We start from the raw sequence: 57,671 nt of genomic DNA, 5'->3' as shown, positions 1-57,671 counted from the left end.
GGACCTCGTTGTCACCGAACGACTTGTGCAGACCACGTACTTGGATCTCGGGCCGGTTCATTTCACGGCCTCCTGGGCCTTCGCCTCCATACGGCGTACGACGAGGCCGAGCGGGACGGTCACCAGCAGGTAGCACAGACCGGCGACCAGGATCGGCGTGGAGTTGGCGGTGGTGCTGGCCAGGTCACGGCCGTACTTGGACAGTTCGCGCTCCTCCAGCGTGACGCCGAGGAAGAGGACCAGCGAGGAGTCCTTGAAGAGCAGGACCAGTTCGTTGGTGAGCGGCGGGAGGATGATCCGGAACGCCTGCGGGATGATGATCGAGACCATCGCGCGGGCGGGCGAGAAGCCCAGCGAACGGGCTGCTTCCAGCTGGCCCTTGGGGACCGCCTGGATGCCCGCGCGGATCGTCTCCGCCATGTACGCGGCGGCCACCAGACCGAGCGCGAGCGCGACCTTGCCGTACGTGCCGCCGGGGATCTCCGTGCCCGGGAAGGCCAGCGGCACGGCGACGCCGATGAAGATGAAGATCAGCAGGGCGGGCAGGCCCCGGAAGATCTCGATGTACACGCCGGCGAACCAGCGGTACGGGCCCACCGACGACAGCCGCATCAGGGCGATGACCATGCCGAGGACGAGTCCGAAGACGAAGCCGGACAGCGTGTAGAGGACGGTGTTCTTCAACGCCAGGGTGATGACGTCGGGGAACATCTGCTCGGCGATGTCCCACTGGGCGAACTGGTTCTTCAGCCGCGCCCAGTCCGCCGACACCGCGAAGGCGACGACGGCGGCGACGAACAGCGCGTACTGCGCGCCCCGGGACAGGGTGCGCTTCTGGCTCCGGCTCAGGCCCTTCCTCTTCGGCTGGAGCGCTGTGTCCGTGTCGGTCCCGCTCATGAGGCCGACGGGGAGGCCGAGGCGGCGCTCTCGTCGTACGGGCCGATCCACTGCTCGTACAGCTCCTTGTACGTGCCGTCGGACTTGGCCTCGGCCAGCGCCTTGTTGATGGCCGCGAGGAGCTTGGTGTTGCCCTTCCTGACCGTGAAGCCGTACTCCTCACCGGTGTTGACCTGCTCGGCGACCGTGTAGGCGTCCGCGAGGGCCTCGTCCTTGAGCCAGCCCTGGACCACCGGGTAGTCGATGACGACGGCGTCGACCTGGCCGGTGCGCAGGCCGTTGAGGACGGCGTCGGAGGACTCGAAGGAGACCGGGTCGAGGCCCTGGCTCTTGGCGTGGTCCTCGCCGGTGGTCTGCGCCTGGGTGCCCACCTTGTAGTCCCCGTCGCCCTTGAGGTCCGCGAACGAGCGGATGTCGGCCTTCTTGGCGGCGAGGACGGCCTGGGTGGCCTCGAAGTACGGGTCGGAGAAGTCGACGTTCTTCTTGCGCTCGTCGGTGATCGTCATGCCGGCCGCGGCGAGGTCGCACTCGCCGGAGTTCAGGAAGGCGCCCGTCTTGAAGTTCTCGAAGGGGGTGTCGAGGATGTCCTGCTTCACCCCCAGGTCCTCCGCGACGAGGTCGATCAGGGACACGTCGAAGCCCTGGACCTTGCCGTCGATCTCCGACTGGAACGGCGGGTACGGGAGGTGGGTGCAGGTCGTGAGCTGACCGGACTTCACCAACTCGACCCCGCCGGCCGCGGTCTTGGTGCCGCCGCTGCCGCCGTCGTCCGAGGAACAGCCGGCCACGAGCAGCAGTCCGGCCGCGGCGGTGGTGGCGGCCAGGATGCGGGTCCGGCGTCCGGGGACCGAGTTCACGGGGAGACCTCCTGTAGGGGAACTGAGACAACCGATGATAAGGAAATGTTTGGTCTGCTCAAACTATTCCGATGGCTACCGGGCCGCCTGACCTCTGATGTCGTCGGTGAGGGGCGCACGGGTGCCGTCGGTACCCTCGACACCATCTACCCCGTCCGTGAAGAGAGCACCCCGTGACACACCCGTTTCTGGATCTGCCCCCGCTGAGCGCCTCGCACTTCGCCTCGATCGAGGACCGGGTGGCCCGGCTGCTCTCCACCGGGCAGGACGTCGTGATCACCCAGGGCGAGGCGCTGCTGCCGCTGGAGGGCGCGATCCGCGGGGCCGCGGGACCCGGCACGACCGCGCTGAACGTGATCACCGGTCCGTACGGGCAGACCTTCGGGAACTGGCTGCGGGACTGCGGGGCGACGGTCGTCGACCTGGCGGTGCCCTTCCACACGGCGGTGACGGCCGGGCAGATCCGGGACGCCTTCGCCGAGCACCCGGCGATCGACTTCGTGTCGCTGGTCCACGCGGAGGCGGCGACCGGCAACACCAACCCCGTGGCGGAGATCGGCGAGGTGGTCCGCGAGCACGGCGCCCTGTTCTACCTGGACGCGGTGGCCTCCGTCGGCGCCGAGCCGGTGCTGCCGGACGCGTGGGGTGTCGACCTGTGCGTCATCGGGGCGCAGAAGGCGATGGGCGGGCCGGCCGGGGTGTCGGCGATCTCCGTGAGCGAGCGGGCGTGGGCGCGGATGGCGGCCAACCCTCGGGCGCCACGCCGCTCGTACCTCTCCCTCCTGGACTGGAAGGAGCGCTGGATCGACGGCGGCCGCCGGGCACTCCTGCACGCGCCCGCCCAGTTGGAGATGCTCGCCCTGGAGGCCTGTCTGGAGCGCATCGAGGCGGAGGGGCTCGACACCGTGATGTCCCGGCACGCGTCCGCGGCCGCGGCGACCCGGGCGGGGGCGCTCGCGCTGGGCGGGGGCCTGGAGCCGTACGTGCGCGAGGCGGCCGACGCCGCGCCGGTCGCCACCACCCTGCGGGCGCCCGCCGGGGTCGACGCCTCGGAGCTGGTCGCCAAGGCGCTCGCCACGAATCCGGCGCTTCCGCTGGCCGCCGGAGGCGGGGTCCTCGCCGCGGAGATGATCCGCGTGAACCACTACGGCGCCGACGCCACCCCGGGCGTGGTGCACGGCGCCCTCGCGGGGCTGGGCGCGGCCCTGGCGGAGTTCGGCGCGACCGTGGACCTGAAGGGGGCCCGGCGGGCGGCGGCGGAGGCCTGGGCATAGAGAAGCGTTTTCGCCGGGGGAATTGCGTCGGATTTGACGACAGGAATACAGTGGAATTCACAGAACAGGATCCCGTATTCTTCTGCCCGCTCTTCCCCCGTCTAAACGCAAAGGTTTCGCGAACACCGGCGGGGCCGATTCGAGCAGAAGTCGTGAGGGTTGCGCACATGTGACCGACTCCACAACGCGCCCGTTTTGTGCGGTAATTTACGGGCGAAACCCACCGTATCGACCCGGTGAGCCGGGGCTCCTCACGCCCGCGTGATAACACGTGGACGGCCCATGCGTAACCCCACGTGGCGATGCAATTCGAAATTCCCATGGGTAAATTCAAGCCCCATGACTGCCGCACAAGCAGAACCACTGACGGAAATCGCGGAAGGGATTCGGATCGACCGCCCGGACGTGTCGGACGGCGCGTCGCTGTGGCGCATCGCCGGTGACTCCAAAGCGCTGGACCTGAACTCCTCATACAGCTATCTGCTGTGGTGCCGGGACTTCGCGGACACCTCGGCGGTGGCGCGGGACGGGTCCGGGGAGCCGGTCGGGTTCGTGACCGGGTACGTGCGGCCGGAGCGGCCGGACACCCTGCTGGTGTGGCAGGTGGCCGTCGACGAGGCGCACCGGGGCCTGGGGCTCGCGGGCGCGCTGCTGGACGGGCTCACCGCCCGGGTCGCGCGCCGGCACCCGCTGACCACCGTCGAGACCACCATCACACCGGGCAACACGGCGTCCGAGCGCCTGTTCGCCGCGTTCGCCGAACGGCACGGCGCGGACGTCGAGCGCACGGTCCTGTTCGAGGCCGGGGACTTCCCCGACGGCCCGCACCAGCCCGAGGTGCTCCACCGCATCGGCCCGCTGTCCCCCTGAGCGCGCCGTCACCCCCGCACTCCCCCTCCCTTCCCTCACCCCCCACGCACCGAGGAGCGATTCGACGTGACCATCACCCAGCCCGACCTGAGCGTCTTCGAGACCCTGGAGTCCGAGGTGCGCAGCTACTGCCGCGGCTGGCCCACCGTCTTCGACCGCGCGCAGGGCAGCCGGATGTTCGACGAGGACGGCCACACGTACCTGGACTTCTTCGCCGGCGCCGGGTCACTCAACTACGGCCACAACAACCCCGTACTCAAACGCGCCCTGATCGACTATCTGGAACGGGACGGCGTCACCCACGGGCTCGACATGTCGACGACGGCCAAGCGGGCGTTCCTGGAGTCCTTCCAGAACCTGGTGCTGCGGCCGCGCGATCTGCCGTACAAGGTCATGTTCCCGGGGCCGACCGGCACCAACGCGGTGGAGTCGGCGCTGAAGCTGGCGCGAAAGGTGAAGGGCCGCGAGTCGGTCGTCTCCTTCACCAACGCCTTCCACGGCATGTCGCTCGGTTCTCTCGCCGTCACCGGCAACGCCTTCAAGCGGGCCGGGGCGGGGATCCCGCTGGTGCACGGCACCCCGATGCCGTTCGACAACTACTTCGACGGCACGGTCGAGGACTTCCTGTGGTTCGAGCGGCTCCTGGAGGACCAGGGCTCCGGGCTCAACAAGCCCGCCGCGGTGATCGTGGAGACCGTGCAGGGCGAGGGCGGCATCAACGTCGCCCGCCCCGAGTGGCTGCGCGCGCTCGCCGAGCTGTGCGAGCGGCAGGACATGCTGCTCATCGTCGACGACATCCAGATGGGCTGCGGTCGTACGGGCGCCTTCTTCTCGTTCGAGGAGGCCGGCATCACGCCCGACATCGTGACCGTCTCCAAGTCCATCAGCGGCTACGGGCTGCCGATGTCGCTCTGCCTGTTCAAGCCGGAGCTGGACATCTGGGAGCCGGGCGAGCACAACGGCACCTTCCGCGGCAACAACCCCGCGTTCGTGACGGCGACGGCCGCCCTGGAGGCGTACTGGGCCGACGGCTCCGTCATGGAGAAGCAGACCCGCAAGCGCGGTGAGCAGGTCGAGCAGGCGCTCATCTCCATCACGGAGGAGAACCTCGCCGACGTGAAGGAGTACAGGGGCCGCGGCCTGGTGTGGGGCATGGAGTTCCACGAGAAGGAGCGCGCGGGCCGGGTCGCCAAGCGGGCGTTCGAACTCGGGCTGCTGATCGAGACGTCCGGCCCGGAGAGCGAGGTCGTCAAACTGCTGCCGGCCCTCACCATCACCCCCGACGAGCTGGACGAGGGCCTGCGCGTCCTCGCCCGGGCCGTCCGGGAAACCGTCTGAGCGACCGCCCGAGCAACCGCCCGAGAAACCGCCGAGAAACCGTCAGAGAAGGCTGAGAAGGAGGCCTGGAACCACCGTGATCGTCCGTTCTTTCAAGGATCTGGAAGGCACCGACCGGCACGTCAAAGCGGCGTCCGGCACGTGGGAGAGCAAACGCATCGTCCTCGCCAAGGAGAGGGTCGGTTTCTCCCTGCACGAGACGGTCCTCTACGCGGGCACGGAGACGTCGATGTGGTACGCGAACCACATCGAGGCCGTGGTGTGCGTCGAGGGCGAGGCCGAGCTGACCGACAACGAGACCGGGCGCACGTACACGATCACGCCCGGGACCATGTACCTCCTCGACGGGCACGAGCGGCACACGATGCGGATCAAGGAGGACTTCCGCTGCATCTGTGTGTTCAACCCGCCCGTGACCGGACGGGAGGACCACGACGAGAACGGGGTCTACCCGCTGCTCACCGAGCCCGAGGAGGTGTGACATCACCATGACCACGACCACCACGATGAACACTGCCACCACCGTCCCCGACCTCTACCCCAGCCGTGGGGCCACCGAGGTGTCGGTCCCGCGTCAGGACCCGGTCGTCTGGGGCTCCCCCGGCACGCCCGGTCCCGTCTCGCTCGCCGAACTCCAGGCGTACGAGCGCGACGGCTTCCTCCCCGTCGAGCAGCTGATCGCGCCCGACGAGGTCGCCGTGTACCGGCAGGAGCTGGAGCGGCTCGTCGCCGATCCGGCGATCCGTGCCGACGCGCGCTCGATCGTCGAGCCGAAGTCGCAGGAGATCCGGTCGGTCTTCGAGGTGCACCGGATCAGCGAGCTGTTCGCGCGGCTGGTGCGGGACGAGCGGGTCGTCGGGCGGGCCCGGCAGATCCTCGGCTCGGACGTCTACGTCCACCAGTCGCGGATCAACGTGAAGCCGGGCTTCGGCGCGTCCGGGTTCTACTGGCACTCCGACTTCGAGACCTGGCACGCCGAGGACGGGCTGCCGAACATGCGGACGGTGTCCGTCTCGATCGCCCTGACCGAGAACTACGACACCAACGGCGGCCTGATGATCATGCCGGGGTCGCACCGGACGTTCCTCGGCTGTGCGGGCGCCACCCCGAAGGACAACTACAAGAAGTCGCTGCAGATGCAGGACGCCGGCACCCCGTCCGACGAGGCGCTGACGGCCATGGCGTCGGAGTACGGCATCAAGCTGTTCACGGGCAAGGCCGGTTCGGCCACCTGGTTCGACTGCAACTGCATGCACGGGTCCGGCGACAACATCACGCCGTTCCCGCGCAGCAACGTCTTCATCGTCTTCAACAGCGTGGAGAACGCGGCCGTGGAGCCGTTCGCCGCGCCCGTACGGCGGCCGGAGTTCATCGGCGCACGGGACTTCACCCCGGTGCGGTGACCCCACCGTCCCCCTGACGGGGCCGGGCGATCGCCACCCCTGAGCGACCGCCCGGCCCCTTTCACGCGCCTACAGCCAGGCCAGCGAGGCTGCCCTCTCCAGTACGTTCCGTGCCGCGTCCTCGTCGCCCGTGACGCCCCTCGGGACCTCCTCCGGGGCGTAACGGCCGCCGACCAGGAGGCAGAAGTCGACGGGATCCAGGCTGAGTTCGGCGTGCACGGGGTCGCTGTCGTCGCCGAGGATCCAGCTGGTGTCGGTGGGCCCGGTGACCTCGAAGAGGACGGGGGGCGCGTCGTGGAGAGCCAGGCCGAGGATGCGGACGGCCAGCCGGACCAGCGACCACAGGTGCTCGTCGGGGGGCGGCGGCACGGGCAGGCCGAGCGCCCGGCCGATGTCGTCCGTGTGGATCCAGGCCTCGAAGGCGCGGATCACGAAGTGGTCGGCGACCGGCAGCCTGAGGCCCATCACCGTGACGGGGCGGGCGGCGAGTTCGGGGTCGGCGGCCTCGGGGGTGGCGAGCAGCGCGGCGGCCTGCGCGGCCCACGTGGCGACCGTCTGCGCGGGCGTGCGCTGGTGCTCGTGGGCGATGACGTCGGCGGTGCGCCGGGCCCAGGCGTCACCGGCGGGGATCCCCTCCGGGAGGTGCGAGACGGGCAGCGGTGTGTCGATGCCCAGGCGTACGGCGAGGTGTTCGTCGGCGGCGACGAGGTGGGCGACGGTGGCGTGCGCGTCCCAGTCGTGCACGACCGGGGTGCCCCAGCGGCCCTCCACCTCCGGTACCAGAGCCTGCAGTCCGGCCACGGCCGCGGCGTAGGGCGCCGCGTGATGGGCGATCTCGGCGGCACGGGGGCGGCGGGACCGGAGGGCGAGCGAGAGGACGCCGTCGGCACCCCCGTCCACGGCACCGCCCGGGTGCCCGTCCACGGCACCGCCCGGGTGCCCGTCCACGGCACCGCCCGGGTGCCCGTCCACGGCACCGCCCGGACGCCCGTCCAGCGCATCGCCCAGGCGCCCGTCCAGCACACCGCCCGGGTGCCCGTCCGCCGATCCGTCCAGCAGTCGCACCGTGTCGCGCAGGTGGTCCGCCTCCGCCGCGCACGACGGACAGGCGGCCAGGTGCGGGGTGACTCTTCGCAGGTCGCCGGGCTGGAGCGCGTCGACGGCCCAGGCGGCCAGCAGCTCCCGTACGCCGTCGTGGTCGTTGGTCATCGCGCGCCGCCCTTTCGCCCTGCCCCGTCCACGATACGCAGGTGCCGCGCACTCCGGACGGTCCCGTGCGCCCCCATCACGCGCCCCTTGCCGCTGCCGGGTCCGGTGGGTCCGCGAGCGTCTCCGCCAGCTTGCGCAGCGCCGAGCGGAGACGGGTCTTCGCTGTGCCCTCGGGTATGCCCAGCTCGACGGCGGCCTGGCGGTAGGTGCGGCCCGCGAAGTAGGCGAGGTGGACCACCTCCCGCTGGGGGCGCGGGAGTTCGGCGAGGGCGGTGTGCAGCTTCAGGGAGCGCTCGCGCTCGACGACCGCCTCGGCCGGGTCGGGGCCCGCGTCGGGGATGGCGTGCAGCGCCGAGTCGTCCGCGCGGACGTCCTTGCGGTGCCGGGCCTCGCCGCGCACCCAGTCCACGGCCCGCCGGTGGGCCACCATGGACAGCCAGGTGCGCAGCGAGCCCCGGCGCGCGTCGAAGCCGTACGGCCTGCTCCACAGCTGGGCGAAGACCTCCTGCGCCACGTCCTCGGCGGCCGCCGGGCTGCGGGTGACCCGGACGGCCACCCGCCGGACGAGTCCCCCGTACGCCGCGTACGCCTCACGCAGCGCGGACTCGTCCCCGTACACCAGCCGCCGATGCAACTCCACATCGATGGACGGCTGTTCGAGCGTCGGCTCCACCGGCACCACCACCTCGTGATGCCTTCCTAGCGTTCTGGCGCGGTCCGCGCCAGTGGGTCAGAGAAGTCGGCCGGACAGGACGTCCAGAAGCCGGTCGACGTCCGCCGGTGTGTTGTACAGGTGGAAGGCGGCCCGCAGATGGCCCGCGCGATCGGAGACCTCGACTCCCGCGCGGCTCAATTCCGCCTGCCGCCGCCCGAGTCCGGGCACCGACACGATCGCCGACCCGGGCGCCGGCACCGGCTCGTGGCCGAGCGCGGCGAGACCCGCGCGGAACCGGTCGGCCAGGGCGAGGTCGTGGTCCCGTACCCGCGCCACGCCCAGTTCCTCGATCAGCGCGAGGGAGCGGCGGGCGCCCGCGTAGGAGAACAGGCTGGGGCTCTCGTCGAACCGGCGTGCGGAGCGGGCGAGTTCCTCGACCGGGCCGTAGCAGCTGTCCCACGGCTCCTCCCCCGCGACCCAGCCGGCGAAGAGGGGTGTGAGCCCGCCGAGGTCCTCGGGGACGACGAGGAAGGTGACTCCGCGCGGGCACAGCAGCCATTTGAAGGCGACGGCGACGACGTAGTCGTACGCGTCCGCCTCGATCGGCAGCCAGCCGGCGGACTGCGACGCGTCGACGAACGTACGCGCTCCCCGCTCCCGGGCCGCCTCACGGATCGCGTCCAGGTCGGCGACCCGGCCGTCGGCGGACTGCGCGGCGCTCACCGCGACGAGTGCGGTGCCGGGGCGCACCGACTCGGCGAGGCGCTCCAGTGGCACCTGGCGCACCTTGAGGTCGCCGCGCACATGGAAGGGGTTCACGAGCGAGGCGAACTCACCCTCGGCGGTCAGCACCTCGGCTCCCGCCGGGAGCGCGGTGGCGATCAGTCCGCTGTAGACGGCGACGGATGCGCCGGCCGCCACGCGGCGGTCGGGCACACCGGTGATCCGGCCGAACGCGGCGCGCGCGGCCTCCACGTCGGCGAACATGTCCTGGGGCCGCCCGGCCGCCACGGATTCCACGGCGGCCTTCATCGCGTCGACCGCTCGGGCGGGCAGCAGGCCGGTGCTGGCGGTGTTCAGATAGGTGTTCTTCGGGACGAACTCGGCACGAACGAGGCTCTCGAAGGTTTCCATGGGACCACTGTGGGGCCGGGCGCATCCCACGTCCATTGAGAAGTTTTGCGCCCTGTCTCCAAGCAACGCTTATGCATGGCGCCTGACCTGCGCCGCGGCGCCAGACCGCTACCGCACCCCTTACTGGGGCACGGCGCAACCGTCCGGCCCACAAGCCTCCGCCCCCTCCGCCGCCACGACCTGCAACGGCGCCGGCCGCTCCCCCCAGGCCTGCGCGAGCGCCTTCTCGAACACCTCCGCGGGCTGCGCCCCGGACACCCCGTACTTCCGGTCCAGCACGAAGAACGGCACCCCGTTCGCGCCGAGCGCAGCGGCATCCCGCTCGTCCGCGCGGACGGCGTCCGCGTACGCGTCCGGGTCGGCCAGCACCTTGCGCGCGGCCTCCTCGTCGAGCCCCGCCTCGACGGCCAGCTCGATCAGATAGCCGTCCGCGTCGGCGTACACGGACCGCTCCTCGGCGAAGTTCGCCCGGTAGAAGGCCTGGAGCAGTTCGCTCTGCCGTCCTTGGTCCTTGGCGAAGTGGATCAGGCGGTGCATGTCGAAGGTGCTGCCGTGATCACGGCCCTCCGCCCGGTAGGCGAGCCCCTCGGCGGCGGCCTGCTCACGCAGGTTGTGCTCACCGGCCTGCGCCTGCGCCTCGCTCATGCCGTACTTCTTGGTCAGCATGGTGAGCACGGGCTGGATGTCACCCTTGGCGCGGCCCGGGTCGAGCTCGAAGGAGCGGTGGACCACCTCGACGCCGTCGCGGTGCGGGAAGGCCGCGAGCGCCTTCTCGAAGCGGGCCTTGCCCACGTAGCACCAGGGGCAGGCGATGTCGCTCCAGATCTCGACGCGCATGGTGTCAGCTCTCTCCAGGTCGTACGGGTACGGAGACGCCCTCCGCCTCTACGGTGGATGAACGTTCAAGCAGCGCGGCTCATTCCCCGGTCAGCTGCCGTTCCTCAGGTCCTTCGGCCAGTTCGGGCGGAACTCGATCTCGTCGTAGGTGACCACGCAGCCCTCGCCCATCGGGGACTGCGTCATGAAGCCGACCAGCGCGGCGCCGCTCTCCCGCTCGCCGGCAAGGGTGAAGAGGCGGACGAAGGTCCACCGCTTGCCGTCGCGGGAGGCGTGGAAGGCGAAGGCGCGGCCGGTGCGGCTGACCCGCAGCCAGACCGAACTGCCCTCGACGGCGAAGGAGTTGGCGTCGTCCGAATGCCCCCGGGTGACCACCGTGCACACGGTCGGCACGTCGGGTGAGTTCTCCAGGCAGAGCTTCGCCCAGGCCCGCTCCCCCACGTGCACGTACAGCACGCCCGCGTCGAACCCGGCGGCGAAGCCGACGGTGACGCGGGCTATCAGCTGGAAGTCCCCTTCCGGTGACCCCAGCAGCCGGGGCGCGTCCGACTTCGGGTCCAGCCCTTCGTCCGTGGGCGGCACGAACCGGTCCTCCCGGGCACCGGCCCACCCGGTGAGCACACCGTCCTCGTAGGACCAGTGCCCGTCGGGGCCGTACGTACGAAGGGGGAAGGGGAGTTCGGGAATGTCGACGTCCATTGGGGGATTCTGACAGCTCCGGGCCCACCCCCGCGCCTCTGGAGGGGCGCGGGGAACTGCGCGAGCGACCACGACGCACGCGCAGCCCGAAACCGCACCGAACCCCTACGGCGCTCCCCGGAGGGCTATCGCTCCAGAACGCCGTTGAACCGACGGGGCAGCCCCAGCGGATTCTCGTCCCGCAGCTCCGGCGGAAGCAGCGCGGAGGGCGCCCCCTGGTAGGCGACCGGCCGCAGCCACCGCTCGATCGCCGTCCCGCCCACCGACGTGGAGGTCGACGTCGTCGCCGGGTACGGCCCACCGTGGTGCTGGGCCGCGGCCACGGCCACACCCGTCGGCCAGCCGTTGACGAGCACGCGCCCGGCCAGCGGCGTCAGCTCGGCCAGCAGCTCCGGTCCGCGCCCGCCCTCGGCGGCCTCCTCGCCGGACACGTGCACCGTGGCGGTGAGGTTGCCCGGCAGCCGGGACAGCACCGACTTGGCCTCGTCCTCGTCCTCGTAGCGGGCCACGACCGTGAGCGGGCCGAAGCACTCCTCCAGGAGCAGGTCGTGCTCGCCCTCGGCGGCCAGCTTGCCGGCGGGGACGGTCAGGAACCCGGGGCTGACCGTGTGCTCGCCGCCCGCGCCGGCGGTCACCGGCGACTCCACGTCCGGCAGCTCGGCGCGCTCGGCGACACCGGCGAGGAAGTTGTCCCGCATCCGGTGGTCCAGCAGGACTCCGGAGTCGACGTCGCTGACCGCCTCGGTGAGCGACTTCAGCAGGCGGTCACCGGCGTCACCGGCGGGCGCCAGCACCAGGCCGGGCTTCACGCAGAACTGGCCGACACCGAGGGTCATCGACCCGGCGAGGCCCGTGCCGATGGCCTCGGCGCGCTCGGCGGCGGCGGCCTCGGTGATCAGGACGGGGTTCAGGGAGCCCAGCTCGCCGTGGAACGGGATCGGCACGGGGCGCGCGGCCGCCGCGTCGAAGAGGGCACGGCCGCCGCGCACCGAGCCGGTGAAGCCGGCGGCGGTGACGAGCGGGTGCTTGACCAGCTCGACGCCCGCCTCGAAGCCGTGCACGAGGCCGAGGACGGCCTCGGGGAGGTCGTGCTCGGCGGCGGCCCGGCGCAGCACGATCGCGACCAGCTCGGACAGGGCCGGGTGGTCGGGGTGGGCCTTGACGACGACCGGGCAGCCGGCGGCCAGCGCGCTCGCCGTGTCACCGCCGGGGACGGAGAAGGCGAAGGGGAAGTTGGATGCCGAGTAGACGGCCACGACGCCGAGGGGGACCTTGTAGCGGCGCAGGTCCGGGATGGGCGGGGTGGCGGTGTCGTCGGGGTGGTTGATCACCACGTCGAGGAAGGCGCCCTCGTCGACGATGTCGGCGAAGGCCCGCAGCTGGTAGCAGGTGCGGGCGAGTTCGCCGGTGAGCCGGACCGGGCCGAGCGCGGTCTCGGCGTCGGCGACCTCGACGAGTTGGTCCTTGGCCGCCTGGAGCTGGTCGGCGGCGGTACGCAGGAAGGCCGCGCGGACCGTGCGGTCGGCGAGGGAGGCGCGGGCGGCGTGCGCCGCGCGGACGGCGGCATCGACCTCCTGGGCTGTGGCCTCCACCGCAACCTGCTCGCGCTGCTTCCCGGTACGGGGGTCGACACTCCAGACTGGTGCTGCTGCCACCGCGGGTTCCTCCACGTATTTCTGGATCGATTCCCAGGGGTATATCTGGGTCATTCACCAGCGTCGTTCGATATGCTGAACGCCGTCTCTGATGATGAATATTCTGTCGGAGACTATATCTTCAGCTTCTCGCCGAACGAAGGGGTCACGGGCGATGTCGGCAGTGGAGACGGGCGGCGGGGCACAGGTCAAATCGGCGGTAAGGACCGTTGAGCTGCTCGAATACTTCGCCGGGCGCCCCGGTATGCATTCCCTGGCGGCGGTCCAGGAAGCCGTCGGATATCCCAAGTCCAGCCTCTACATGTTGCTGCGCACCCTCGTGGAACTGGGCTGGGTGGAGACCGACGCGACGGGCACGCGGTACGGCATCGGCGTACGGGCGCTGCTCGTGGGCACGTCCTACATCGACGGCGACGAGGTGGTGGCGCTGGCCCGGCCGACGCTGGACCGGTTGTCGGACGACACCACCGAGACGATCCACCTGGCCCGCCTGGACGGCACCAACGTCGTCTACCTGGCCACCCGCCAGTCGCAGCACTACCTGCGTCCCTTCACCCGCGTCGGCCGCCGGCTGCCCGCCCACTCCACCTCGCTCGGCAAGGCGCTGCTGGCCACCCACACCGACGAGCAGGTCCGCAAGATGCTCCCGGAGACCCTGCCGGCGCTGACGGAGCACACGATCACCGACCGGGAGCGGCTCATCGAGGAGCTGCGCCAGATCCGCGAGCAGGGGTTCTCGGTGGACCGCGAGGAGAACACGCTCGGGCTGCGCTGCTTCGGGGTCGCCATCCCCTACCGCACCCCGGCCCGCGACGCGATCAGCTGCTCCGTCCCGGTGGCCCGGCTGACCCCGGCCCACGAGCAGCTGGTCAAGGACGCCCTCTTCGACGCCCGCGACCGGCTGACGCTGGCGACCCGCAGACTCTGAGCCGGCGCCGGGGCACCCCCGGTCCGCACCGAAGGCAACCCCGGTTTCATGAAGACCTCATGAGAAAGCCGGGCAAAGGGAACGGTTGATCGCATCCCGCTCGTCCTTCCGGGTGCGATGAACAAGACGATCAGGCGCTCCGCCGTCTTCTCCCTGCTGCTCGTGCTCGCCCTGCTGGTCAGGGCGACTTGGGTGCAGTTCTACGAGGGGACGGCGCTCGCGGACGACCAGAACAACCGGCGCAACGCGATCCGAACGTACGCCGACCCGCTCGGGAACATCATCGTGGCCGGCGACGCGATCACCGGCTCGGCCCGCACCAAGGACAGCGACCTCGCGTACAAGCGCACGTACACGGACGGCGAGCTGTACGCGGCGGTCACCGGCTACGCCTCGCAGGCCTACGCGCCCACGCAGCTGGAGGGCGTCTACCAGGACCTCCTCGACGGCACCGACCTGCGGCTGAAGACCGTGATGGACACGGCCACCGGGCAGCGGGCCGAGCCGGGCAATGTGATCACCACGATCGACCCGGCCGTGCAGAAGGCGGCGTACGACGCGCTCGGCGACAAGAAGGGCGCGGCCGTCGCGATCGACCCGACGACGGGGAAGATCCTCGCGGTGGTGTCCACACCCTCGTACGACCCGTCCTCCCTCACCGGCGCGGGCACCGCCGGTACGGCCTGGAAGAAGCTCAACGCGGACCCGGACAAGCCGCTGACCAACCGGGCGCTGCGCCAGCCGCTGCCGCCGGGGTCGACGTTCAAGCTGGTCGTGGCGGCGGCCGCGCTGGAGGACGGGCTGTACTCGTCGGTGGACGAGAAGACGGTCAGCCCGGACCCGTACACGCTGCCGGACACCGAGACGGAGCTGTCCAACGAGAACCCGAGCGCGCCCTGCGAGAACGCCACGATCCGTACGGCGCTGCAGTACTCGTGCAACAACGTCTTCGCGAAGATGGCCGTCGACCTCGGGCAGGACAAGGTGCGGGAGACGGCCGAGAAGTTCGGCTTCAACGACAAGGCACAGGACGTGCCGGTGCGGGCGTACGAGAGCGTCTATCCGTCGGACATGAACAGGCCCTCCACGGCTCTGACGGGCATCGGTCAGTTCGACGTCACCGCGACGCCGCTCCAGATGGCGATGGTGTCGGCGGCGATAGCCAACGGCGGGGAGCTGGTCTCGCCGCACATGGTGTCGCAGATCACCAACGGTGGTGGCGACGTCCTGGAGGACTACGACTCGGAGACGGACTCGAAGGAGATCATGAGCTCCGACACCGCCGAGCAGTTGCAGTCGGCGATGCGGACGGTCGTCGAGGACGGCACCGGCACCAACGCGCGGATCAGCGGGGCGACGGTGGGCGGCAAGACCGGTACGGCCCAGCACGGCGAGAACAACAGCAAGACGCCGTACGCCTGGTTCACGTCGTACGCGAAGGCCGACGGCAAGGAGGTCGCCGTCGCGGTCGTCGTCGAGCAGTCGAACGCGGCGCGCTCGGAGGTCAGCGGCAACGGGCTGGCCGCGCCGGTGGCCAAGGCGGTCATGGAAGCCGCACTGAAGGACTGAAGGTCTGAGAGGTCTGAAGAATCCCTGGACCACCTGAATGAGAAGGGCCGCCCTCACTCCCCCCGGAGGGCGGCCCTTCGTCCGTCAGGTGTCAGGTGTCACCTGACCCCGAACAACTGCTGGATCGGGTTGATCGCGAAGTACACCAGGAACAGCGCCGAGGTGGCCCACAGCAGCCAGTGGATCTCCTTCGCCCTGCCGAGGACCGTCTTGATGAGGACGAAGGCGAGGAAGCCGGCGCCGATGCCGTTGGTGATGGAGTACGTGAACGGCATGACGGCGATGGTGAGGAACGCCGGGATGGCGATGTCGTACCGGTCCCAGTCGATGTTCTTGACCTGGGTCATCATCAGGAAGCCGACGGCGACGAGCGCGGGCGCGGCCGCCTGCATGGGCACGATGGTCAGCAGCGGGGTGAGGAAGAGCGCCACCGCGAAGAGGCCGCCGGTGATCAGGTTGGAGAAGCCGGTGCGGGCGCCCTCGCCGACGCCGGCCGCGGACTCGATGTAGGAGGTCGCGGAGGACGAGGAGGCCGCGCCGCCCGCGACGGCCGCCGCGCCGTCGATGAGGAGCACCCTGCCGAGGTTCGGGACCTTGCCCTCCTCGTCGAGCAGGCCCGCCTCGGCGGTGATGCCGACGACCGTGCCCATGGTGTCGAAGAAGTCCGAGAGCAGCAGGGTGAAGATCAGCAGGACGACCGTGATGACGGTGGTCTCGCCGAACGAGCCGAAGAGGCTGAAGTCGCCGATCAGTCCGAACTCGGGGGCGGCGACGATGTCGTCGGGGACCTTCGGGGTGGTCAGGCCCCAGCTCTTGATGTCGGCCACCGAGTTGATCACGATCGCAACGACCGTCATCGTCAGGATGCTGATCAGGATCGCGCCCTTCACCTTGCGGGCGAGCAGGCCGATGGTCAGCAGGACACCGAGACAGAAGACCAGGATCGGCCAGCCGGACAGCGCACCGGTCGCGCCCAGTTGCACGGGGACGGTGGTGTTCGCGATGTCGGGGATGCGGCTGACGAACCCGGCGTCGACGAAGCCGATGAAGGCGATGAACAGGCCGATGCCGACGCTGATCGCCTGCTTCAGCGGCTGCGGTATGGCGTGCATGACGGCCTCGCGCAGGCCGGTGACCACCAGGACGCAGATCAGCAGGCCTTCGAGGACGACCAGGCCCATCGCGTCGGACCAGCTCATCAGCGGGGCTATCTGGAAGGCGACGACCGCGTTGAGACCGAGGCCGGCGGCGAGCGCCAGCGGAAGGTTTCCTCCGACGCCCATGATGACCGTCATCACGGCGGCCACGAGGGCGGTGGCGGTGACGAGTTCGGCGCCGTCGAGGGTGTGACCGTACTTGTCCTTCGCGCTGCCGAGGATGATGGGATTCAGGACAAGGATGTACGCCATCGTGAAGAACGTGGCGAAGCCGCCGCGTATCTCACGGGCGAAGGTGGACCCCCGGGCGCTGATCTTGAAGAAGCGATCGACGCTGTTCGCCCCGGGTGGCTCGGCTGCGGGCCGGTCGGCCACCTTCTGTGCGTCGGACATGAGCGGTGCTCCTAGTGACATGCGTGGACTACGCGCGGATGCTGGCTGGATTGTTCCCCTGTTGAACCCGATTCAGGTTTTCTCCGTGTTACGGAATCGGAGTTCTCCCTGCAAGACGGCGTTCGAAGCCGCGTACGAACCCCCTTCACGATCACTGCTACTCTTCCGGATCTCGTCGCGGGTCGGCCCCGGACGATCACATGTCATTCACATGACACGCACAGCCAGCCGGCTCGGCTGCTGTGGCCGCAGCGAGAAGAGAGGTCCCCGTGGGCACTGTCGTCGACGACGCAGCCTCCGTGGAGTTCCACGCCTTCTTCGAACGGCACTATGCCGAACTGTCGCGCCTCGCACACCTGTTGACCGGGGAAGCGGACGCCGCCGACGACCTGGCCGCGGACGCGCTGCTCGCGATGTGGCACCGCTGGGACCGGGTCCGCGCGGCGGACCATCCGGTGGCGTACGCCCGTGGCGTCGTCGCCAATCTGGCCCGCACCCGGATCCGCAGCGCGGTCCGTGAGCGCCGCAGGATCACGCTGTTCTGGTCGCAGCGCGAGGAGAAGACCGAGAATCCCGATGTGCCCGGCGTGGTCGACGTCCAGTCGGCGCTGCGCAGACTGCCGTTCCGCAAGCGGGCCTGTGTGGTCCTGCGCCACGCCTTCGACCTCTCGGAGAAGGACACGGCGCTCGCCCTCGGCGTCTCGGTCGGTACGGTGAAGAGCCAGACGTCCAAGGGGATGGCCGAGTTGCAGAAGCTGCTCGGCACCGAGGACACGCCGCAGCGGATGCACGCGGGCATCGCGGGCGGGGGCGTCACGAAGCCGCGCGTGACCCGTGCGGGCGTGACCGGCACCGGAGGAAGGGACCGATGAGGGACGTGCACGAGGAGCTGCGCGCCCGGCTGCGCGAGTCGGCCGAGGCGCACGAGCCCGACCGCGCCCGCATCCTGGCCCGGATCGAGCGCGGCATGGCCGCCCCCGAGGAGCGTCGGAGCCGTAAGGCGACCCGGCCGCCGCTGTGGGGCTGGGTACGGGTGGTCACCGCCACCGCCGGTGTCGCGGGTGTGCTCGCGGTCGGCGGTTACGCGGTCGCCTCGGCGGTGAAGGGCGAACAGACGCCGCCGTCGGATCAGACGGTCGTGGTTTCCCCGACCCCGGTCGACTCCCCCGCCGCGACCAGCCGGGCCCCGGTCCGGCCGGACCGCCCGAGCCCGAGCACCGGCGGGGAGCAGAAGGAGAAGCCGAGTTCGACGCCGTCCAGGAGCGCGTCGCCCAAGAGCACGACGGTGCCGAAGCTGCCCGCCGCGAAGAACGAGGAGGACGGCCCGCTCTGGTCGGACGGCTCGGTCGACCCGCACAGCAACGACTTCTGGGCGCAGAGCAATCTCACCCTGAAGACGGGCGAGCAGCTCACCGAGCTGACCGTCCAGCTGACCATCGCCCAGACCGGCGGGGTCTCCTCGGCCGGTGCCTGGCGGTCCCTGCCGGAGCAGGACTTCGACCTCACGGTCGAGGAGGGCGACGGCTTCCTGGTCTACACCTGGGTGCTCAAGGACGGACTCACGGTCCCGAAGGGCGAGTTCGTCTTCGCCGGGCAGTACAACCACGAGCGCGGCGGCCGTGACGCGGGCGACGACCGCTACACGATGACCGCGAAGGCGGGCGGCGAGGACCTCGCGGTCGGCGGCGACTTCAGGCGCCACGACAGGGACGACGACTCCTCGGACGAGGGCGACTCGTAGGAGGATCCTTCACGGGAGGGACCCCTGCGGAAGCTCCCGTGAAAAAGATCCACAGGCACGGCAACCCTTTCTCCGTACGGTGGCGACCAGTAGGCGCAAGAGTCACCACCAGCGAGGAATCGGGTACATGACCGCACCTGCAGAACAGCGCGTCCGGCACCGCCGTCGGGTCACCGGCCGGCGGGCCGTGATCGGCTCGGTGGCCGCCCTCGCCCTCACGGGCGGGGCGCTCGTCACGACGTCGCTGCTGTCCCCCGCCGGCGCCGCCGCCACCTGGCCGACGGCCAAGGGCAGCAAGGGCGTCTCCTCGACGATCGAGGTGAAGGGCACCTACGACGGCAGGTCGAAGAAGTTCTTCGGCAAGGGCGCGCTCGGTGACGGCAGCCAGGACGAGGGCCAGGACCCGATCTTCGAACTGGCGGACGGCGCCGTGCTGAAGAACGTGGTCATCGGTGTTCCGGGGGCGGACGGGGTGCACTGCAAGGGCAGTTGCACCCTGAAGAACGTGTGGTGGCTGGATGTCGGCGAGGACGCCGCCAGCTTCAAGGGCACGTCGCCGAAGGCCGTGTACAAGGTCGTCGGCGGGGGCGCGAAGAAGGCCTCGGACAAGGTGTTCCAGTTCAACGGCGCCGGGAAGCTCAGCATCACCGGGTTCCGGGTGCAGGCCTCCGGCAAGCTGGTGCGCTCCTGCGGCAACTGCAAGAAGCAGCACAAGCGCACGATCGTGCTCAGCGACATCGACGTCGTGGCGCCCCTGAAGGCGATCGTCGGCGTGAACGCCAACTACGGCGACACCGCGACGCTGTCGAAGATCCGCATCCACGGTGACCCGAAGAAGAAGGTCAGAACGTGCGTGCGCTTCAAGGGCAACAGCTCCGGCAGGGAGCCGTCCCAGATCGGTGTGGGCGCGGACGGAACCACCTGCAAGTTCTCGTCATCTGCCATCACGTACAAATGATCCAGGACTCGACATACCCGGAGTACCACCCTTGAGCACCCACAAGAGACGTCTCACGCGCCGGCGCGTCCTCGGGGCCGGCGCGCTCGGTGTCGCCGCCACCGGCGCCGCCGTCGCGGGCGGCACCGGCCTGCTCTCCACGGCCTCCGCAGCCGGCTTCGGTCACTCGGACGACGGTGAGAACTTCGTCGTGGACACCGGGGCGAACCTGGTCTTCAAGGTCTCCAGGACGACCGGCGACCTCACCTCGCTGCGCTACCGGGGCAAGGAGTACGAGGGCTACGGCGGCAGGCACTCGCACGTGGAGTCGGGTCTCGGCGCCTCGAAGGTCACGATCCGCCGGTCCGGGTCGACGATCCTGATCAAGGCCGTGCACGGTGCGATCACCCAGTGGTACGCGGCCCGCAGCGGCCAGAACAACATCTACCTGTGGACGAACAAGGCGGACGCGTCCTTCACGGCGACCCGCTTCCTCGTCCGCCTCAAGCCCGGGATGTTCCCGAACGAGGGCCCCGACTCCTGGATCGAGGCCTCCGACAAGGTCATCGAGGCCGGTGACGTCTGGCGGCGCGCGGACGGCACGACCCACTCCAAGCACTACTCGGGCAAGCGGGTGATCGACTACGACCACATCGGCTTCACCACCGGTTCGGTCGGCCTCTGGATGGTCCGGTCCAACCATGAGAAGGCCTCCGGCGGCCCCTTCTACCGCTCCCTGCTGCGCCACTCCAACGACCTCGGCGCGGGCCTCTACGAGATCCTGCACTACAACCAGGCCCAGACCGAGGCGGAACGTTTCGGCCTCCAGGGTCCGTACGTCCTGGCCTTCACCGACGGCGGGGCGCCCTCCTCCTCGCTCGCCCACGACAGGCTGGACACCTCCTGGGTCGACGGCCTCGGCATCACCGGCTGGGTCGGCCGGGCCGGGCGCGGCAGGGTGGCCGGTGTGGGGCTCAAGGGCATGGATCCGAAGTACGCCTACACGGTCGGCTTCGCCAACGCGGACGCCCAGTACTGGGCCAGGGCCGCGACCGGCACGGGCGCCTTCTCCTGCAGGGGCATGCTGCCGGGGACGTACACGCTGACCGTCTTCAAGGGCGAACTGGCCGTGCACACCCGGGAGGTGAAGGTGACGGCGGGCGGCTCGACCGCGCTGAACTCCCTCACCATCACGGGCGACCCGTCCACGGCGAGGACGGTCTGGCGGCTCGGCGACTGGGACGGGACGCCGGGCGGGTTCAAGAACGCCCGGCTGATGACGTACGCGCATCCGTCCGACGGCCGCGCGGCGAGGTGGACCGGCGACGTCACGCTGGGCGGCGGCGATCCGACGGCGTCCTTCCCCGCGTACCTCTGGCAGGACGTCAACGACGGCATCCGGATCCTCTTCAAGCTGACGCCCGCGCAGGCCGCCGCCGCGCACACCCTGCGGATCGGGGTCACGGACGCGTTCGCGGGCGGGCGTCCGCGGGTATCCATCAATGACTGGGTCTCGCCGGTCCCGGCGGCCCGGAAACAGCCGTCCACCCGTTCACTCACCACGGGTTCGTACCGGGGGAACAACCACACCTTCCTCTACAGCGTCCCTGCAAGTGCGTGGAAGTCGAACACCAGTGAGTACAACGTACTGACGCTCGACATCGTCAGTGGTTCGAGCGGCACGGGCTTCCTCAGTCCGGGCACCTCGTTCGACTGTCTGGACCTGCTGGCCTGAGCCCCCCTCGGCCGGCAGCAGGTGCCGACCGGAGCCCCCCTCGGGGTCGGCACGAGAAACGCCCCCCGCCGGTGACGACCGGCGGGGGGCGCCTTCTTCCCGCCCTGCGCGTTCTGCCTTGCGCGGCAGGTCAGTTCATCGTCGCGCCGATGGCCTTGGAGCCCGTGGTGAGGAACGTCGTGATGGGCAGGGAGCCGTCCGTCCGCCGGGCGGCGTACGCGGTGCCCGCGTCCGTGGACCGGAAGGCCGGCGTGGTGATGCCGCTGTCCCAGTTGTTGGCGGCCGAGACCGTGGCGGAGCCCAGCTTCGCCTTCCCCGCGCCGTTGCCCACCGCGAGGTTCCGCGCCAGCCGTGCCTTGCCGGTGGTGAAGTAGAACCCGTTCTCCTTGTTGGCGTGGGCCGTGTTGCGGTTCAGCAGGATCGCGCCGGTGTTGGAGTTCTCGGTGAACCCGTGCAGCGTGTTGCCCCAGGCCGCGTTGTTGTTGACGGAGTGCGCGACCGAGGCCCCGCCGCCGCCCAGCTTGAACCCGTTGCCGTTGCCCTCGAACGCGGGGTCGTTCCAGCGGTTCCTGCCGTTGCCGAAGGCCCAGGAGTGGTCGACGGTGACGGGCGAGGAGAACTGCCAGAGGTCGAGGCCGTCGTCGGCGTTGTCGTACAGGCGCGCGCCGGTGATCCTGTTGCCGGTGCCGGAGCCGAACTTCACGGCGATGCCGTCGGCGTTCTGACCGTGGTTCGCGGCGTCGTAGTTGCCGTGGCTGTCGAGGTTCCGTACGAGGTTGTCCGTGGTGCCGTCACCGCGCAGGGTGAAACCCGAGTCTCCGTTGTTGGCGGTGACGAGGTTCTGGAAGACACCGCCGACCGAGGACGTGGCGACGAAGCCCTGGGCCGGGGAGTTCTGGAAGGTGAGCCCGGAGACGGTCCAGTGGTCGCCGTGGATCGCGGCGAGCCAGGAGCCGGCGGGCAGGGCGGATCCGTCGATCTTGACCTTCTCGCCGCCGTAGGCGGTGAACGTGATCCGGGCGGAGGGGGTGCCGTTCGCCGTGGACTTCAGCGTCCGTGTGGGCCGGTAGGTGCCGCCGCGCACCTGGATGGTCGTACCGGCGACGGCGTTCGCGACGGCCTTCTCCAGCGACGCGGTGCTGGAGACGGTGACGGTGGTGGCGGCGGCCTGGGCGCCGTCGTGCGCGAGGCCCAGGTGGACGCCGCCCGCCCCCGCGGCGACGGACACGGCGGCGGCGATCGACAGGGTCCGGGTTCTTCGATGGCGTCCGTAGGGATGACGCACGGGTGTTCCTTTCGCAGGGGACGCCTCTTCGGGAGACGGGGAACGAAGCGGGCCGGAGGGGCCGCCCCGGCCCGCTTCTGATCACTGGTCGCCACCCGTCGGGAAAGGGTTGCCGCGCCGCCGCGAAATCGCTCGAAAGTTTCGCTCGGAGTCTTCACACGCACACCGATTGACGCCCCGAACCGCACTGATGACACTCCGAGGGCGACTTTGCAAACAGAACCCATCAGACTCTCACAGGATGTGTCATGCGCCCCACCGCCCGTACGCTCCTGCTCCCCCTCCTGGCCCTCGTCCTCGGCCTCCTGGCCGCCCCACCGGGCGCGGCCCAACCGGCACCCGAGCCCACACACCAGTCCGTGCGGAAGGCGGGGAAGAACCCGGAGTACGCCGGCTATCTCTTCGCCTACTTCACCGGCGAGGGCACCGCCGACGGCGAGCAGATCCGCTATGCCCTCAGCCGCGGCAACGACGCCCTGCACTGGCGGGAACTGAACGCCGGGAAGCCGGTCCTCACCTCGACGATCGGCGAGAAGGGGCTGCGCGACCCGTTCGTGATCCGCGCTCCCGAGGGCGACAAGTTCTACATGATCGCCACCGATCTGCGGATGTACCGGGGCAGCAGTGGCAGTTGGGACCAGGTCCAGAGACACGGCAGCAAGTCGATCATGGTCTGGGAGTCCACGGACCTGGTGCACTGGACCGACCAGCGGCTGGTGAGGGTCTCGCCCGACAACGCGGGCAACACCTGGGCGCCGGAGGCCTACTGGGACGACAGCCTCGGTGCGTTCGTCGTCTTCTGGGCGTCGAAGCTGTACGCCGACGACGACCCGGACCACACCGGCTCCACCTACAACAAGATGCTGTACGCGACGACGAAGGACTTCCGCACCTTCAGCGAGCCGAAGGTCTGGAACGACCCGGGCTACTCGGTCATCGACTCGACCGTGGTGAAGCACGACGGCACGTACTACCGCTACACCAAGGACGAGCGGGACCCCACCTCGTCCTCGCCCTGCGCCAAGTTCATCACCGGTGAGAGGTCGACGTCGCTCACCTCGACGAAGTACGACTTCGTGGCGGACTGCATCGGCAACGGCGCCATGGACCGCGGTGAGGGGCCGACGGTGTTCAAGTCGAACACCGAGGAGAAGTGGTACCTGTTCATCGACGAGTACGGCGGCCGCGGCTACCTCCCCTTCGAGACGACCGACCTCGACTCCGGCCGGTGGACCCCGTCGACCGACTACCAGCTGCCCGCGAGCCCCCGGCACGGCACGGTCATCCCCGTGACGCAGCGGGAGTACGACCGGCTGCTGGCCGCGTACCCGGCGAGCCCGACCTCGGTCGTGGACGTGACGACGAAGGGCCAGAAGGGGTACGCGGTCGTCACCGAGGCCTCGTCCAAGGTCGTCCTGCCGATGGAGCCCGGCACGGACCTCGCCCGGCTCGCGCCGAAGCTCTGGCTCGGTGAGGGCGCGTCGGTGAGCCCGAGGTCGGGCACCCGCCGTGACTTCCGCAAGCCGCGGACGTACACGGTCACCGCCGCCGACGGCACGAAGCGCGTCTGGACGGTCGAGGCGGTGCCGACCCGCAGCCCGGTCCTGCCCGGCCTCTACGCCGACCCCGACGTCGCGTACATGAACGGCCGTTACTGGATCTACCCGACCACGGACGGCTTCGCCGGCTGGAGCGGCACCCGGTTCAAGGCCTTCTCGTCGAAGGATCTCGTCCACTGGAAGGACCACGGGCAGATCCTCGACCTGGGCCCCGATGTCTCCTGGGCCGACAAGAACGCCTGGGCCCCGGCGATCGCCGAACGCGACGGCAGGTACTACTTCTACTTCTGCGCGGAGGGCAACATCGGCGTCGCCGTCGCCGACTCCCCCGCCGGCCCGTTCAAGGACGCCCTCGGCAAACCCCTGGTCGCCAAGGGCCAGTTCAGCGGCCAGGCCATCGATCCGTCGGTCTTCGTCGACGACGACGGGCAGGCGTACCTCTACTGGGGCAATGTGCGCGGCTACGTGGTGCCGCTGAACGACGACATGGTGTCGTTCGACGCGGGCGAGGTGAAGGACATCACCCCGGACAACTACCGGGAGGGCTCCTTCGTGGTCGAGCGCGAGGGTACGTACTACTTCATGTGGTCCGAGGACGACACCCGCAGCGGGAACTACCACGTGGCCTACGCGACCGGGCCGTCCCCGCTGGGCCCCTGGACCAAGCGGGGGACGATCCTGTCCAAGCGTCCCGAGTACGGGATCCTCGCCACCGGCCACCACTCGGTGGTGAACGCCCCGGGCACGGACGACTGGTACATGGTCTACCACCGGTTCGCCCTCAACGGCCCCGGCAGGGCGGGCGGGGACGGCACCCACCGGGAGACGACCGTCGACCGCCTGGAGTTCGCGGCCGACGGCACGATCCGGCCGGTGGTGCCGACCCTGGAGTCGATCAGGCCTGTGCGCCGCCCGTAGCCCGTTCGTCGGTCACCGTCAGCAGCAGGTCCGCCTTGAAGCCGGTCCCTCCGACCTCGAAGGCCCAGGTGCCGGGCCCACCCCGGTCGGTGGGCGTCATCGGCCACACCTCCGTGACCTGCCGGTCCTCCGCGGCGGCGTGCGCTTCCTCGGTGCTCACACCCGGCGCCAGGTAGCGCTCGCCGGTGTGGAGGTACAGCGACCAGGCGCCGTCGTCACCGGGCAGCGCCTGGACGTAGTACTGCTTGCGGAAGACGAGGTTGTCGGAGAACCCGATACCGAGGCTGTCCCGCTCATACACGTGGACGTCGAGGCGGAGGACCACGGACCGGTCCCCCGACCCCTCCGGTTTGGCGGCGGCGTCGAGCCAGCCCTCCCAGATCAGCCGGTTCTCGCCCGCCCACCCGGTGGTGGCGTCGCCCGGTGCCGCGAGCGGCTTGCTCAACTCCTCGACCAGATCGGGCAGTTCGTCGGTGAGGTCGTCCTTGCGGAAGGGGCCGTAGTAGTTCTCGGCCTCGCTGCTCTGGTGGCACAGCTCGAAGTCGACGAACCGGGGTTTGACGGACACCCCGAAGTAGAACTCACTGCGGCCGAAGAGATCCCGGCCCCGCGTCACCTCGGCGCTGTCCAGTCGCAGCTGCACGTGGTGCGTGCCATGGAAGAAGCGCATGGCGATCTCGTACGCCTCACGCGAGGTCACCAGCGAGTCGTTGCCGCCGTGGCATTTGTGGACGAAGGTCCGGGGCGCGCCCGGGATCTGGGCGGAGGACTGTTTGACCAGGCCGTCGCTGCGGTTGTAGGTGAGGGTGCCCTCGTCGATCAAGCCGGCGATGCGATTGCCCAGGGTGGCGAACTTGTTGCTGTAGGAGCGGTGGTCCGTACCGACCACCGTGAGGATCCTCCTGACGGGGAACGGGATGGCCCGGATGTCCGTGCGGTCCGGGTCGAAGGCGGCGATCTCGTCGGCGACCGCGTCGGGCAGGCACTTGACCAGCGCGTCGGGCATGTACTGGAAGGCGATCCCCCGGTGCGGTGTGCCGAGGGTGACGATGCGGTGGATGACGTCCGCGCTCTCGTCCCCCAGGCGGCTCAGGGCGGCCCGGGTGACGAGGCCGCCCATGCTGTGCGCGACGATGTCCACACCGGTGAACTCCTCGTCGGGCCGCATGCCGTGGCGGATGATCTCGATGAGCCTGACCAGCCCTTCCCCGAAGCGGTCGATCTTCCGGGGGAGGAGGTCGTAGTAGCGGTAGATCCAGAGGGTGCCCCGGGCGCCCTGGCCCAGCACCTCACGTGCCATGGGGACGTCCACCACCATCGTGCCGGTGAGCAGGTGCTCGGGCCAGCCGTCACGCTCCCCCGGTCTGGGCTCCTGTTCCTCCTCGTAGTAGCCGACCACGTTGGTGGCGTCCCGGTAGGGGTGGAGCGTGGACTTGAGGGCGCGCAGGACGAATCCCTCATAGATGAAGTTCTCGCCGTAGCGCTTTCCGTAGACGGTGCCGTTGTTGAACCCCTGATACGCGTCACGCCGCTCGTCCGACACACCGGGGCCGCCGAATCCGCGAATCAGGATCAGCGGGCGAGGACTACCGACCACCAGGACCACTCCACTCAGGTGCGCATGCGCTGTTCGTCGCGCAACACTGTGTGGGGTCGCCTCGCCTACGTGTCGACAGAATCGTTTTGCCCGGCGTGCCGGGCGTTTTGCCCGGCGTGCCGGACGAGCTTCGCGCCGGTCAGTTCATCGTCGAGCCGATCGTCGTACTGCCCGTGGTCAGGAAGGTGGTCGCGGGCAGGGTGCCGCTCGACGAACGGGCGTTGTATGTCGAGGAGGCGTCGGTGGAGCGGAACGACGGGGTCGCGACGCCGGAGTCCCAGTTGTTGCCGGACGACACGACGGACGAACCCTTGTTGACCGTGCCGCCGCCGTTGCTCACCGCCAGGTTCCTGCCGAGGCGGGCCGCGCCGGTGGCGAAGTAGTAGCCCCACTTGGCGTTGGCGTAGGCCGTGGTCCGGTTGATGACGATGGCGCCCTTGTTGCTGTTCTCGGTGAAGCCGTTGCCCGCGTTGTCCCAGGCCGCCGAGTTGTTGATGACATGGGCCACGGTCTCGCCGTCGCCACCGAGCTTGTAGCCGTTGCCGTCGCCGGCGAACGCCGAGTCGCCCCAGCGGTTCTTGCCGTTGCCCATCGCCCAGGTGTGTTCGACGGTGACGGGCGACGAGAAGGACCAGAAGTCCAGACCGTCGTCCGAGTTGTTGTAGAGGCGGGCCCCGGTGATGAGGTTGCCGCTGCCGGAGCCGAACTTCACGGCGATGCCGTCCGCGTTCTCCCCGTGGTTGGCCGGGTCGTAGTGGCCGTAGGAGTCGATGTTGCGGACGGTGTTGTCGGTGGTGCTGTCGCCGGTGAGTGTGAAGCCGGAGTCGCCGCCGTTGATGGTCTTGATGTTGTCCCAGACCGTGGAGGCGCAGGACTGGCAGACGACCGCGCTGTCCGGGGCGTTCTGGAAGGTGATCCCGGAGACGGTCCAGTAGTCGGCGGTCAGCTTGAAGATCCAGCCGCCGTCGGGGAGGTTCGAGCCGTCGATCTTCACGGTCTCCGAGCCGTACGGCTGGAGGTGGATCCGGCTGGAGGAGCTGCCGTTCGCCGTCGACTGGAGGGTCGCCGTCGGGTAGTACGTGCCGCCGCGGACCTGGATGACGGTGCCGGGGGTGGCGTTCTTGATGGCGTTGGACAGGGCGGTCGTCGTATTGACGACCACGGTCGCGGCGTGCGCCTGGGTGGGGAGCACGGCCAGACCGGCGCCGAGGGCAAGGGCGGTGCCCAGGGCCAGAGTGGTACGACGAGACATGGAGAGCGGTTCCTTTCTCGTGCGGGCGGGGGTTCAGCAGGGGTGGCTCACAGGACGGCGCCGAGCCAGTCGAAGACGTCGTCCTGCAAGGGCGCGGTGAACACATGACCGAGGTCCGGCCAGGTCTTCAGCCGCAACCGCTCCTCGGCGCGGCGGGACCGCCAGACGGCGCGCAGCTTGTCGTGGGCGACGCGCACGCCGTCGGCGGGGAACAGCGGATCGAGGCCGCCGTTCAGGAAGAACATCGGCTTGGGGGCGCCGATGCTCGCCACGTCGGGGAAGTCGAGGTACCGGGCGAGCCCGGGGTGGAGCATGTAGTAGGAGGACTGGCCGCGCAGGATGTTGTTGCCGGGGACCATGACCTCCTTGAGCCCGGTCATCCAGCAGACGCTCACGGCGGCCGCGATGTCGTCGCTGAGCGCGGCCGTCTGCCAGGCCCGGAACGCGCCCATGGAGAACCCGAGGGCCGCGACCCGGCGCCGGTCCACCCGGTCGAGGCCGGCCAGGAAGCCCGCCGCGCGCACGTCCTCCCTGGCCATGAGCCCGGCGAGGGACGAGCCCAGGTTGTAGAAGTTGCCGGCCAGGGCCTGCTGCTGCTCGTAGGTGACCGGCCCCCGGTCGCCCCAGCCGAGCGCGTCCACGGCGAGGACGACATAGCCGCGCCGGGCGAGTTCGTCGCCGACGAACCGGCCGCTGAAGTACCGGTCGGCCCATTCCCGCGCCGAGTTCAGTCGGGTGTCGTCGTACCAGGGCCGGACCAGCTTCTCCTTGCCGATGTCGAACCTGGCGCCGTGGTCGTGCAGGAGGAGGACGGCTGGGAACGGTCCGGTTCCGTGCGGGGTGAGCAGGGCGCCCCGGACGCGGCCGTACCGGGTGAGGGAGAAGGTGACCGACTCTCGGGTGAAGCCGTCGCCTTCGCCGTGCTCCTCGCCGAAGACCGGGTCGTAGGGGGTGTCGTCCCGGGCGACGAGAAGGTGCTCCTCGACCTTGGCCCGCGCCACCCGTCGCCAGGTGCGGAAGTCCCGGATCGGCGACGTGCCCCAGGCCAGCGGGAAGCGGAGCTCGTTCTTGAGGAGCGGGTGGAAGTCGGGGAGGGTGCCCTCCAGGCCTGCGGCCTCGACGGCTGTCACGGGCTCCGCCCCGGCGGCCGCCGGCTCAGGGGCGGGCACAGGGCCTCCAGTCCCCCAAGTACGTCCGCCGCGTGTGCGTCCTGGCCTCGGCCGCCGTCAGCCTGGGCCGGTTCTCCGGTACCGGGACGACCGATCCGGGACCGGAGTTGGCGTACTCGCGGAAGCGCATGGTCTGCCAGGGGTAGGCCTCCCGCATGTTGGTGTACGGGGTGGCGGCGTCGATCCCGGGACCGATCCAGGTGTCCCGCACGACCAGCGAGGGCCAGGCGGTCGTCTCGTACGAGGGCACCCAGGGCCGGGCGATCTTGTACGCGGCGTCCTCCGCGCCGGAGGTGATCCGGCCGCGCACGGCGAGGAAGCCGTAGGGGTTGGCGCGGGCCGTCGACGGCGCGAAGACCATGCCCTTGGGGGTGAAGGGCACGTCCCGCTGGAGGGTGTGGAAGTGGCAGGTGTCGAAGACGGCTCGGGCCCGCCCGAACACGAAGTCGACGTCACCCTCGATGTAGCAGTGCCGGTAGTACTGCCGGTCGAAGGCGTCGAGCGCGGTGGTGTCCGCGAAGAGGGTGTCCTGGTGGGCGAGGAACCGGACGTTCTCGAAGTGCGAGCGGTCCCCGGTGACGTACGCGGCGACCGCCTGGGTGCCCGTGATCTCGGGGTGGTCCGCGCGCAGCCAGTCGTTGGCGAGGGTCAGGTCGCGTACGGTCAGGCCGGGCGCCGCCGAGGTGAAGGTGGCGGAGCCCGCGGTGCCGTACGTGCCGCCCTCGGGCCTCGGGGTGCCGTTGGCCCGGTCGAAGACGAGCACGGCGGCGCGGGGGTCGCGGGACGCACCCCGCAGGGTCAACTCCCCTTTTTCTGCATTGATATTGACGACCTCGCGGTACGTCCCCGGGTGGACCACGATCGTCCACCCGGGACCGGTGACGGCGTCCACGGCGGCCTGGACCGAACCCCCGGGCCGGACGTGCAGGACCCGGCGCCCGTGGGCGAGGGCGGGGGACGCGCCGGCGGCCACCAGGCCGCCGGCGATCCCGCCGAGCAGGGTGCGTCGGCGCATCTCAGCACCTCTCCCACGGGGTCCAGTCGCCGAGGTACGCCTCACGGGTGGCCAAGGCGGCTTCGGCGGCCGTGAGCTGGGGCCGGTTCTCCGGGACGGAGACCACGGCGCCCGGTCCGGTGTTCCGGTACTCGGCGAACCGCTGGTCCTGCCAGGGGAAGCCCGACGACATGTTGGTGTAGGGCGCGACCGCGTCGATCCCGGCACCGAGGCGGGTCTCGCGCACGGTGAGCATGGGCCGGGCGGTGGTGTCCGAGCTGGGCACCCACGGGCGGGCCAGCTTGTAGTGGGCGTCCGGGGCCTCACTGGTGATCCGGCTCCGGGTCACCAGGTAGCCGCGCGGGTTGGCGCCCGCGGTGGAGGGCGCGAAGACGAACCCGTAGGGCGCGGAGGCCAGGTCGGTCCTGGTCAGGGTGTGGAAGTGGCAGCGTTCGAAGACGGCGGTGGCCCGTCCGAAGACGAAGTCCACGTCGCCCTCGGCGTAGCAGTCCCGGAAGTACTGCCGGGCGAAGGTGCCGAGCGCCATCGAGTCGGCGTACAGCGTGTCCTGGTGCCCCAGGAACCGGCAGCGCAGGAACGCCGACCGGTCGCCCTGCACCTTGATGGCTACGGCCTGGGTGCCGCTCATCCCGGGGTGGTCGGCGCGCAGCCAGTCGTTGGCGAAGGTGATGTCCCGGGCGGTGAACCCGTCGGCCTGCACCAGGGTCGTGGCGGACCCGGTGGTGCCGTACGTGCCGCCGCCGGGCTTCGGGGTGCCGGCCGCGTTGTCGTACACGACCACGACGTCCCGGGCGTTCCCGGAGGCCCCGATCCAGGTCATCTCGGTACGGGCGACGCTGACGGCGACGGTCTCCCGGTACACGCCCGGCGCGACGACCAGCGTGTACCCGCTCCCTCCCCCAGTGCCAAACGCCTGGGAGGTACCCCCAGCGGCGGTGACGGCGGCCTGGACGGTGGTGAAGTCACCGGCGCCGCCGGCGTCCACGTACAGGGTCCGCTCGTCGAGGCGGGCGGCCGGCGATCCGTACCGCCCGAAGACCCGGCGGCCACGGGCGGCACGAGTGGCGTGGTCGGCCGGTGCCGCCTGGGCCGGGGTCGCGCCGGCGAGCGCGAGCGCGGTCCCGATCCCGGCGGCCACGAACGACCGTCTGCTCGGCCCCGGTTGGCGCCCGGTCATCAGCAGACCTTCCCGGCGCCCGCGCTGTTGGCGACGATGCCCGGCACGGCACGCGGCTTGTCGACCTTGGTCCGCAGGGTGGGCGTCCACCCGGCACCGGACTGCAGGATCTCCGAGGGGATCTCGGCGTTGTGGACGGCGATGAGGTCCGTCAGCCTGCCGTTGACGTAGTTGTTCTCGGCGGTCAGCGGGGACTCGTTCCACTTCTTCAGCGCCTTGCCGACACTGGCACCGGCCGGCAGCGAGATGGCGTTGTCGCTGGCGTGGAGCTGTGAGGAGATGCCGACACCGAAGATGTAGTAGTCGTCCTTCTGCTCCTCGGTGACCACGTAGTGGTTGTTGTAGACGTCGACCTGTCCGAACCGCACGCGCGGGGAGCGCTGGAGGATCCCGTCGAAGCGGTTGTGGTGCATGGTGACCTTGAGCTTGCCGGCGTCGATGGCGGCGAGGCCGTCGCCGTTGCCGATCAGCATGTTCTTGTCGTGATTCTCGTAGCGGTTCCAGGACACGGTCACGTAGTTGGAGCCGCGCACGATGTCCGTCAGCCCGTCGTGCTGCTGGAAGACCTTGCCGAAGTAGACCGGCCGCTCGCTGTCGGGGAAGCGCCCGTCGGTGAACGTGTTGTGGTCGAGCCACACGTGGTCGGTGCCGTAGACGACCACGGTGTCGTACTCGGAGTTCCAGTTGCCGGTGTTGTTGTCGTCGGTGGGGTCCCACTTGGGGAAGCAGTCGAGCGGGGCCTCGATGGTGAGGTTGCGCATGATGACGTTCGAGACGCCCTTGATCTGGAGGCTGCCGCCGAGGATGCCGGAGTTCTTGCCGACGCCGACGATGGTGGTGTTGCTGGGGATGTTGGCCTTGATCGCCGCGTCCTGGTTGGCCATGGAAGCGACCCGCGCGTCCTCCTGCGGGCCCTTGGCGACCTGGTCGTTGCCGTAGGTGGCCGGGTCGTAGTCCTTCAGGTACTGCTGGAGGTCGTAGCCGCCGGTGACGAAGGCCTCACACCCCTCGGAGACGGCGTCGATCATCCCCTTCACCTTGATGATCTTCGGGGCGTTTCCGCCGGCGGCCAGCGCGGCCTTGAACTCGGCCCAGGTGGTGACGGTGTAGACGTGCTCGGCGTCGGCCGCCGAGCCACCGGTGGTGCCGCCTTCCGCCGAGCCCCACCCGTCACCGGCGCCGAGCACCTGCCGGCCGAGATCACGGCCGTGGGCCTGGGCGACGCCGGTGCCGGCGACCCCGAGCACGAGGGCGGTGCAGCCGACGAGAGCCGTTGTGGCATGGGCATGCCAGATACGAGGACGCATGTGTGCGGTTCCTTTCAAAGCAAAGGGGGATGTTGAGCCCCGCCCCGTCAGGGGCGCGGGGCTGTGTTCATGTGCGGCTCCGCCGCGTGGGCGCGACCAGCCACGACGGACCCGCAGCCACAAACCGGCCTACGAGCGGAGCACTACGCTTCCGGCCAGGTGATCCACGACTCCGGGATCTCTTCGCCCAGTCGACGGACGTCCCGCGGCGAAAGCACCCGGCGGCGCAGCAACTCACCCGCGACCAGCCGGGCCACGGCAATCGCCCCCGGCGGGTTGAAGTGCGTGTTGTCCTGCTCGGCCGCGGTCCAGTTGAAGTACTTCTTGGTCTCCTCGACCCCGAGCTTCTGCCACAACGCGATGGACAGCGCCTGGATGTCGAGGAGGGCGACACCCTCCTCCGCGGCGAGAGCGATCGCCGCTGCCGGATAGTCGCCGTGGGTCGGCACGGCGTTGCCGCTCGCGTCGAACTTTCTGCGCTCGACGGAGGTGGCGAGCACCGGCCGGGCGCCCCGCGCCCGAGCGCCGTCGATGTACTGGCGCAGATGGTCCTGGTACGTCGTCCACGGCTCGGTGTAGCGCGTGGGGTCGGCGATCTTGGAGTCGTTGTGCCCGAACTGGATGACGAGGAAGTCCCCGGGCCGGATCGCCCCGAGGATGACGTCGAGCCGCCCCTCGTCGATGAAGCTCTTCGAACTACGCCCGTTCACGGCGTGGTTGGAGACAGCCAGCCCTTTGCCGAGGAAGAACGGGAGCGCCATGCCCCAGCCCGTCTCGGGCGCGGCGTCGGCGTACTTCTGGGCGGCGGTGGAGTCGCCGGCGATGAAGAGGGTGCGCTGTCGCCGGGGCCCGCCGGAGGCCGCGGCGGCGGACGCGGGGCCCGTGGCGGCGACGGCGAGCGGAAGGGCGGCTAGAGCCGCAGTGCTGACCTGTCTACGAGTGAGCGACACGTGCGGGTGCCTTTCCAGGAGGGCCCCGCGCCCCGTCTTTCAGGGGCGCGGGACTGTGACATATGCGGCTCCGCCGCGTGGGCGCGACCGGCCACAACCAACCCGCAGCCGGCCACGCAACGAACCGGACCGAGCTCTCAGCCCTTCTTCTGCTCGTTCCACTCGGCCTGCGCCGTGTTCAGCTGCTCGGCCAACGCGTCCAGGAACTCCTTCGCCGTGCTCTGCCCGTCCATCACCTTCTGGAAGGCCGGCTCGTTGTCGGCCTTCGAGATCGTGTTCCAGTCCGGCAGGTAGTACGGCAGTTGCACGATCGTCGTCGACCCGTCGCTCAGCGCGGCGGCGGCCAGCTTCGTCGGCTCGGCCTCGGAGATCCACGCGTCCTTCGCGGCGTCGTTGTTCGACGGCACCTGTCCGGCCGACTTGTTGAACTTGGAGTTCTCCTCGTGCGAGGTGGCGAACTCGATGAACTTCCAGGCGGCTTCCTTGTTCTTCGAGCTCTTGAACATGCCGAGCCCGTCGACCGGGTTGGACACCTGGACCCGCTTGCCGTCGGGCCCGGTCGGCTGCGGGATGCCCCGGAACTTGTCGCCGAACGCCTTCACGTGGTCCTGGTACGAGCCCAGGTTGTGGTTGAGCATCCCGATCGTGCCGGAGTCGAACTGCGCGACCATCTTGGTGAAGTCGTTGTTGAGGTCGGCCGCGGGCGTGACCTTCTTGTAGAGGCCGACGTACTTCTCCAGGGCCTCGACGTTCTTCGGGTCGTTCACGGTGGTCTTCTCACCGCTCGCGTCCCAGAACGAGGTGATCCCGGACTGCCCGTACATCGCGTCCAGCGCCTGCGCGATGGAGCCGGCGCCACCGCGGATGGTGTAGCCGAACTTGTTCTTGTCCTTGTCGGTGAGCTTCTCGGCGGCCTCGTAGAACTTGTCCCAGTCGGTCGGATCGGCCAAGCCCGCCGCCTTGAAGAGGTCGGTGCGGTAGTAGAGGACACCGTTGTTGGCGGAGGTCGGGATCGAGAAGAGGGAGTCGCCGCCGCCGGCGGACTTCAGCGACTCGACCATCGCCTCGTTGAGCTTGCCGCTGAGGGAGGACTTGGAGAGCCGGTTGTCGAGGGGCTCCAGCGCGCCCTGCGCGGCGAACCCGGCGGCCATGGCCGCGCCGACACCACCGACGTCCGGCAGGCCACCGCCCTGGATGGCGGTGTCGACCTTGGACTGGTACTCGGTGGCGGCGATCCCGACGTACTCGACCTCGATGTCCGGGTTGGCCTTCTCGAAGTCGGCGATGATCTCCTTCCAGATCTCGGTGCGGACACCGCCGTTGTTGTCCCAGAAGAGAACCTTGCCCTTGCCGCTGCCCTCGGAGCCCTTGTCCCCGCCCGCTCCGCTGCCGTCGTCACCGCAGGCGGTGGCGGTCAGGGCGAGGACGGATCCGAGGGCGATGGCCGCGGCGGCACGCCTGCTTCTGCGATTGCTGATCTTCATTGAACGGCTCTCTTCTTCTGGATACGAGGGTTATGAAGTTGTGGGGGGTCTGTGCTGTCTCCGGGGCGGACTCAGTGGCCGGCGCGACCGCGATGCGGCGCCCAACCGTCCGTCCCCGCGAGGTACTTGGTGACCGTGTGGGTCGATGCGTCGGCGCCGTCGAGCTGCGGCCGGTCGGCGGTGACGGCGGCTCCGGGCCCGTACGTCCGGTACTCCGTGAACCGCGCGTCCTTCCAGGAGAAGCCGCTCATGTCCGTCCACGGCGACGACTTGATCGCGGCGGGCAGTTCGGTCTCCCGGAAGAGCACCTGGGCGATCGCGTTCGGCTCGCCGCCCGGGTGCCAGGGCCGGCCGAGGTGGTACGTCCCGGCGGGCGCGTCGCTGACGACCTTCGACCGGGTGATGAGGAACCCGTAGGGGTTCTCCTTCCAGGTCGAGGCGGCCGTGATGTAGCCGTTGTTGCTGTCCGAGCCCCGGCTGAGCGCCTTGATCAGGGAACGCTCGATGACGGTGGTGGCCCGGCCGTAGATGAAGTCGACATCGCCCTCGATGTACGAGTCGCGGATGTAGACCCGGCTGATGGCGTCGAGCTTGGGGCTGTCCGTCATCAGGGTGTCCTGGTTGCCCAGGAAGGCCGTGTTCTCGAAGACGATCCGGTCGCCGGTGGTCTTCATCGCGAGCGCCTGCTCGCCCTTCAGTTCGTGCGCGGCCTCGTCGAAGTCGTTGCTGAAGGTGATGTTGCGGACGGTCACGTCACTGGCGACGATGCGCACGGTGGCGCTGCCGGTGGAACCGCCGTACTCGGCGGGCGTGTCGTAGACGATGACGGTGTCCGAGCGGCGCTGTCCAGTCCCCTGCAGCACCAGGTTCGGCCTGTTCGCGGGGATGACGACCTTCTCCCGGTAGGTGCCGGGCGCCACGCGGATCGTGATGGTGCCGTCGTTGCCCGCGGGCACGGCGTCCACGGCCGCCTGCACGGTCGCGTAGTCGGCGGGGACGTTCAGCTCGGTGGTGGTGCCGATGCCCTTCTGAGGGCCGGAGAACCGGGTGACCAGCGCGGGTACGGCGGCGGCCGGGTCCAGCCGGTAGCGGTAGAAGTCCTTGGGTTCGAAGGCGGCTCCCCACGCGTCCTTCCGCCCGCCGACGTTCTTCAGGATCGACCCGCGCTGCACCAACTCGGCTGTGGCGTCGGCCTGGTAGGGGTGCTGGACGCCGTCGTAGTAGCTGTTCTCGATGACCATCCTGGTCCGGCCGCGCGCCCAGTTCCCGTACGTCCACACGGGGTCGCCGTCGGCCACCTGTGCCGAGAGGTAGTTGTTGTAGAGGTGGGCGTAGGCGCAGTTGTCGGCGGACGGGTTGCGCTGCTTCGTGCCGGTGAACCAGTTGTGGTCGATGGTGATCTCGGTTTGGACGTTGGTGGTCCAGCCGATGCCGAGGGCCTTGTTGTGGTTCCTGAACTGGTTGTGGGAGACGGTGATGTACCGGCTGTCCTTGCGGATGTCGAGGAGTCCGTCGCCCATGTGCTCGAAGCGGTTGTGGTCGATCCAGACGTGGTCGACGGTGTCCATCTGGATCGCGTCGAAGTCGGTCGTCTTGCCGTCCCAGTCGCCCTCGACGTAGGAGTCCCGGATCGTCAGGTTGCGGATGATGACGTTGCTGGTCCCGGGGTTGAGGTGCAGTTCGCCGTGGACGATCTCGCCGGTGTCGCCGACGCCGATGATCGTCTTGTTCGAGGTCACGACGATGTCCGAGCCGAAGGGCGCGACGTCGATCGCCCCGGCCACGCGGATGACGTACGGCTCCTCGGCGGCCGCGTAACGCGCCAGTGCGGCCTGGTCGGTGACGGTCACGACCTTGCCGCCCGCGCCCCCGGTGGTGCCGCCGTCGAGGGAGGCGAACCCGTGCGGGCGGTCGGTCCAGCGGGGTGCCGCGCCGTACCCGGCGGCGGCGTCGGCGGCCGTCGCGGGCTGCGCGGCCTCCGCCGGGGTGACGGCGCCGACGGCGAACGAGGCGATCAGGGCGGTGACGGCGGCGAGGGTTCTCCCCTTGTGCGGCAAGCGCTTGCTACGGAAGTGCGTCATTGCGGCTCCCAACAGGCGTACGGAAGACGGGGGTCGGGCGATGGGGTCAGGCGGTGCCGTCCGGCGCGGCGGTGATCCGGAACTGCGTGAACGTGGCCGCCCCGGCATGGCCCCCGCCGGTGGGCGCGACCGCGAAGAGGCCGAGCAGAGCGCCGACCCAGCGCCAGGGGGTGGCGGCGAAGACCTGTCCCGAGGGCTGCCACCCCTCCCCCACGTCGTAGGAGAACCGGCAGCGCGCCCCGGCCGAGGTCTCGATGCACAGCCGGGCCCGTCCCCCGGGCGCGAGGCGCGCGTGATCGGCGTCCCGTTCCCGGTCGGCGACGGTCTCGGCGAACCGGTGGACGAGGTGCACGGTCCCGTCGGCACCCCTCTGGAGCCCGATCCAGCGGAACGCGTCCCCGAGCACGGCGAGCCCGGCACGCGCCCCCGGTTCCTCGCTGTCGAGCCTCAGGTCCACCTCGACGACGGCGGGGATCCCCGGCAGCCGCTGTGTGAGCACATTCGCCAGTTTCCGCAGGTCGTGCGCGTGCACGGAGCGTACGCACGTGAGCCGCAGCCCGTCGCCGGAGTGCTGGGTGGCCCAGCCGTCCTGCGGGTTGGCGGTCCACTGCCACTGGCGTCCGTAGCGGCCGCCGGGGAAGTCGTCGTCGGTGGCGGGCGCGGCCGGCGGCTGCGCCGGCAGCGCCGGCTTGCGGTGGACGACGACGGGAGCGCCCTCGTCGCCGAGCACGGGCCAGCCGTCCGCACCCCAGCTCATCGGCTGCAGGTGCACGACCCTGCCGTACGCGCCCCGCTGCTGGAAGTGCAGGAACCAGTCCTCGCCGGCCGCCGTGCGCACCCAGCCGCCCTGGTGCGGCCCGTTGACGTCGGTGTCCTTCTGCTCCAGGACGATCCGCTCCTCGTACGGGCCGAAGAAGTCGCGGGAGCGTAAGGCGCCCTGCCAGCCGGTCTCCACTCCCCCGGCGGGGGCGAAGATCCAGTACCAGCCGTCGTGACGGTAGAGCTTGGGCCCCTCCAGGGTGAACCAGCCGGGGAGCCGGTCCGCGTCGACGATCACCTTGCCCTCGTCGAGGAGCCCGGTGCCGTCGGGCCGCATCCGGTGGCCGGTGAGCCGGTTCTTGACGCCGGAGCGGGACTTGGCCCAGGCGTGCACCAGGTACGCCTCGCCGGTCTCCTCGTCCCACAGCGGGCAGGGGTCGATGAGTCCCTTGCCCTCCTTGACCAGGTGCGGCCGGGTCCAAGGGCCCCTGATCCCGGGGGCGTTGACCTGGAAGACGCCCTGGTCGGGGTCGCCCCAGAAGATCCAGAACCGGTCGTCGAAGTGGCGCAGCGAGGGCGCCCACACCCCGCAGTCGTGGCGCGGGGCCCTGAACTCGGAGGCGGGTTCGAGGTGGTGCAGCGCGTGGCCGACGAGCGTCCAGTTGACCAGGTCCCGGGAGTGGAGCAGGGGAAGGCCCGGGGCCCGGCCGAAGCTGGAGGCCGTCATGTAGAAGTCGTCGGCCACGCGCAGGACATCGGGGTCGGACCAGTCGGCGTCGAGGACGGGGTTGCGGTAGGTGCCGTCGCCCAGGTCGGCGGAGAAGGCGGGTGCGCTCACCGAGGTGGTCACGGGCTCACCGCCTTCCGTACGAGGGCCGCAGCCCCGTCCCGGTCGAGGGTGCCGTCGGCGACGACGGTGACGACCCGGCGCACGGCCGTCCCGCCCGGCTCGATGGGGAGACGGTCGGTGTGGGCGAGGGAGGAGCCGACGCCCGGGTACTCGTCGGCGCGGACGAACCAGGGGTCACGACGGGTGGTGTCGGTGGCCCCGGCGAAGACGAGCGTCCAGGTCTCGCCGGCCAGGGCGAGCCAGTCGGCGCGGCAGCCGTGCACCTCGGTCTCGCCCTCCGCCTCGGCGGTGAAGACCCGGGGTGCGGCGGGCTCCTTGCGGGCCCGCCAGAAGAAGCCGCCGTACGCGGCGCCGGGGCGGCCGTTGGTGGCGGGGCTGCCGATCGACACCGGGGCGTCGGTGATGTTGGTGAGGGAGAACGTGAAGTCCAACGCCCAGGCGGAGTCGGTCAGTTCGGTGGCCGCGACGGTACGGCGCTCGCGCAGCAGCTCCCGGCCGGACGCCACCCAGCGCAGCTCCTCGACGAAGCCGTCGGGGTCGCGCAGCTGGAAGGCGGTGTGGCGCTGGGAGCCGTGGTTGTCGAGCTCGGTCGGCCCCTGGTCGCGGACATAGGTCCGTCCGCCCCAGAAATTGTGCCCCTCGACGTCGGGAACGGCGACACCGACGCCGAGGTGGTGGAGGTGGTCGGCGGGACTCAGCTCGGTGACCGCCGTACCGGACAGGGTGGTGACGGGATGCACATAGGGGCGCGGGGAGAGCCGTTCCGGCAGTTCGGGCCGGGTGAGGTAGCGGCCCACCGGGCGGCCCGCGACGCGCAGGACCAGGGAGTCGTCGGTGATCGTCATGTGCTCACCTCTTTCGCCGTTGCTTCGGGCAGCGCCCAGGGGGCGCCGAGTTCGGAGTAGAGGGCGAGGTCGTCGGCGGCGGCCGCGACGAGGCCGTCGATGCCGTCGACGACCCGGCGGTCCTCGTCGGGCAGCCGGTGCCAGGCCCCGGCCGGCAGCGCGACCGGGTCCGGGGCGACCCGGATCGCCTCGACGACCTTCATGAACGCGCCGGTCACCTCCGGCGGGACCAGCAGCTCGGTGCCGTCGACGAGATGGTCGACGAGGTTCTCCAGCAGGTCCGTGCGGCCGTACTCGATCTCCTCCGGACCGTGTCCGGCGCGCTGGACGAGCACGCGGTCCTGCTTGTACCAGAAGGTGATCCGGCCGCTGGTGCCGTGGACGACGTTGTACGGGTCGTCCGGGTCCTCGGCGCACAGCGTGGCGGCGACGGTGACCCGGCCGCCGTCGGCTGTGGTGACCCGTACGCACGAGGTGTCGTCGGACTCGATGTCGTTGGCGCGCAGCAGTTCCGTCTCGATGGCGGCGACGTCCTCGGCGCGGGGTGCGCCGGCGAGTGCCAGCCCGGTGGCGACGGCGTGCGCGAGGGGGTTGGTGAGCGCCCCGTCGATCACGTCCACGCCGTTCATGCGCCGCTTCCCGGCCCAGGGCGCGCGCTGGTAGTACGCCTCGGCGCGGGCCCAGGCACCGGCGCCGCCGATGCCGACGACCTCGCCGATGAGGCCCTCTTCGACCATCCCGCGGATCGCGGGCAGGGCGTGCGAGCCCAGCGACTGGAAGCCGATCTGGCAGACCGTCCCGGCCGCCGCCACCCCGTCGGCCATCCGGCGGAACTCGGCGTACGACGGGGCCGGCGGCTTCTCCAGCAGGACGTGGACGCCCCGCTCGGCGGCCGTCAGCGCCAGGTCGGTGTGGGTGGGGATGGGCGTGCAGATCACGGCGATCGCGGCGCCCGTGGAGTCGAGGAGCGCCCCGAAGTCGGCGGACTGCTCGGGTGTGCCGAGTCCGTCGGGGATCTCGTCCGGGCCCAGCGGGGTCAGTTCGCAGATGCCGGCGAGCCGGACGATCCCCTTGTCCGCGAGCCGCCGGATGTTCTCAAGATGCCAGCGGCCGTGGCCCCGGGCGCCCGCGAGGACGAGTGGAAGCGGGCTCTCGTACGTCGTGGTGTTCATCGGATCCTCCCTGCGCCCGCGCCGCGTGCCACCTCTCGGTCGGCCTTCCCGGCGCTGTCGATCTTTTGGTGCAGGGTAGGCGTCCAGCCCACGTCGCCCGTGAGATCCCGCTCGCTGCCGGAGTTGTAGGCGTTGTATATGGCCAGGAGATCCACCGGATAGCCGTTGAAGAGGGTGCCCGTCTGGTGCAGGGCGGAGCCGTTCCAGCTCTTCACCAGGTCGGCGACCTCGACGTGGCCCGGCGTGGTGAACGCGTTGTTCTCCGCGTACACGGCGGACTCGGTGGAGACGCCCAGGGAGTAGCGGTAGTCGTGGGCGTCGGCCGGGACGACGTACCGGTTGTTGTAGAGGTGCACCTGTCCGAAGCGGACGCGCGGCGCGCGCTGCACGACGTTCTCGAACTGGTTGTGGTGCAGCGTCACCCGCAGTTTGCCCCGGTCGCCGGTGGCCGTGTCGCCGTTGCCGATGAGGATGCCCTTGTCGTGGTCGGCGAAGCGGCTCCACGAGACGGTGACGAGGTCGGAGGCGTTGGTGATGTCGAGCAGGCCGTCGTGGCGGAGGTAGGTGCGGCCGAAGTACGTCGGCTCGTCCTCGTCGGGGTGCCCCTTGTCGGAGATCGTGACGTGGTCGATCCAGACGTGGCTGGAGCCGCGCACCCAGATGTTGTCGTAGGCCGTCTTCCAGTCGCCGAGGCCGCCGGTGTTGGGCTGCCAGACGGGGAAGCAGTCGTAGGCGTCGCGGAGTTCGAGGTTGCGGACGATGACGTTGTCCGCGCCCTTGAGCTGAAGGCTCGCGCCTTTCAGGACGGCGCCCTTGAGGCCGACGATGGTGGTGTTGGAGCCGACGGCCAGCTCGATCCGCTCGGCCTGGCGTGCCGCCGACGCCCGGCGGGCCTCCTCCTGGGGGCCGCTGGGCTTGGCGGAGCCCCAGGTGCGCGGGTCGTAGGCGGCCAGGTACGCCTTCAGGTCGTAGCCGTCGGTCGCGTAGTCGGCGCAGTCGAGCTTGTCGCCGTCGTCGGAGGTGTTGGCGTCGATGGTCCCCGCGATCCGGATGATCTTCGGGGTGGCGCTGCCGCCGTCGAGCGCGCGCACCAGTTCGGCGCGGGTGCGGACGGTGACGACATGGGCGTCGCCGGCGGTGGAACCCCCCGTGGTACCACCGTCGGCGGCCGCCCAGCCGTCGTCCGCCGCGAGCGTGTCGCGGCTGATGTCCCGGTCGGCGTTCCGGGACTCCGCCCCGGCCGGGGTGGTGAGCGCGCAGCCCAGCACCCCCGCCAGACCGAGGAGTCGCAGGCTCCTCCCGCGTCCGCTCATCCCTTCACCGCCCCCGCGCTGAAGCCCGTGATCAGCCACTTCTGGATGAAGGCGAAGACGATGACCACCGGGACGGCGGCGATGATGCCGCCCGCGGCCAGCGCGCCCAGGTCGACGCTGTCGGCGCTGAGCAGGGTGTTGAGGCCGACGGGGATGGTCTGCTTGGCCTGGTTGTTGAGGAACATCAGGGCGAAGAGGAAGTGGTTCCAGGAGTGCACGAAGGCGAAGGAGCCGACGGCGATCAGGCCGGGCCGCAGCAGCGGCAGCACGACCACCCGGAACGCGGTGAAGCGGTTGCAGCCGTCCACCCAGGCCGCTTCCTCCAGCGTGTACGGCACGTTCTTGATGAAGTTGCTGATCAGGATGATCGACAACGGCAGCTGGAAGACCGTCTCGGCGAGGATGACGCTGCCGAGCGAGTTGATCATCCGCAGCTCGGCGAAGATCTGGAACAGCGGCACGAGGAGCAGTGCGCCCGGCACGAACTGGGAGCACAGCAGCGCCAGCATGAACCCGCGCTTGATCTTGAAGTCGAAGCGGGCGAGGGCGTAGCCGCCGGCCAGGGCGACGAGCGTGGTCATCAGCAGGGTGACGACACCGACGAGCACGCTGTTCTGGAAGTAGACGCCGAAGGAGCGTTCGTTCCAGACCTTCTCGAAGTGCTCGAACGTCATCGGCCAGGGCACGAGCGAGGTCGAGCCGGGCTTGCGCAGTGCGAAGAGCAGGATCCAGTAGAAGGGGACGAGGGTGAAGACCAGGTAGATCCCCAGCGGCAGGTAGATCTGCCAGCGCGGTACCTCGTCCCAGGCGCGGCGGACCTTCCCGGGTCGCTGCGGGGGCTCCTCGGCCGCGGGCGCGGACGTCACCGGTACGGTCCTCTCGGCGTCCTTGGTGATCACTTGGACTCGCCTCCGAACTTGCTCAGCCGCAGATAGACCATCGAGCAGAAGAGCAGGATCACGAACGCGACCGTGGTCAGGGCGGACGCGTAGCCGAAGTTGTGGGCGTCGACGGAGGTGTTGGCGATGTACAGCGGGAGGGTCGTGGTCACTCCGGCCGGTCCGCCGCCCGTCAGGGTGTACAGCAGGTCGACGTTGTTGAACTCCCACACCGCGCGCAGCAGCGTGGAGAGGATGATCGCGTCCTTCAGGTGCGGCAGCGTGATGTGCAGGAACTGCCGGACGCGGCTGGCGCCGTCGACCTCGGCGGCCTCGTACAGGTCCCTCGAGATGGACTGGAGGTCGGCGAGGATGAGGATCGCGAAGAAGGGGACACCACGCCACAGGTCGGCGACGACCGCCGCCGAGAAGACGGTGGAGGTGTCGGAGAGCCAGCTGGTGCCGTACTCTCCGATGCCCATGTCCGCCAGGTAACGGGTGATGCCCGTCTGGGAGTTGTAGAGCAGCACCCAGATCGCGGAGGTCAGCACGCCCGAGACGGCCCAGGGTGAGAAGACCAGCGCGCGGCCGATGGCGCGGCCGACGAACGTCTGGTTGACGATCAGCGCGAGGGCGAGACCGAAGAGCAGCTGCAGCGAGACCTCGACGATCACCCACTTGGCGCTGAAGACGAGGGTGTCCCAGAAGAGGGGGTCCTCGGTGAAGGCGTGGACGAAGTTCTCGAAGCCGGCGAAGCCGTTCCGCCAGGGCTTCGTGGGGTTGTAGTGCTGCAGGCTGTAGTAGAAGACGCTGATGACCGGGTAGGCGATGAAGCCCAGCATGAGCAGGGCGGCCGGGGCGATCAGCAGGTACGGCAGCCTGCGCGGGGTCGCGGAGGCACGGCGCGCACGGCTCCGCGCACGGCTCCGCCGGGGCGGCGCGGGCGGCTTCGCCACGGCTGCGGCTTGGGCCATGACTGGGGCTCCGTTTCTGGGTGTGTCGTGGTGCGTCGTGGTGCGTCGTGGTGCGTCGTGGTGCAGGAAGCGCTTTCTCGCTGTGCATGGGTGCGCGGTTCGGGGTGCGGCTTGTTGTGCGTTGGCGGGTGCGGGTGCGTCGTGGCTGGTCGCGCAGTTCCCCGCACCCCTTGATGAACCGGGGGTTCTCAGCCCGCGTACGGGTCCGGGACCTTGCCCGGTCTGGCCAGGAACTCGAAGTCGCAGCCGGTGTCGGCCTGGGTGATCTGGTCGTTGTAGAGGGCGCCGTAGCCGCGTTCGTAGCGGGTGGGCGGTGGCGTCCACTCGGCGCGGCGGCGCTCCAACTCCTCGTCGTCCACGTTGAGTTGCAGGGTCCGGGCCTCGACGTCGAGGGTGATGGAGTCGCCGGTGCGGACCAGGGCGAGGGGCCCGCCGACGTACGACTCCGGTGCGACGTGCAGGGCGCAGGCGCCGTAGCTCGTCCCGCTCATCCGGGCGTCGGAGATCCGCACCATGTCCCGCACGCCCTGCTTCAGCAGGTGGTCGGGGATGGGCAGCATCCCGTACTCGGGCATCCCCGGACCGCCCTTGGGCCCGGAGTTGCGCAGCACCAGGACGGTGTCCGCGGTGATGCCGAGGGAGGGGTCGTTGATGGTCCGCTGCATGGTCCGGTAGTCGTCGAAGACGACCGCGGGGCCGGTGTGCTTCAGCAGGTGCGGCTCGGCCGAGATGTGCTTGATGACCGCGCCGTCCGGGCAGAGGTTGCCGCGCAGGACGGCGACCCCGCCCTCGGTGGCGACCGGGTTCTCGCGGGTCCGGATGACGTCGTCGTTGTGCACGAGAGCGCCGTCGAGCTGTTCGCGCATCGTGTCGTACGAGACGGTCGGCCGGTCCAGGTGCAGGAGGTCGGTGATCCGGGACAGGAACCCCGGCAGGCCGCCCGCGAAGTGGAAGTCCTCCATCAGGTACGTCTGGCCGCCGGGCCGTACGTTGGCGAGCACCGGGACCGTGCGGGCGATGCGGTCGAAGTCGTCGAGGGTGAGCTTGACGCCCGCGCGGCCGGCCATCGCGATGAGGTGGATGACCGCGTTGGTGGAGCCGCCGAGTCCGAGGACGGTGGTGACGGCGTCCTCGAAGGCGTCGGCGGTGAGGATGTCGCTCAGCTTCCGGTCCCTGTGGACCAGTTCGACGATGCGGAGACCGGCGGCGGCCGCCATGCGGTCGTGGCCGGAGTCGACGGCCGGGATGCTGGACGCGCCCGGCACGGTGACCCCGAGGGCCTCGGCGGCGGCGGTCAGCGTGGACGCCGTCCCCATGGTCATGCAGTGCCCCGGCGAACGCGCGAGACCGGACTCCAGCTCGGTCATCTCGCAGTCGCCGATGAGCCCGGCGCGCTTGTCGTCCCAGTACTTCCACATGTCGGTGCCGGAGCCGAGGACCTCGTTGCGCCAGTGTCCCGGCAGCATGGGCCCGGCGGGCACGAACACGGCCGGCAGGTCGACGGAGGCGGCGCCCATGAGCAGCGCGGGCGTCGATTTGTCGCAGCCGCCCATCAGCACGGCCCCGTCGACGGGGTAGGAGCGCAGCAGTTCCTCGGTCTCCATCGCGAGCATGTTGCGGTAGAGCATGGGGGTCGGCTTCTGGAAGGTCTCGGAGAGGGTCGAGACCGGGAACTCCAGCGGGAAACCGCCCGCCTGCCAGACACCCCGCTTGACCGCCTGCGCGCGATCCCGGAGGTGCACATGACAGGGGTTGATGTCCGACCAGGTGTTGAGGATCGCGATGACCGGCTTGCCGAGGTGCTCCTCGGGGAGGTAGCCGAGCTGGCGGGTACGGGCCCGGTGGCTGAAGGAGCGCAGGCCGTCGGTGCCGTACCACTGGTGGCTGCGGAGGTCCTCGGGACGCTTGCGCGCCCCGGTCCGCCCGGTGTCGTGCTCGGTGTTCGTCACAGGGACCACCCGGCGGCTATGGCGGCGACCTCGGCGCGTTCGTCCTCGGGCAGGTGCCTGCTCGGGGCCCGGACGTCGCGGCGGCAGAGGCCGAGGGCGGCGAGGGCCTCCTTGACGACGGTGACGTTGTTGGCGGAGCCGTTGGCGGCCCGCAGCTCCTCGAAGCGGCGGATCTGCTCCCAGACCTTCATGGCGGCCGGGAAGTCACCCGAGCGAAGCGCTTCGATCATGTTCAGCGAGACGGCCGGAGCGACGTTCACCAGGCCCGAGGTGAAGCCGGTGGCGCCGGCCGAGAAGTAGGAGGGCGCGTACGGCTCGGCGAGTCCGGCCACCCAGACGAAGCGTTCCAGACCGGCGTCGCGGGCGAAGGCGGCGAAGCGCGCGGCGTCCGGCACCGCGTACTTGACGCCGATCACGTTCGGGCAGGCGTCGGCGAGTTCGGCGAGGCGTTCGCCGGTGAGCTGGGCGTTGCGGATGTAGGGCACGACGCCCAGTTCGGGCACGGACTCCGCGATCGCCCGGTGGTAGTCGACCCAGCCGCTCTGCGAGACGTAGGGGTGCACCGGCTGGTGGACCATCACCATCTGCGCCCCGACCTCGCGGGCGTGCTGGGCGGAGGCGACGGCGGTCGGCACGTCGTGTCCGACGCCGACCAGGACGACGGCACCCCGGTCGCCGACCTCGTCCATGGTCAACTCGGTGACCAGGCGGCGCTCTTCGGGGGTGAGGGCGTAGAACTCACCGGTGTTGCCGTTCGGGGTGAGGGTGGTGACACCGCCGTCGAGCAGCCGACGCAGCAGGGCCCGGTGGGCGCCCTGGTCGACGGTGCCGTCCTCGGCGAACGGAGTCACCGGGATCGCCACCACGTCGGCCAGGGCCGTCCGTTGGGTCTCGAACGTCACGCTGCTCATGGATGACCTTCCTCTGCAAGGAGTTCTTGGAGGACTGCGGAGGGCCGGCGGGGCGCCGCGTCGCGCGGCGCCGCCGTCCCTCGTGGACTCGGGGGCTTGCTGGTCCTGCGGTCGTGCCGGTCCTGCCGATGGTGCCGGTCGTGCGGGCCTCACCGGCCCCGCGGGCTCACCGCTCCCGCGGCCTCACTGGGTCTGCTGTTCCTCGCGGGCCCCCGGGAAGGCCCGCTCGACGAACGACGCGATGTGCGCGTACAGGGCGGCGGCGGCACCGTCGGCGTCGCCGTCGAGGGCGAGCCGCAGGATCTCCCGGTGTTCGGTGGCCTCCCGCTCCCAGGAGGGGTCGGCGGCCCAGGCGACGGCCGAGACCAGGGCGGCCTGGTCACGCACCTCGTCCAGCATCCGGCCGAGCAGCGGGTTGCCGCACGGTACGTACAGCGCGCGGTGGAACTCCCGGTTGGCCAGCGAGCGTTCGGCGGTGTCCGTGGCCTCGTCGGCCCTGGTCAGCGCGTCGCTCGCCGCGTCCCACGGGGCACCGCGCCGCACCGAGCGGCGCAACGCCTCCGGCTCCAGGAGCAGCCGTACGTCGTAGACCTCGCGCGCCATGTCCGCGTCCACCATGCGCACCGTGACGCCCTTGTACTGGCTCATCACGACGAGCCCGGTCCCGGCCAGCGTCTTGAGGGCCTCGCGCACGGGCGTCTTGGACACCCCGAACTGCGCGGCCAGTTCGGTCTCGACCAGCGCCTGACCGGGCGTCAACTGCCCGGTGAGGATGCGGTGCTTGATCCCCTCCAGCACGAACTGCGTGCGGGACGGGATCGGCGTGGGCACAGCGGTCATGCGCGCCTCTCGGATCTCACGTATGCGATCTCACGTATGGGATCTCCCATATCGCGTCTCATATATGACGTACGAAGTACGACGCGTTGAAGGTAGGGAGGGCTCCCGTGTTTCGTCAATGCTTCTGACGAAAGAAGATGTGCGCGCGGTCACATGATCTTGGTGTCACCCGGTTGATCCCGGCGTCACACGGTGTGGGTGTCCCCCACCCGCGCGCTGTCCGTCGGCCCGCCGAAGACCACCGCCGCCCGCCCGGTCGCCCCCTCCGGAGTGAGCGTGGGGCCCACATGGGTGATCAGCAGTCGGCCGGCGCCCTTGGCGTACCTCCCGGCCTCCTCCGGGGTGAGGTGCACCCGGGGTTCGCCTTCGCGATGCGCGTCGATGTCCGCCTCGCACAGGAACAGGTCGGCGCCGCCCGCGAGCGCGCCCAGCTCCTCGCACGGCCCGCTGTCCCCGGAGTAGGCGAGGACTCGCCCCTGGCACTCGGCGCGCAGCCCGTACGCCTCCACGTCGTGGGCGACGGCGCGGGCGGTGAGGGTGAGGTTCCAGTGCCGGACGGTGTGGCCGTCGTACAGGGGACGGAAGTCGAACACCCCGTTCAGGGAGGTGGGGTCCGAGCGTCCGAGGAACCCGGCGACCCGGGCCGCGCAGTCGCCGGGCGCGTAGACCGGCAGCGGCGCCGGCAGAGTGAGTCCGCCGTAGGCGAACCCGTACAGCGCGGACATCAGGTCCGCGCTGTGGTCCGCGTGCAGGTGGGAGATCCAGATCGCCGTGAGCCGGGTGGGGTCCGTGTGCCGCTGCAACTCGGCGAACGTGCCGAAGCCCGCGTCCACCCATATCTCGGCGCCGCCGCCGCGCAGCAGATACCCGGAGGCGGGCCTGTCCGGGCCGGGGTGAGGGGAGGCGGTGCCGAGGACGGTGAGGCTCAGGGGCATGCTCGGGAGCGTACGGACGCGGGCGGGGGCGCGTGCCGCGTTTGTGCGTTCTTTCGCGGGTTGCTCATGGTGTTGCTCGCGGGATGGCCGTTATGGCTTCCACCGGGGATCACGTCCGCTCAGACCGATCACACGGTCGATCAGCGGCTCGTCGTCCGGGACGGGCACGACCGGGCCGAAGATCTCGCCGCGCGAGGGGTCGTCGACCGACGCCTCGAGGAAGGCGTGCGTCGCGGTGAGGGCCGGCGGATCGGCTTCGTACGGCTGACCGGTCGCCCGTGCGAGGTCCCAGCCGTGCACGACGAGTTCGTCCGTCGCCACGGCCCCGGCGACGGCCCCCGGCAGCGACACCCCGCCCGCCCGGGTCTCCCCCGTCCACGCGGCCGGGTCCCGCCAGACCTCCGCGAGCTCGTCGAGCACCCGCGGCAACGTCTCGCGCCAGCCGGGCCCGATGTCGGGCAGCGCCGCCTGCGGGTCGGTGTCCGTCGTGGCCCCCAGCTCCTTGCGGCCCGCGTCCCGGAAGGCGGTGGCGAGCCCGAGCAGATGCCCGAGGAGGTGGCGCACCGCGTACTCCGGGCACGGGGTGGGGCCGGCGAGCTGGTCGTCCCGGACGGCCGCGACGAGCCGGGCGACGGCCCGGGTCTGCGGGCCGAGGTCGAGGGGGATCGGGCCGTGGTCGGTCATGCGGTACTCCTTCGCCGGTCTTCGTCCTTCGTGTTCGTTGAAGTGCTCTCCCGGCTGAAGCCGGGAGACTCCTGCTTACCTTGCGGCAGCGGGCTTGACGCGCTTGGCGCGCCTGACGACTGCCCTCCCGGCAGCCGGGACGAGCGCGAGGCCCATCCGGTACAGGTGCAAAACGTTGCGGGCTGCGTTGTGGTCGGCGTTGCCCGACCAGCCGCAGTCCGGGTTCTTGCACACGAACACGGCCTGGGACTCCCGGCTCCCCGGCGTGGTGAAGCCGCACGCCGAGCAGCGCCGGGAGGTGCCAGGAGCAGGGACCTTTACCAGGGTGCCGCCGAGTTGGGCGGTCTTGTACGCCAGCATGGTGACGGTGCGGCCCCAAGCCTCCCCGCTGATGGAGCGGTTCAGTCCGGACTTCTGGGCAACGTTCTTCCCCGGCTCCTCAACCGTTCCCCTGGCGGACTTGACCATGTTCGTGATGGTGAGTGCTTCGACCACGACCGTGCCGTACGTGCGGGCGATGGCGGTGGTCGTCCGGTGCTGCCAGTCCAGGGCCCGACGCTTGGCTTTCGCGCGGAGTTCTGCGATCTGGTCGTAGGTGCGCTGCAGCCGGCGGCTGGTGCGCTCGCCGTGTTTACGGTGCTGCTTGCGCTGTGCGGCGCGCCGCTCCAGATGCAGGAGCCTGTCCTTCTCCTTCTCCGTCAGCCACTCGCCGTGCTCGTACGTTTCGCCGTCCGAGAGGGCAAGGGGCACGGTGACGCCCACGTCGATACCAATGTCCGGCCCTTCGTGGGGCTCGGGATTACCCTGAAGGGTCTGGACACGGAAGGCGATGTGCCAGCCGAGCGCGTCCTTGATCAGTCGGGCCCCGGTGATCCGGTTGCCCGCGTCGGCGCGCTTGCCGACCGGAAGGTCTTTGGTCCACCGGAAGCGGACCCTGCCCACCTTGGGAAGGTTGACCATGCCCCACCGGCGGTGCACGCGGGTGATGTTCAGGTCTCGGCCCTGCGGGATGTCCACGGACATCACCGTGCGGAACCGGCCCTTGAAGTTCGGGGCGTCGGCGCGGCCGTCCCAGCAGTTCTTCCACGCCTGGAAGTACGTCTTGAGTACCGCTTGCGCGGCTTGCGCGGGCAGGACGGCGAGGAAGTCGATGTCCTTGCGGGCCTGGCGGATCGCGGCGTCCGCGTTCGCGAGGGTCCGCTTTTCCTTCGGCATCATCTGCCACCACGCGTGCAGCAGGTTCCACATCGCGCGGGCCGCGTGCGCCTGGTCATCCGCTGCGCGAATCCCGGCAGGCGACAGCGCAAGCCGGGCGCGGTGCCCGAACTGCCGCTTGACCAGGATGTTGTGACTCACACTCGAGAACCTAGCATTGGTTTATGTCACCGCGATGGAACCCTAATCCCGATGTCAGAACCGGTCGCCATGTTGTCCATAACCTGCACGCTCACTTGGTTTTCGTCACTAAATACAGACGGAAGGCGTTCACTGACGCCATGCTGACCCGCACCGAAGAGATCATGCGGGAAGTCTGCACCGACTTCGAAGCCGAGCTGAAACAGTTCAACGGCGAACAGGACCACGTCCACCTGCTCGTGCACTACCCGCCCAAGGTCCAGCTCTCCAAACTGGTCAACTCCCTCAAGGGCGTCAGCTCCCGCAGACTCCGCCAGGAATACGACAGCCACGTCCGCCGGTACCTGTGGGGCGGACACTTCTGGTCCGGCTCCTACTTCGCCGGATCATGCGGCGGGGCGCCCCTGACCGTCGTCAAGCAGTACATCGAAAACCAGCAAAGTCCCGTCTGACCGTCACCCCGAAGACGCAGAGCACTCCGGCACTCCGCGCCTCCGACCCAAAGATGGCCCTTCACTCCCGCCCTGAAGGGCGGAGCACTGGCCAAGATCAGAGGTAGACCGCCGGCGTCGCGGGAACTCATCGCCCGCGCGCCGTCCACCTGTCCCGGTGACGATTCCTAGGGCATCCGCCCGATCCCCCGGCCGGGGTCTTAGCGCCACGCTCACCGAACATGACATCCACGACATGGGCGGTGCGGCGCGTGCTCCGGGACCGTGACGCGGGGCTGTATCTGGCCGGGGTGGTGGTCTCGGGCCTCGGTTCGTCGGCGATGTGGCTGGTCGCGGGCGTCTGGGCCAAGGACCTCACCGGTTCGGACGCGCTGGCGGCGCTGTGCGCGTTCGTGCTGTGGGCCCCGCTGCTCGCCGGGCCCCTCCTGGGCGGCCTCGCGGACCGCGCCCGCCGCCGCGCGCTCCTCATCACCACCGACCTCGGCCTGGCCGCCCTCCTCCTCACCCTCTTCGCCGTCGACGCCCCGGGCGACCTGTGGCTCCTCTACGCGGTCCTCCTCGTCTACGGCACGGCGGGTGTCGTCCACGACGCGGCGGAGTCGGCCCTCGTCGCCACCACCGTCGCCCCTTCCCTCCTCGGCGACTTCAACGGTCTGCGCATGACGGCGAACGAGGGCATGAAGCTGCTGGCTCCCCTGGCGGGGGCAGGTCTGTACACGGCGTACGGCGGAGCGACGGTGGCCCTGCTGGACGCGGTGACGTTCGCGGCGGCCGCGGGGCTGTACGGGCTGGTGCGGGAGCGGGTGATGGACGGGAAGGAAGCTCCCGAGGACGGGAAAGGGGCTCCCGAGGGCGCGCGCACGCCTCGGGGTGTGCCCGCCGAGGGCGCGCGCCCGCCTCGAAGTGTGCCGACCGAGGGCGACCGCGCCCCGCGAGACTCCCGAACGGCCGAAAGCGTCCGTCGTCTGCTGCGCGACGCGCGTCTGCGTCCCCTAGTGCTGGCCGGTGGCGCGACCATGCTGCTCTCGGGGGTCAACGGCTCCTTGATCTTCGCGGTGGTCGAGTCCCTCGGCCGCTCCCCCGCCTACGCCGGCCTCCTCCACGTAGCCCAGGGCGTCGGCTCGCTCGTCGTCGGCCTGGCCACGGGCGTCCTCCTGCGCCGCCTGGGCGAACGCCGCTTCGCCGCGTACGGGATCGCCCTGACCGGGGTGGCGGTGGCGCTGCGCGCCGTCCCCGACGACACGGTGGCCCTCGGGTGCGCCGCGGCGATCGGCGCCGGCCTTCCGTGCGTCCTCGTCGCCACGCTCACCGCGGTGCAGCGCGTGACCCCGCCCCACCTGCTGGGCCGCACCACGGCCACCGCCCACACCCTGCTGTTCGCCCCGACGGCGGTGGGCATGGCGCTCGGCGCGGGCCTGGTGGGGCCGGTCGGCCTCCCGGTGCTGTCGGTGACGGTGGGGGCCGTCTCCCTCCTGCCGGCGGCCGCGCTGCTGCGCCGTCCTTGACCCGTGCGGGACCCTGTAGGCATGGGACCAGGCATGGGACAGGTGAGCTGTGACCTCACGATCTCGCTCGACGGCTTCTCGGCGGGGCACCACCAGACCGAGGATCGCCCGTTCGGCGACGACGGCGGAGACGGTTCGGGCGCCGCGCTGCACGCCTGGATGTTCGACACTCCCGAGGAGAACCGGGCCGAGATCGACCGGCTGGGCACCGCCGGGGCCTTCGTCATGGGGCGCAACATGTTCGGCCCGGTGCGCGGCGCGTGGGACCGGCCGTGGAACGGCTGGTGGGGCGACGATCCGCCGTTCCACGCACCGGTGTTCGTCCTCACCCACCACCCGCGCGACCCGCAGCCGATGGCGGGCGGCACCACGTTCCACTTCGTCACCGACGGGATCGCCGCCGCGCTCGCCCGGGCCCGCGCGGCGGCCGGCGGGGACGACGTCACCGTCCTCGGCGGCGCGACGACCGTCAACCAGTTCCTGACCGCCGGCCTGGTCGACGAACTACGCCTGCACGTAACCCCGTTCACCCTGGGCTCCGGCACCCGCCTCTTCGAGGACGTCCCGCCGCTCCGGCTGGAGCAGGTGGCCTCCCGTTCGACGAGCCTGGTCACCCACCTGACGTACCGCGTGGCGCGCTGAGCCGGGAGGGCTCCGTGATCCGCCCCGCCCGGCTCACCCCACCGCCGTCAGCGCCTCCCGCGCCGCCGCCAGGTCCTGGTCCGACGCCAACCCCGCGTGATACAGCCGGAGTTCCGTCGCGCCCAGTTCCGCCGCGCGGCCCGCGTCCTCGGCCAGGGTGACGGGGCTGCCGCCCATGCCCGACACGATGCCGAAGTTGGCGGCCAGGACGGCGCCCTCCGCGCCGACCTCGGCGAAGGCCGGCAGCAGGCCCGGGCCGCCCGCGCACGGGACGACCACGCCGTCCGCCACGCCGAGGATGTGCGCGGGGTCGACGCCCGGGTTGGCGCCGCAGTGGTACGTCACGGGGTCCGCGTGCAGCAGGATCCGGAACCCGGCGGGCGCGGCGGCCCGCACCGCCTCGACGGCCGTCTCCTGGAGGGAGCGGGCGATCGCGTCGCGCCACGCGCGCGTGGCGGTCGCCCGGTCCGCGCCGAGGAGCTTCTCCACGGCCGGCCAGCCCTCGTCGACGGCCTCGCCCCGCCACAGCGGTTCCAGCGCCTCACGCACGGCCGCCGCCAGTTCCTCGGGGTCCTGCCCGGCCTCGGCGTAACCGGCGCGGCAGGTCACGCAGAAGCAGAGCGACATCAGGTACTGCCCGGCGTCCCCGAGCCCGACACCGCCCGTCTTGTCGTGGGCGTGCAGGTGGGAGATCCCGTACCAGCCGAGCGACTCCAGTTCCGTGCCGCGGGCGCCCGGCCGGACCGCCGCCTCCACGGCCAGGTCGACGAGGTACTCCCGGGTCGCCTCCTGCGCCACGCACGGGGCCCACGGATACCGGTCGCCGTAGGCGTTGACCACGGAGGTCGACGGGTGCTCGGCGCCGAGCCGGGAGTTGTGGGCGAGGACGACCCAGGTGTGCACCTCCAGGCCGGCGTGCGCGAGGGCCGTCGCCGCCTCGCCGAACGCGTCGCCCGGCGCCCACTGCCCCGCCGGGTACGGCCGCAGCGTACGGCCCTCCCAGCGCACCCCCGGCGGGTACAGCACGGCCGCGTGCTCGGCGGTGACGATGCGGTGCCGGGGGTGGCGGGGGGTGAGCGCGCGGGTGGAGTGGTACGCGGAGGCGAGCGTCACCTGCCCCACGCCCAGCCCCGCGATGCGCTCCGCGGCGGCCGGGTCCCCGTTGACGTCCCACGGGTAGACGAACGTCGACGCCTTCACTAGCCCTCCTGGCACTCTTCCAGCAGCGCGTGTCCGCGCTCGATCAACTGGCCCAACTGCTTGACGTGTTCCTCGGCCGGCTCGTGCAGCGGCGGCCGTACGCCGCCCACATCCAGTCCCCGTAGCCGTACCCCGGCCTTGACCAGTGACACGGCATAGCCCCGGCCCTTGGCGCGGAGTTCGACGAAGGGCCGGTAGAACCCGTCGAGCAGCCGTTCCACGATCGCACGGTCACCGGCTTCGAGCGCCCGGTGGAAGGCGAGGGCGATCTCCGGGACGAAGCAGAAGACGGCCGAGGAGTACAGCGGGACGCCGACGCCCCGGTAGGCGGGCTGGGTCAGCTCGGCGGTCGGCAGGCCGTTGAAGTAGAGGAAGTCACCGGCGGCCGGGACCTCGGCGCGTACGGCGCTGACGATCCGCGTCATCAGGTCCAGGTCGCCGACGCCGTCCTTGAGGCCGACGATCCCCTCCGTGCGGGCCAGTTCGACGACGGTGTCCGGGGTGAAGACCGCGTTGTCGCGCTGGTAGACGACGACCGGGAGGGAGGTCGCGGCGGCCAGTTCCCGGTAGTGGCGCAGCAGCCCCTCCTGGGCGGCGACGACGAGGTACGGCGGCAGGGCGAGCAGGCCGTCGGCGCCCGCCTCCTCGGCGAGGCGCGCGTAGCGCACGGCGAGGGCGGTGCCGTAGCCCGCGCCGGCCACCACGGGCACCCGCCCGGCCGTCTCCGCGACGGCGGCCCGGACGCAGCTCTGGAACTCCTCGGGCGTGAGCGCGTGGAACTCGCCGGTGCCGCAGGCGACGAAGACGGCGGCCGCCCCGGCGTCGACGCCCTGGCGGACGTGCGCGCGACAGGCGTCGAGATCGACGGCCCCGTCCGGACCGTACGCGGTGACGGGGAAGAACAGCGGTCCGCTGGGGACCCTGAGCCGGGCGGTGAGAGGGGCTGACGTCACGGGCGCTCCCAAGTCCGAGCCGAAGTCGACGGTCCGAGGCGACGTCGACACGCAGGTCCATATCGCTGATCAGTGTTTACATTTCTGAACAAGAGCACGCTAAGGCGCCCCCACGGGGCCGGTCAAGCCGGGCAACCCCCACCGCACCAGCGATTTCCCGCCTGCGCGCCCCACTTGACGCGCGCGACCGCACTCCTTAGCGTGTCCATGAATGTGAATGTCGGACGCCCATGTGCACGGCTGGCGATGCAAGGAGATCCCCGGATGCCCGCTCCCCGCACCGTTCTGCTCACCGGCGCCGCCGGTGGACTAGGCACCCTGATGCGGGACCTGCTCCCGGCGTACGGCTACGAGCTGCGCCTGCTGGACCTGCAGCCCGTCGAGGGCGCGCCGGACGCGATCACGGCCGACCTCGCCGACAAGGAGGCCGTACGCGAGGCCGTACGGGGCGTCGACGCGATCATCCACCTCGCGGGCATCTCGTTGGAAGCCTCCTTCGAGAAGATCCTCAGGGCGAACATCGAGGGAACCTACAACCTGTACGAGGCCGCCCGCGCGGAGGGCGTGCCCCGTGTCGTCTTCGCCTCCTCCAACCACGCGGTGGGCTTCACGCCCCGCCCCGGCGACGGGGACCCGCTGATCCCGGTCGACACCCCGCACCGCCCCGACACCTTCTACGGCCTGTCCAAGTCCTTCGGCGAGGACCTGGCGCAGTTCTACTGGGACAAGCACGGCCTGGAGACGGTCTCGGTCCGCATCGGCTCCTGCTTCCCCGAGCCGACCAGCGTGCGCATGCTCTCGCTCTGGATGAGCCCGGCCGACGGCGCCCGCCTCTTCCACGCGGCCCTGACCGCCGAGCACGTCGGCCACACCGTCGTCTACGGCTCCTCCGCCAACACCCGCCTGTGGTGGGACCTCTCCTCCGCCCGCGCCCTCGGCTACGACCCCCAGGACGACTCCGAGCCGTACGCCGAGAAGCTCATCGCCGAACAGGGCGAGCTGGACCCCGCGAACGAGGCCCACGCCAACCTCGGCGGCCACTTCGTGAGCGACCCGCCGATCTGGCCGTTCTGACCGCGCCGGAGCGGACCCAAGGGTTCGCGCGTCGTACGGGAAACGAGGGCCGTACGGCGTGCGGAAGGAGCGGGCGGGCACCGAACGGGCCCGCCCGCTCCCGTATGCGGGCACGCCCGCTGCCCGATCCCCCCTCCGCCCCAGGTCCGCGAGGGGCCCCGGCCGTGCGAAACGGTCACGGACGGGCAGCATCGGACCCGCAACAGGCCTGGTCGGCGCCGCGCACCCGCTGTAGAACTTCCCCCAGGGCCCGCACCGGGCCCGAACGGGCAGCAGCACGGCGAGGGCTGCGACGGCGAGGGAGAGCGGGTGTCGGCCATGAGCGCGGAGGAGAGGCAGCGCGAGATCGTCAGGGCCGCCCGCCGCACGGGCGCGGTCGACGTCGCCGAACTCGCGGTCGCTCTGGGCGTCGCCAAGGAGACCGTACGGCGTGATCTGCGCGCCCTGGAGGACCACGGCCTGGTCCGCCGTACGCACGGCGGCGCGTATCCCGTGGAGAGCGCCGGTTTCGAGACGACGCTCGCCTTCCGCGCCACCAGCCACGTGCCCGAGAAACGCCGGATCGCCGCCGCGGCGGCGGAACTGCTGGGCGACGCGGAGACGGTCTTCGTCGACGAGGGCTTCACCCCGCAGCTCATCGCCGAGGCGCTCCCCCGGGACCGGCCACTGACCGTGGTCACCGCCTCGCTCGCCACGGCGGGCGCCCTCGCCGAGACGGGCAGCACCACCGTGCTGCTGCTCGGCGGCCGGGTACGCCCCGGCACCCTCGCCACCGTCGACCACTGGACGACGAGGATGCTGGCCGGTTTCGTCATCGACCTCGCGTACATCGGCGCCAACGGCATCACCCGCGAACACGGCCTCACCACCCCCGACCCGGCCGTCAGCGAGGTCAAGGCCCAGGCGATCCGCGCCTCCCGGCGCACGGTCTTCGCGGGCGTCCACACCAAGTTCGGCGCGGTCAGCTTCTGCCGGTTCGCCGAGGTGGGCGACCTGGACGCGATCGTCACGAGCACGCTGCTGCCGACGGCGGAGGCCCACCGGTACTCGTTGCTGGGGCCCCAGGTCGTCCGCGTCTGACACCACCGACCTCTCCCCTCCCTACTTCACTCCACTCCACCCCACCCCACCTCCCCTCGCCTCGAAGAGACCCATTTCTCCCCATACGTCCAGGAGCGATCCATGCGAATCCCGAGCCGACGGAGGCCGCGCGCACTCGCCGCGGTCGCCGCAGGGACGCTGCTCGCCCCGCTTCTCTCCGGCTGCTGGACCGGGGCGAGTGCGCGCGGCCTCCGTC

At 70.5% G+C, this 57,671-nt stretch carries 51 protein-coding genes (1 of these 51 running past the window's edge); 17 read left to right on the top strand and 34 right to left on the bottom strand.

Annotated elements, in window-relative coordinates; all coding sequences use genetic code 11:
* The 3 genes in view from P1P70_RS02855 to P1P70_RS02845 are tightly spaced (each overlapping or abutting the next) and all read right to left on the bottom strand, a layout consistent with a single transcriptional unit that may run on beyond the window.
* On the bottom strand, positions 1-61 hold the 5' portion of the coding sequence (locus P1P70_RS02855; RefSeq protein WP_319234259.1) for an amino acid ABC transporter ATP-binding protein. 719 nt of this gene lie to the left of the window's left edge; only the first 61 of its 780 coding nucleotides appear in the window; the start codon lies at positions 59-61; the stop codon falls past the left edge of the window.
* Positions 58-897, bottom strand: a complete 840-nt coding sequence (locus P1P70_RS02850) for an amino acid ABC transporter permease (protein WP_319234257.1) — start codon at positions 895-897, stop codon at positions 58-60. Before P1P70_RS02850 ends, P1P70_RS02855 begins: the two co-directional genes overlap by 4 nt.
* Complete coding sequence (locus P1P70_RS02845; protein ID WP_319234256.1) at positions 894-1,754, bottom strand: transporter substrate-binding domain-containing protein; 861 nt, start codon at positions 1,752-1,754, stop codon at positions 894-896. Before P1P70_RS02845 ends, P1P70_RS02850 begins: the two co-directional genes overlap by 4 nt.
* Positions 1,755-1,927: 173 nt before the next feature.
* On the opposite strand from P1P70_RS02845, the gene P1P70_RS02840 reads away from it, so the two are divergent.
* From P1P70_RS02840 to thpD, 5 genes are all read left to right on the top strand, one after another.
* Positions 1,928-3,028 carry a pyridoxal-phosphate-dependent aminotransferase family protein gene (locus tag P1P70_RS02840; RefSeq protein ID WP_319234255.1) on the top strand — a complete coding sequence of 367 codons (1,101 nt, stop codon included), beginning with the start codon at positions 1,928-1,930 and terminating at the stop codon, positions 3,026-3,028.
* A gap of 339 nt (positions 3,029-3,367) precedes the next feature.
* Positions 3,368-3,898: a diaminobutyrate acetyltransferase gene (gene ectA / locus P1P70_RS02835; RefSeq protein ID WP_319234254.1), complete on the top strand. Its 531-nt coding sequence runs from the start codon at positions 3,368-3,370 to the stop codon at positions 3,896-3,898.
* Positions 3,899-3,964: 66 nt separating this feature from the next.
* Positions 3,965-5,236: a diaminobutyrate--2-oxoglutarate transaminase gene (gene ectB, locus P1P70_RS02830; protein ID WP_319234252.1), complete on the top strand. Its 1,272-nt coding sequence runs from the start codon at positions 3,965-3,967 to the stop codon at positions 5,234-5,236.
* Positions 5,237-5,312: 76 nt separating this feature from the next.
* Positions 5,313-5,717, top strand: coding sequence for an ectoine synthase (locus tag P1P70_RS02825; protein WP_184895678.1), 405 nt, complete (start codon positions 5,313-5,315; stop codon positions 5,715-5,717).
* A 25-nt stretch (positions 5,718-5,742) separates the two neighbouring features.
* A complete protein-coding gene (gene thpD, locus P1P70_RS02820) occupies positions 5,743-6,639 on the top strand; it encodes an ectoine hydroxylase (protein WP_319234266.1) in 897 nt (298 codons plus the stop codon).
* Between the two features lie 69 nt (positions 6,640-6,708).
* On the opposite strand, the gene P1P70_RS02815 is transcribed toward thpD, so the two are convergent.
* The 6 genes from P1P70_RS02815 to P1P70_RS02790 form a co-directional block, all read right to left on the bottom strand.
* Positions 6,709-7,848, bottom strand: coding sequence for a maleylpyruvate isomerase family mycothiol-dependent enzyme (locus P1P70_RS02815; protein ID WP_319234250.1), 1,140 nt, complete (start codon positions 7,846-7,848; stop codon positions 6,709-6,711).
* A gap of 76 nt (positions 7,849-7,924) precedes the next feature.
* Entirely contained in the window at positions 7,925-8,533 is a 609-nt protein-coding gene (locus tag P1P70_RS02810; RefSeq protein WP_319234248.1) for an RNA polymerase sigma factor, read from the bottom strand.
* Positions 8,534-8,578: 45 nt separating this feature from the next.
* Positions 8,579-9,637, bottom strand: coding sequence for an aminotransferase class V-fold PLP-dependent enzyme (locus P1P70_RS02805; protein ID WP_319234246.1), 1,059 nt, complete (start codon positions 9,635-9,637; stop codon positions 8,579-8,581).
* Between the two features lie 120 nt (positions 9,638-9,757).
* Entirely contained in the window at positions 9,758-10,474 is a 717-nt protein-coding gene (locus tag P1P70_RS02800) for a DsbA family oxidoreductase (protein ID WP_319234244.1), read from the bottom strand.
* Between the two features lie 90 nt (positions 10,475-10,564).
* Positions 10,565-11,173, bottom strand: a complete 609-nt coding sequence (locus tag P1P70_RS02795; RefSeq protein ID WP_319234242.1) for a DUF1349 domain-containing protein — start codon at positions 11,171-11,173, stop codon at positions 10,565-10,567.
* A gap of 125 nt (positions 11,174-11,298) precedes the next feature.
* Positions 11,299-12,828 carry an aldehyde dehydrogenase (NADP(+)) gene (locus P1P70_RS02790; protein ID WP_319234240.1) on the bottom strand — a complete coding sequence of 510 codons (1,530 nt, stop codon included), beginning with the start codon at positions 12,826-12,828 and terminating at the stop codon, positions 11,299-11,301.
* Between the two features lie 154 nt (positions 12,829-12,982).
* On the opposite strand from P1P70_RS02790, the gene P1P70_RS02785 reads away from it, so the two are divergent.
* Complete coding sequence (locus tag P1P70_RS02785; RefSeq protein WP_013004606.1) at positions 12,983-13,756, top strand: IclR family transcriptional regulator; 774 nt, start codon at positions 12,983-12,985, stop codon at positions 13,754-13,756.
* Positions 13,757-13,873: 117 nt separating this feature from the next.
* Positions 13,874-15,325: a peptidoglycan D,D-transpeptidase FtsI family protein gene (locus P1P70_RS02780; RefSeq protein ID WP_319234239.1), complete on the top strand. Its 1,452-nt coding sequence runs from the start codon at positions 13,874-13,876 to the stop codon at positions 15,323-15,325.
* Between the two features lie 98 nt (positions 15,326-15,423).
* On the opposite strand, the gene P1P70_RS02775 is transcribed toward P1P70_RS02780, so the two are convergent.
* The gene (locus P1P70_RS02775) at positions 15,424-16,875 is read right to left on the bottom strand and encodes an NCS2 family permease (protein WP_319234237.1); all 1,452 of its coding nucleotides are present in this window, start codon (positions 16,873-16,875) and stop codon (positions 15,424-15,426) included.
* Between the two features lie 269 nt (positions 16,876-17,144).
* Here P1P70_RS02775 and P1P70_RS02770 point away from each other — a divergent pair, with 269 nt between their 5' ends.
* The 4 genes from P1P70_RS02770 (at position 17,145) to P1P70_RS02755 (ending at position 21,288) form a co-directional block, all read left to right on the top strand.
* Positions 17,145-17,747, top strand: coding sequence for a SigE family RNA polymerase sigma factor (locus P1P70_RS02770; RefSeq protein ID WP_239753225.1), 603 nt, complete (start codon positions 17,145-17,147; stop codon positions 17,745-17,747).
* Positions 17,744-18,616 carry a hypothetical protein gene (locus P1P70_RS02765; RefSeq protein WP_319234236.1) on the top strand — a complete coding sequence of 291 codons (873 nt, stop codon included), beginning with the start codon at positions 17,744-17,746 and terminating at the stop codon, positions 18,614-18,616. The genes P1P70_RS02770 and P1P70_RS02765 overlap by 4 nt, the downstream gene beginning before the upstream one ends.
* Before the next feature lie 127 nt (positions 18,617-18,743).
* Positions 18,744-19,574 carry a pectate lyase gene (locus P1P70_RS02760; RefSeq protein WP_319234235.1) on the top strand — a complete coding sequence of 277 codons (831 nt, stop codon included), beginning with the start codon at positions 18,744-18,746 and terminating at the stop codon, positions 19,572-19,574.
* Positions 19,575-19,605: 31 nt separating this feature from the next.
* Complete coding sequence (locus P1P70_RS02755; RefSeq protein WP_319234234.1) at positions 19,606-21,288, top strand: rhamnogalacturonan lyase B N-terminal domain-containing protein; 1,683 nt, start codon at positions 19,606-19,608, stop codon at positions 21,286-21,288.
* A 130-nt stretch (positions 21,289-21,418) separates the two neighbouring features.
* Here P1P70_RS02755 and P1P70_RS02750 read toward each other — a convergent pair whose 3' ends face one another.
* A complete protein-coding gene (locus tag P1P70_RS02750; RefSeq protein WP_319234232.1) occupies positions 21,419-22,573 on the bottom strand; it encodes a right-handed parallel beta-helix repeat-containing protein in 1,155 nt (384 codons plus the stop codon).
* 248 nt (positions 22,574-22,821) lie between these two features.
* On the opposite strand from P1P70_RS02750, the gene P1P70_RS02745 reads away from it, so the two are divergent.
* Positions 22,822-25,050, top strand: a complete 2,229-nt coding sequence (locus P1P70_RS02745) for a family 43 glycosylhydrolase (RefSeq protein WP_319234230.1) — start codon at positions 22,822-22,824, stop codon at positions 25,048-25,050.
* On the opposite strand, the gene P1P70_RS02740 is transcribed toward P1P70_RS02745, so the two are convergent.
* The 21 genes from P1P70_RS02740 to P1P70_RS02640 all read right to left on the bottom strand — a co-directional run bounded on the left by P1P70_RS02740 (position 25,028) and on the right by P1P70_RS02640 (position 50,548).
* Complete coding sequence (locus P1P70_RS02740) at positions 25,028-26,647, bottom strand: hypothetical protein (protein WP_319234229.1); 1,620 nt, start codon at positions 26,645-26,647, stop codon at positions 25,028-25,030. The two genes, P1P70_RS02745 and P1P70_RS02740, sit on opposite strands and share 23 nt — an antisense overlap.
* 139 nt (positions 26,648-26,786) lie before the next feature.
* A complete protein-coding gene (locus P1P70_RS02735; RefSeq protein WP_319234227.1) occupies positions 26,787-27,899 on the bottom strand; it encodes a right-handed parallel beta-helix repeat-containing protein in 1,113 nt (370 codons plus the stop codon).
* Between the two features lie 47 nt (positions 27,900-27,946).
* Positions 27,947-29,068 carry a dienelactone hydrolase family protein gene (locus tag P1P70_RS02730; RefSeq protein WP_319234226.1) on the bottom strand — a complete coding sequence of 374 codons (1,122 nt, stop codon included), beginning with the start codon at positions 29,066-29,068 and terminating at the stop codon, positions 27,947-27,949.
* A complete protein-coding gene (locus P1P70_RS02725; RefSeq protein WP_319234225.1) occupies positions 29,055-30,083 on the bottom strand; it encodes a pectinesterase family protein in 1,029 nt (342 codons plus the stop codon). Before P1P70_RS02725 ends, P1P70_RS02730 begins: the two co-directional genes overlap by 14 nt.
* Position 30,084: 1 nt before the next feature.
* Positions 30,085-31,260, bottom strand: a complete 1,176-nt coding sequence (locus tag P1P70_RS02720; RefSeq protein WP_319234223.1) for a pectinesterase family protein — start codon at positions 31,258-31,260, stop codon at positions 30,085-30,087.
* A complete protein-coding gene (locus tag P1P70_RS02715; RefSeq protein ID WP_319234221.1) occupies positions 31,260-32,567 on the bottom strand; it encodes a pectate lyase in 1,308 nt (435 codons plus the stop codon). The genes P1P70_RS02720 and P1P70_RS02715 overlap by 1 nt, the downstream gene beginning before the upstream one ends.
* A gap of 143 nt (positions 32,568-32,710) precedes the next feature.
* Positions 32,711-33,517 (bottom strand): rhamnogalacturonan acetylesterase, encoded by an 807-nt coding sequence (locus tag P1P70_RS02710; RefSeq protein WP_319234219.1) that lies wholly within the window; start codon positions 33,515-33,517, stop codon positions 32,711-32,713.
* A 137-nt stretch (positions 33,518-33,654) separates the two neighbouring features.
* Positions 33,655-35,001: a sugar ABC transporter substrate-binding protein gene (locus P1P70_RS02705; RefSeq protein ID WP_319234218.1), complete on the bottom strand. Its 1,347-nt coding sequence runs from the start codon at positions 34,999-35,001 to the stop codon at positions 33,655-33,657.
* Between the two features lie 71 nt (positions 35,002-35,072).
* Complete coding sequence (locus P1P70_RS02700) at positions 35,073-37,082, bottom strand: pectinesterase family protein (RefSeq protein ID WP_319234216.1); 2,010 nt, start codon at positions 37,080-37,082, stop codon at positions 35,073-35,075.
* Positions 37,083-37,128: 46 nt separating this feature from the next.
* Positions 37,129-38,691: a glycoside hydrolase 43 family protein gene (locus P1P70_RS02695; RefSeq protein WP_319234215.1), complete on the bottom strand. Its 1,563-nt coding sequence runs from the start codon at positions 38,689-38,691 to the stop codon at positions 37,129-37,131.
* Positions 38,688-39,536, bottom strand: a complete 849-nt coding sequence (locus P1P70_RS02690) for a PmoA family protein (RefSeq protein WP_319234214.1) — start codon at positions 39,534-39,536, stop codon at positions 38,688-38,690. Before P1P70_RS02690 ends, P1P70_RS02695 begins: the two co-directional genes overlap by 4 nt.
* Positions 39,533-40,708 carry a Gfo/Idh/MocA family oxidoreductase gene (locus P1P70_RS02685; protein WP_319234212.1) on the bottom strand — a complete coding sequence of 392 codons (1,176 nt, stop codon included), beginning with the start codon at positions 40,706-40,708 and terminating at the stop codon, positions 39,533-39,535. Before P1P70_RS02685 ends, P1P70_RS02690 begins: the two co-directional genes overlap by 4 nt.
* Entirely contained in the window at positions 40,705-42,021 is a 1,317-nt protein-coding gene (locus P1P70_RS02680; RefSeq protein WP_319234210.1) for a pectate lyase, read from the bottom strand. The genes P1P70_RS02685 and P1P70_RS02680 overlap by 4 nt, the downstream gene beginning before the upstream one ends.
* Complete coding sequence (locus tag P1P70_RS02675) at positions 42,018-42,920, bottom strand: carbohydrate ABC transporter permease (RefSeq protein ID WP_413471408.1); 903 nt, start codon at positions 42,918-42,920, stop codon at positions 42,018-42,020. The genes P1P70_RS02680 and P1P70_RS02675 overlap by 4 nt, the downstream gene beginning before the upstream one ends.
* The gene (locus P1P70_RS02670; protein WP_319234208.1) at positions 42,917-43,873 is read right to left on the bottom strand and encodes a sugar ABC transporter permease; all 957 of its coding nucleotides are present in this window, start codon (positions 43,871-43,873) and stop codon (positions 42,917-42,919) included. Before P1P70_RS02670 ends, P1P70_RS02675 begins: the two co-directional genes overlap by 4 nt.
* Before the next feature lie 188 nt (positions 43,874-44,061).
* A complete protein-coding gene (gene araD / locus P1P70_RS02665; protein WP_319234206.1) occupies positions 44,062-45,822 on the bottom strand; it encodes an L-arabinonate dehydratase in 1,761 nt (586 codons plus the stop codon).
* Positions 45,819-46,733 (bottom strand): dihydrodipicolinate synthase family protein, encoded by a 915-nt coding sequence (locus P1P70_RS02660; protein WP_319234203.1) that lies wholly within the window; start codon positions 46,731-46,733, stop codon positions 45,819-45,821. Before P1P70_RS02660 ends, araD begins: the two co-directional genes overlap by 4 nt.
* A gap of 183 nt (positions 46,734-46,916) precedes the next feature.
* Positions 46,917-47,573 (bottom strand): GntR family transcriptional regulator, encoded by a 657-nt coding sequence (locus P1P70_RS02655; RefSeq protein WP_319234201.1) that lies wholly within the window; start codon positions 47,571-47,573, stop codon positions 46,917-46,919.
* A 185-nt stretch (positions 47,574-47,758) separates the two neighbouring features.
* Positions 47,759-48,508, bottom strand: coding sequence for an MBL fold metallo-hydrolase (locus tag P1P70_RS02650; protein ID WP_319234199.1), 750 nt, complete (start codon positions 48,506-48,508; stop codon positions 47,759-47,761).
* A gap of 90 nt (positions 48,509-48,598) precedes the next feature.
* Positions 48,599-49,192 (bottom strand): TIGR03086 family metal-binding protein, encoded by a 594-nt coding sequence (locus tag P1P70_RS02645; RefSeq protein WP_319234198.1) that lies wholly within the window; start codon positions 49,190-49,192, stop codon positions 48,599-48,601.
* A gap of 75 nt (positions 49,193-49,267) precedes the next feature.
* Entirely contained in the window at positions 49,268-50,548 is a 1,281-nt protein-coding gene (locus tag P1P70_RS02640; RefSeq protein WP_319234197.1) for a transposase, read from the bottom strand.
* A 23-nt stretch (positions 50,549-50,571) separates the two neighbouring features.
* Here P1P70_RS02640 and tnpA point away from each other — a divergent pair, with 23 nt between their 5' ends.
* The 3 genes from tnpA to P1P70_RS02625 all read left to right on the top strand — a co-directional run bounded on the left by tnpA (position 50,572) and on the right by P1P70_RS02625 (position 53,147).
* Positions 50,572-51,000 (top strand): IS200/IS605 family transposase, encoded by a 429-nt coding sequence (gene tnpA / locus P1P70_RS02635; protein ID WP_319234196.1) that lies wholly within the window; start codon positions 50,572-50,574, stop codon positions 50,998-51,000.
* 221 nt (positions 51,001-51,221) lie between these two features.
* Positions 51,222-52,505 (top strand): MFS transporter, encoded by a 1,284-nt coding sequence (locus tag P1P70_RS02630; protein WP_319234195.1) that lies wholly within the window; start codon positions 51,222-51,224, stop codon positions 52,503-52,505.
* 21 nt (positions 52,506-52,526) lie between these two features.
* On the top strand, positions 52,527-53,147 hold the full coding sequence (locus P1P70_RS02625; RefSeq protein ID WP_319234194.1) for a dihydrofolate reductase family protein: 621 nt from the start codon (positions 52,527-52,529) through the stop codon (positions 53,145-53,147).
* 33 nt (positions 53,148-53,180) lie between these two features.
* Here the strand turns inward: P1P70_RS02625 and P1P70_RS02620 are convergent, their stop codons facing one another.
* Positions 53,181-54,347, bottom strand: coding sequence for a hypothetical protein (locus tag P1P70_RS02620; protein ID WP_319234193.1), 1,167 nt, complete (start codon positions 54,345-54,347; stop codon positions 53,181-53,183).
* Positions 54,347-55,300: a 5-dehydro-4-deoxyglucarate dehydratase gene (locus P1P70_RS02615; protein ID WP_319234191.1), complete on the bottom strand. Its 954-nt coding sequence runs from the start codon at positions 55,298-55,300 to the stop codon at positions 54,347-54,349. Before P1P70_RS02615 ends, P1P70_RS02620 begins: the two co-directional genes overlap by 1 nt.
* Positions 55,301-55,564: 264 nt before the next feature.
* On the opposite strand from P1P70_RS02615, the gene P1P70_RS02610 reads away from it, so the two are divergent.
* Entirely contained in the window at positions 55,565-56,374 is an 810-nt protein-coding gene (locus P1P70_RS02610; protein ID WP_319234189.1) for an NAD(P)-dependent oxidoreductase, read from the top strand.
* 309 nt (positions 56,375-56,683) lie between these two features.
* A complete protein-coding gene (locus P1P70_RS02605) occupies positions 56,684-57,454 on the top strand; it encodes a DeoR/GlpR family DNA-binding transcription regulator (protein WP_319234187.1) in 771 nt (256 codons plus the stop codon).
* Positions 57,455-57,671: the final 217 nt, after the last annotated feature.

This window comes from Streptomyces sp. MB09-02B (assembly GCF_033794485.1).
Taxonomy (GTDB): Bacteria; Actinomycetota; Actinomycetes; order Streptomycetales; family Streptomycetaceae; genus Streptomyces.
This window is presented reverse-complemented; position numbering and strand designations above follow the sequence as displayed.

Bases quoted from the DNA above. Each gene is read 5' to 3' on its own strand.
- P1P70_RS02850 (WP_319234257.1), bottom strand. From the start codon at position 897: ATGAGCGGGACCGACACGGACACAGCGCTCCAGCCGAAGAGGAAGGGC.
- P1P70_RS02610 (WP_319234189.1), top strand. From the start codon at position 55,565: ATGCCCGCTCCCCGCACCGTTCTGCTCACCGGCGCCGCCGGTGGACTA.
- P1P70_RS02805 (WP_319234246.1), bottom strand. From the start codon at position 9,637: ATGGAAACCTTCGAGAGCCTCGTTCGTGCCGAGTTCGTCCCGAAGAAC.
- P1P70_RS02785 (WP_013004606.1), top strand. From the start codon at position 12,983: ATGTCGGCAGTGGAGACGGGCGGCGGGGCACAGGTCAAATCGGCGGTA.
- P1P70_RS02745 (WP_319234230.1), top strand. From the start codon at position 22,822: ATGCGCCCCACCGCCCGTACGCTCCTGCTCCCCCTCCTGGCCCTCGTC.
- thpD (WP_319234266.1), top strand. From the start codon at position 5,743: ATGAACACTGCCACCACCGTCCCCGACCTCTACCCCAGCCGTGGGGCC.
- P1P70_RS02705 (WP_319234218.1), bottom strand. From the start codon at position 35,001: ATGAAGATCAGCAATCGCAGAAGCAGGCGTGCCGCCGCGGCCATCGCC.
- P1P70_RS02775 (WP_319234237.1), bottom strand. From the start codon at position 16,875: ATGTCCGACGCACAGAAGGTGGCCGACCGGCCCGCAGCCGAGCCACCC.
- P1P70_RS02655 (WP_319234201.1), bottom strand. From the start codon at position 47,573: ATGACCGCTGTGCCCACGCCGATCCCGTCCCGCACGCAGTTCGTGCTG.
- P1P70_RS02735 (WP_319234227.1), bottom strand. From the start codon at position 27,899: ATGTCTCGTCGTACCACTCTGGCCCTGGGCACCGCCCTTGCCCTCGGC.
- P1P70_RS02685 (WP_319234212.1), bottom strand. From the start codon at position 40,708: ATGAACACCACGACGTACGAGAGCCCGCTTCCACTCGTCCTCGCGGGC.
- P1P70_RS02680 (WP_319234210.1), bottom strand. From the start codon at position 42,021: ATGAGCGGACGCGGGAGGAGCCTGCGACTCCTCGGTCTGGCGGGGGTG.
- P1P70_RS02795 (WP_319234242.1), bottom strand. From the start codon at position 11,173: ATGGACGTCGACATTCCCGAACTCCCCTTCCCCCTTCGTACGTACGGC.
- P1P70_RS02720 (WP_319234223.1), bottom strand. From the start codon at position 31,260: ATGACCGGGCGCCAACCGGGGCCGAGCAGACGGTCGTTCGTGGCCGCC.
- P1P70_RS02765 (WP_319234236.1), top strand. From the start codon at position 17,744: ATGAGGGACGTGCACGAGGAGCTGCGCGCCCGGCTGCGCGAGTCGGCC.
- P1P70_RS02690 (WP_319234214.1), bottom strand. From the start codon at position 39,536: ATGACGATCACCGACGACTCCCTGGTCCTGCGCGTCGCGGGCCGCCCG.
- P1P70_RS02780 (WP_319234239.1), top strand. From the start codon at position 13,874: ATGAACAAGACGATCAGGCGCTCCGCCGTCTTCTCCCTGCTGCTCGTG.
- P1P70_RS02660 (WP_319234203.1), bottom strand. From the start codon at position 46,733: ATGAGCAGCGTGACGTTCGAGACCCAACGGACGGCCCTGGCCGACGTG.
- P1P70_RS02630 (WP_319234195.1), top strand. From the start codon at position 51,222: ATGACATCCACGACATGGGCGGTGCGGCGCGTGCTCCGGGACCGTGAC.
- P1P70_RS02700 (WP_319234216.1), bottom strand. From the start codon at position 37,082: ATGACGCACTTCCGTAGCAAGCGCTTGCCGCACAAGGGGAGAACCCTC.
- tnpA (WP_319234196.1), top strand. From the start codon at position 50,572: ATGTCACCGCGATGGAACCCTAATCCCGATGTCAGAACCGGTCGCCAT.
- P1P70_RS02645 (WP_319234198.1), bottom strand. From the start codon at position 49,192: ATGACCGACCACGGCCCGATCCCCCTCGACCTCGGCCCGCAGACCCGG.
- P1P70_RS02725 (WP_319234225.1), bottom strand. From the start codon at position 30,083: ATGCGCCGACGCACCCTGCTCGGCGGGATCGCCGGCGGCCTGGTGGCC.
- P1P70_RS02715 (WP_319234221.1), bottom strand. From the start codon at position 32,567: ATGCGTCCTCGTATCTGGCATGCCCATGCCACAACGGCTCTCGTCGGC.
- P1P70_RS02670 (WP_319234208.1), bottom strand. From the start codon at position 43,873: ATGGCCCAAGCCGCAGCCGTGGCGAAGCCGCCCGCGCCGCCCCGGCGG.
- P1P70_RS02625 (WP_319234194.1), top strand. From the start codon at position 52,527: ATGGGACCAGGCATGGGACAGGTGAGCTGTGACCTCACGATCTCGCTC.
- P1P70_RS02650 (WP_319234199.1), bottom strand. From the start codon at position 48,508: ATGCCCCTGAGCCTCACCGTCCTCGGCACCGCCTCCCCTCACCCCGGC.
- P1P70_RS02760 (WP_319234235.1), top strand. From the start codon at position 18,744: ATGACCGCACCTGCAGAACAGCGCGTCCGGCACCGCCGTCGGGTCACC.
- P1P70_RS02815 (WP_319234250.1), bottom strand. From the start codon at position 7,848: ATGACCAACGACCACGACGGCGTACGGGAGCTGCTGGCCGCCTGGGCC.
- ectA (WP_319234254.1), top strand. From the start codon at position 3,368: ATGACTGCCGCACAAGCAGAACCACTGACGGAAATCGCGGAAGGGATT.
- P1P70_RS02800 (WP_319234244.1), bottom strand. From the start codon at position 10,474: ATGCGCGTCGAGATCTGGAGCGACATCGCCTGCCCCTGGTGCTACGTG.